At 63.8% G+C, this 55,849-nt stretch carries 54 protein-coding genes, 3 tRNA genes and 1 pseudogene (1 of these 58 running past the window's edge); 19 read left to right on the top strand and 39 right to left on the bottom strand.

Going from position 1 to position 55,849, the window contains the following annotated elements:
• Window positions 1-71, bottom strand: the start of a protein-coding gene (locus WOC76_RS05740) for a PAS domain S-box protein (protein ID WP_341431319.1). 3,031 nt of this gene lie to the left of the window's left edge; 71 of the gene's 3,102 nt are visible here — the first part of the coding sequence; the start codon lies at window positions 69-71; the stop codon falls past the left edge of the window.
• A 343-nt stretch (window positions 72-414) separates the two neighbouring features.
• Here WOC76_RS05740 and WOC76_RS05735 point away from each other — a divergent pair, with 343 nt between their 5' ends.
• From WOC76_RS05735 to WOC76_RS24250, 4 genes and pseudogenes are all read left to right on the top strand, one after another.
• Complete coding sequence (locus WOC76_RS05735) at window positions 415-1,182, top strand: histidine kinase dimerization/phospho-acceptor domain-containing protein (protein WP_341108359.1); 768 nt, start codon at window positions 415-417, stop codon at window positions 1,180-1,182.
• Window positions 1,179-1,808 carry a response regulator FixJ gene (gene fixJ / locus WOC76_RS05730; protein ID WP_341108360.1) on the top strand — a complete coding sequence of 210 codons (630 nt, stop codon included), beginning with the start codon at window positions 1,179-1,181 and terminating at the stop codon, window positions 1,806-1,808. The genes WOC76_RS05735 and fixJ overlap by 4 nt, the downstream gene beginning before the upstream one ends.
• A 115-nt stretch (window positions 1,809-1,923) precedes the next feature.
• Window positions 1,924-2,709 carry an SDR family NAD(P)-dependent oxidoreductase gene (locus WOC76_RS05725; protein WP_341108361.1) on the top strand — a complete coding sequence of 262 codons (786 nt, stop codon included), beginning with the start codon at window positions 1,924-1,926 and terminating at the stop codon, window positions 2,707-2,709.
• Window positions 2,642-2,911: pseudogene (locus WOC76_RS24250) on the top strand (FAD-dependent oxidoreductase); the annotation flags it as partial. The gene WOC76_RS05725 and the pseudogene WOC76_RS24250, both read left to right, overlap by 68 nt.
• 287 nt (window positions 2,912-3,198) lie before the next feature.
• Here WOC76_RS24250 and WOC76_RS05720 read toward each other — a convergent pair.
• Window positions 3,199-3,271, bottom strand: a tRNA-OTHER gene (locus WOC76_RS05720).
• On the opposite strand from WOC76_RS05720, the gene WOC76_RS05715 reads away from it, so the two are divergent.
• Window positions 3,257-4,237, top strand: a complete 981-nt coding sequence (locus WOC76_RS05715; RefSeq protein ID WP_341108362.1) for an FAD-dependent oxidoreductase — start codon at window positions 3,257-3,259, stop codon at window positions 4,235-4,237. The genes WOC76_RS05720 and WOC76_RS05715 overlap by 15 nt on opposite strands.
• Before the next feature lie 61 nt (window positions 4,238-4,298).
• On the opposite strand, the gene WOC76_RS05710 is transcribed toward WOC76_RS05715, so the two are convergent.
• The 6 genes from WOC76_RS05710 to pdhA all read right to left on the bottom strand — a co-directional run bounded on the left by WOC76_RS05710 (window position 4,299) and on the right by pdhA (window position 10,862).
• Entirely contained in the window at window positions 4,299-5,174 is an 876-nt protein-coding gene (locus WOC76_RS05710; RefSeq protein ID WP_341108363.1) for a manganese catalase family protein, read from the bottom strand.
• Window positions 5,175-5,279: 105 nt separating this feature from the next.
• Window positions 5,280-6,416 carry a UDP-galactopyranose mutase gene (gene glf / locus WOC76_RS05705; protein WP_341108364.1) on the bottom strand — a complete coding sequence of 379 codons (1,137 nt, stop codon included), beginning with the start codon at window positions 6,414-6,416 and terminating at the stop codon, window positions 5,280-5,282.
• On the bottom strand, window positions 6,409-7,479 hold the full coding sequence (locus WOC76_RS05700) for a glycosyltransferase (protein ID WP_341108365.1): 1,071 nt from the start codon (window positions 7,477-7,479) through the stop codon (window positions 6,409-6,411). The genes glf and WOC76_RS05700 overlap by 8 nt, the downstream gene beginning before the upstream one ends.
• Window positions 7,480-7,697: 218 nt before the next feature.
• On the bottom strand, window positions 7,698-8,798 hold the full coding sequence (locus tag WOC76_RS05695; protein ID WP_341108366.1) for a dihydrolipoamide acetyltransferase family protein: 1,101 nt from the start codon (window positions 8,796-8,798) through the stop codon (window positions 7,698-7,700).
• A complete protein-coding gene (locus WOC76_RS05690; RefSeq protein ID WP_341108367.1) occupies window positions 8,795-9,775 on the bottom strand; it encodes an alpha-ketoacid dehydrogenase subunit beta in 981 nt (326 codons plus the stop codon). Before WOC76_RS05690 ends, WOC76_RS05695 begins: the two co-directional genes overlap by 4 nt.
• 10 nt (window positions 9,776-9,785) lie before the next feature.
• Entirely contained in the window at window positions 9,786-10,862 is a 1,077-nt protein-coding gene (gene pdhA / locus WOC76_RS05685; protein WP_341108368.1) for a pyruvate dehydrogenase (acetyl-transferring) E1 component subunit alpha, read from the bottom strand.
• A gap of 190 nt (window positions 10,863-11,052) precedes the next feature.
• Here pdhA and WOC76_RS05680 point away from each other — a divergent pair, with 190 nt between their 5' ends.
• Window positions 11,053-12,174 (top strand): Glu/Leu/Phe/Val family dehydrogenase, encoded by a 1,122-nt coding sequence (locus WOC76_RS05680; protein ID WP_341387600.1) that lies wholly within the window; start codon window positions 11,053-11,055, stop codon window positions 12,172-12,174.
• On the opposite strand, the gene WOC76_RS05675 is transcribed toward WOC76_RS05680, so the two are convergent.
• The 9 genes from WOC76_RS05675 to maiA form a co-directional block, all read right to left on the bottom strand.
• The gene (locus WOC76_RS05675) at window positions 12,175-13,359 is read right to left on the bottom strand and encodes an acetyl-CoA C-acyltransferase (protein WP_341108370.1); all 1,185 of its coding nucleotides are present in this window, start codon (window positions 13,357-13,359) and stop codon (window positions 12,175-12,177) included. It abuts the gene before it with no gap.
• Window positions 13,360-13,426: 67 nt separating this feature from the next.
• A complete protein-coding gene (locus tag WOC76_RS05670; RefSeq protein ID WP_341108371.1) occupies window positions 13,427-14,485 on the bottom strand; it encodes an enoyl-CoA hydratase/isomerase family protein in 1,059 nt (352 codons plus the stop codon).
• Window positions 14,482-15,651: an acyl-CoA dehydrogenase family protein gene (locus WOC76_RS05665; RefSeq protein WP_341108372.1), complete on the bottom strand. Its 1,170-nt coding sequence runs from the start codon at window positions 15,649-15,651 to the stop codon at window positions 14,482-14,484. Before WOC76_RS05665 ends, WOC76_RS05670 begins: the two co-directional genes overlap by 4 nt.
• A gap of 10 nt (window positions 15,652-15,661) precedes the next feature.
• Window positions 15,662-16,594 (bottom strand): hydroxymethylglutaryl-CoA lyase, encoded by a 933-nt coding sequence (locus WOC76_RS05660; protein WP_341108373.1) that lies wholly within the window; start codon window positions 16,592-16,594, stop codon window positions 15,662-15,664.
• Window positions 16,591-18,588: an acetyl/propionyl/methylcrotonyl-CoA carboxylase subunit alpha gene (locus WOC76_RS05655; protein WP_341108374.1), complete on the bottom strand. Its 1,998-nt coding sequence runs from the start codon at window positions 18,586-18,588 to the stop codon at window positions 16,591-16,593. The genes WOC76_RS05660 and WOC76_RS05655 overlap by 4 nt, the downstream gene beginning before the upstream one ends.
• Window position 18,589: 1 nt before the next feature.
• Window positions 18,590-19,345, bottom strand: a complete 756-nt coding sequence (locus WOC76_RS05650) for an enoyl-CoA hydratase-related protein (RefSeq protein ID WP_341431318.1) — start codon at window positions 19,343-19,345, stop codon at window positions 18,590-18,592.
• Between the two features lie 43 nt (window positions 19,346-19,388).
• Entirely contained in the window at window positions 19,389-20,996 is a 1,608-nt protein-coding gene (locus WOC76_RS05645) for a carboxyl transferase domain-containing protein (RefSeq protein ID WP_445928463.1), read from the bottom strand.
• 17 nt (window positions 20,997-21,013) lie between these two features.
• Window positions 21,014-22,183, bottom strand: coding sequence for an isovaleryl-CoA dehydrogenase (locus WOC76_RS05640; RefSeq protein ID WP_341108376.1), 1,170 nt, complete (start codon window positions 22,181-22,183; stop codon window positions 21,014-21,016).
• Window positions 22,184-22,246: 63 nt separating this feature from the next.
• Window positions 22,247-22,882, bottom strand: a complete 636-nt coding sequence (gene maiA, locus WOC76_RS05635) for a maleylacetoacetate isomerase (protein WP_341387596.1) — start codon at window positions 22,880-22,882, stop codon at window positions 22,247-22,249.
• Window positions 22,883-22,983: 101 nt separating this feature from the next.
• On the opposite strand from maiA, the gene hppD reads away from it, so the two are divergent.
• From hppD to WOC76_RS05620, 3 genes are read left to right on the top strand one after another with little or no spacing between them, the layout of a single operon-like run.
• A complete protein-coding gene (gene hppD / locus WOC76_RS05630) occupies window positions 22,984-24,090 on the top strand; it encodes a 4-hydroxyphenylpyruvate dioxygenase (RefSeq protein WP_341108378.1) in 1,107 nt (368 codons plus the stop codon).
• A gap of 1 nt (window position 24,091) precedes the next feature.
• Entirely contained in the window at window positions 24,092-25,399 is a 1,308-nt protein-coding gene (hmgA, locus tag WOC76_RS05625) for a homogentisate 1,2-dioxygenase (protein ID WP_341387593.1), read from the top strand.
• Window positions 25,396-26,403, top strand: a complete 1,008-nt coding sequence (locus WOC76_RS05620; protein ID WP_341108380.1) for a fumarylacetoacetate hydrolase family protein — start codon at window positions 25,396-25,398, stop codon at window positions 26,401-26,403. The genes hmgA and WOC76_RS05620 overlap by 4 nt, the downstream gene beginning before the upstream one ends.
• A gap of 3 nt (window positions 26,404-26,406) precedes the next feature.
• Here WOC76_RS05620 and phhA read toward each other — a convergent pair whose 3' ends face one another.
• Window positions 26,407-27,282, bottom strand: coding sequence for a phenylalanine 4-monooxygenase (phhA, locus tag WOC76_RS05615; RefSeq protein ID WP_341108381.1), 876 nt, complete (start codon window positions 27,280-27,282; stop codon window positions 26,407-26,409).
• A 74-nt stretch (window positions 27,283-27,356) separates the two neighbouring features.
• Between phhA and WOC76_RS05610 the strand changes: the two genes are divergently transcribed.
• Window positions 27,357-28,850 (top strand): CoA-acylating methylmalonate-semialdehyde dehydrogenase, encoded by a 1,494-nt coding sequence (locus WOC76_RS05610; protein ID WP_341108382.1) that lies wholly within the window; start codon window positions 27,357-27,359, stop codon window positions 28,848-28,850.
• Window positions 28,851-28,866: 16 nt separating this feature from the next.
• On the top strand, window positions 28,867-29,796 hold the full coding sequence (gene mmsB / locus WOC76_RS05605; protein ID WP_341108383.1) for a 3-hydroxyisobutyrate dehydrogenase: 930 nt from the start codon (window positions 28,867-28,869) through the stop codon (window positions 29,794-29,796).
• On the opposite strand, the gene WOC76_RS05600 is transcribed toward mmsB, so the two are convergent.
• The 5 genes from WOC76_RS05600 to WOC76_RS05580 form a co-directional block, all read right to left on the bottom strand.
• Window positions 29,793-30,062, bottom strand: a complete 270-nt coding sequence (locus tag WOC76_RS05600; RefSeq protein WP_341108384.1) for a hypothetical protein — start codon at window positions 30,060-30,062, stop codon at window positions 29,793-29,795. The two genes, mmsB and WOC76_RS05600, sit on opposite strands and share 4 nt — an antisense overlap.
• A 346-nt stretch (window positions 30,063-30,408) precedes the next feature.
• Complete coding sequence (locus WOC76_RS05595) at window positions 30,409-30,639, bottom strand: hypothetical protein (protein ID WP_341108385.1); 231 nt, start codon at window positions 30,637-30,639, stop codon at window positions 30,409-30,411.
• An 83-nt stretch (window positions 30,640-30,722) separates the two neighbouring features.
• Window positions 30,723-30,950, bottom strand: a complete 228-nt coding sequence (locus WOC76_RS05590) for a hypothetical protein (RefSeq protein ID WP_341108386.1) — start codon at window positions 30,948-30,950, stop codon at window positions 30,723-30,725.
• A gap of 95 nt (window positions 30,951-31,045) precedes the next feature.
• Window positions 31,046-31,867 (bottom strand): ParA family protein, encoded by an 822-nt coding sequence (locus WOC76_RS05585; protein ID WP_341387589.1) that lies wholly within the window; start codon window positions 31,865-31,867, stop codon window positions 31,046-31,048.
• A gap of 289 nt (window positions 31,868-32,156) precedes the next feature.
• A complete protein-coding gene (locus WOC76_RS05580; protein WP_341108387.1) occupies window positions 32,157-32,735 on the bottom strand; it encodes an HdeD family acid-resistance protein in 579 nt (192 codons plus the stop codon).
• Between the two features lie 278 nt (window positions 32,736-33,013).
• Between WOC76_RS05580 and WOC76_RS05575 the strand changes: the two genes are divergently transcribed.
• Window positions 33,014-33,406 (top strand): hypothetical protein, encoded by a 393-nt coding sequence (locus WOC76_RS05575; protein ID WP_341108388.1) that lies wholly within the window; start codon window positions 33,014-33,016, stop codon window positions 33,404-33,406.
• A gap of 69 nt (window positions 33,407-33,475) precedes the next feature.
• Here WOC76_RS05575 and WOC76_RS05570 read toward each other — a convergent pair whose 3' ends face one another.
• From WOC76_RS05570 to WOC76_RS05540, 7 genes are all read right to left on the bottom strand, one after another.
• Entirely contained in the window at window positions 33,476-35,122 is a 1,647-nt protein-coding gene (locus WOC76_RS05570; RefSeq protein WP_341431317.1) for an efflux transporter outer membrane subunit, read from the bottom strand.
• 144 nt (window positions 35,123-35,266) lie between these two features.
• On the bottom strand, window positions 35,267-36,391 hold the full coding sequence (locus tag WOC76_RS05565) for an ABC transporter permease (protein WP_341108390.1): 1,125 nt from the start codon (window positions 36,389-36,391) through the stop codon (window positions 35,267-35,269).
• A gap of 6 nt (window positions 36,392-36,397) precedes the next feature.
• The gene (rbbA, locus tag WOC76_RS05560) at window positions 36,398-39,184 is read right to left on the bottom strand and encodes a ribosome-associated ATPase/putative transporter RbbA (RefSeq protein ID WP_341108391.1); all 2,787 of its coding nucleotides are present in this window, start codon (window positions 39,182-39,184) and stop codon (window positions 36,398-36,400) included.
• A gap of 46 nt (window positions 39,185-39,230) precedes the next feature.
• On the bottom strand, window positions 39,231-40,247 hold the full coding sequence (locus tag WOC76_RS05555; protein ID WP_341108392.1) for an HlyD family secretion protein: 1,017 nt from the start codon (window positions 40,245-40,247) through the stop codon (window positions 39,231-39,233).
• 96 nt (window positions 40,248-40,343) lie between these two features.
• Complete coding sequence (locus tag WOC76_RS05550) at window positions 40,344-41,516, bottom strand: acetate/propionate family kinase (RefSeq protein ID WP_341108844.1); 1,173 nt, start codon at window positions 41,514-41,516, stop codon at window positions 40,344-40,346.
• A 491-nt stretch (window positions 41,517-42,007) separates the two neighbouring features.
• Window positions 42,008-42,175 (bottom strand): hypothetical protein, encoded by a 168-nt coding sequence (locus WOC76_RS05545; protein ID WP_341108393.1) that lies wholly within the window; start codon window positions 42,173-42,175, stop codon window positions 42,008-42,010.
• Between the two features lie 574 nt (window positions 42,176-42,749).
• Window positions 42,750-43,172 carry a hypothetical protein gene (locus tag WOC76_RS05540; RefSeq protein ID WP_341108394.1) on the bottom strand — a complete coding sequence of 141 codons (423 nt, stop codon included), beginning with the start codon at window positions 43,170-43,172 and terminating at the stop codon, window positions 42,750-42,752.
• Between the two features lie 240 nt (window positions 43,173-43,412).
• Here WOC76_RS05540 and WOC76_RS05535 point away from each other — a divergent pair, with 240 nt between their 5' ends.
• Window positions 43,413-44,336 carry a DUF4118 domain-containing protein gene (locus WOC76_RS05535; protein WP_341108395.1) on the top strand — a complete coding sequence of 308 codons (924 nt, stop codon included), beginning with the start codon at window positions 43,413-43,415 and terminating at the stop codon, window positions 44,334-44,336.
• 184 nt (window positions 44,337-44,520) lie between these two features.
• Here the strand turns inward: WOC76_RS05535 and WOC76_RS05530 are convergent, their stop codons facing one another.
• Window positions 44,521-44,811, bottom strand: coding sequence for a YARHG domain-containing protein (locus WOC76_RS05530; RefSeq protein WP_341108396.1), 291 nt, complete (start codon window positions 44,809-44,811; stop codon window positions 44,521-44,523).
• Between the two features lie 250 nt (window positions 44,812-45,061).
• Entirely contained in the window at window positions 45,062-45,484 is a 423-nt protein-coding gene (locus WOC76_RS05525; RefSeq protein WP_341108397.1) for a nuclear transport factor 2 family protein, read from the bottom strand.
• Between the two features lie 463 nt (window positions 45,485-45,947).
• Here WOC76_RS05525 and WOC76_RS05520 point away from each other — a divergent pair, with 463 nt between their 5' ends.
• On the top strand, window positions 45,948-46,244 hold the full coding sequence (locus tag WOC76_RS05520) for a hypothetical protein (RefSeq protein ID WP_341108398.1): 297 nt from the start codon (window positions 45,948-45,950) through the stop codon (window positions 46,242-46,244).
• Between the two features lie 1,004 nt (window positions 46,245-47,248).
• On the opposite strand, the gene WOC76_RS05515 is transcribed toward WOC76_RS05520, so the two are convergent.
• A tRNA-Val gene (locus WOC76_RS05515) sits at window positions 47,249-47,323 on the bottom strand.
• Between the two features lie 51 nt (window positions 47,324-47,374).
• Window positions 47,375-48,070 (bottom strand): HAD family hydrolase, encoded by a 696-nt coding sequence (locus tag WOC76_RS05510; RefSeq protein ID WP_341108399.1) that lies wholly within the window; start codon window positions 48,068-48,070, stop codon window positions 47,375-47,377.
• 115 nt (window positions 48,071-48,185) lie between these two features.
• On the opposite strand from WOC76_RS05510, the gene WOC76_RS05505 reads away from it, so the two are divergent.
• The 5 genes from WOC76_RS05505 to WOC76_RS05485 all read left to right on the top strand — a co-directional run bounded on the left by WOC76_RS05505 (window position 48,186) and on the right by WOC76_RS05485 (window position 52,786).
• Window positions 48,186-48,584 (top strand): hypothetical protein, encoded by a 399-nt coding sequence (locus WOC76_RS05505; RefSeq protein ID WP_341108400.1) that lies wholly within the window; start codon window positions 48,186-48,188, stop codon window positions 48,582-48,584.
• 34 nt (window positions 48,585-48,618) lie between these two features.
• The gene (rpiA, locus tag WOC76_RS05500; protein ID WP_341108845.1) at window positions 48,619-49,317 is read left to right on the top strand and encodes a ribose-5-phosphate isomerase RpiA; all 699 of its coding nucleotides are present in this window, start codon (window positions 48,619-48,621) and stop codon (window positions 49,315-49,317) included.
• Complete coding sequence (gene gor, locus WOC76_RS05495) at window positions 49,314-50,696, top strand: glutathione-disulfide reductase (protein WP_341108401.1); 1,383 nt, start codon at window positions 49,314-49,316, stop codon at window positions 50,694-50,696. The genes rpiA and gor overlap by 4 nt, the downstream gene beginning before the upstream one ends.
• Before the next feature lie 186 nt (window positions 50,697-50,882).
• Window positions 50,883-52,262, top strand: coding sequence for a class II 3-deoxy-7-phosphoheptulonate synthase (locus WOC76_RS05490; protein ID WP_341108402.1), 1,380 nt, complete (start codon window positions 50,883-50,885; stop codon window positions 52,260-52,262).
• Between the two features lie 89 nt (window positions 52,263-52,351).
• The gene (locus WOC76_RS05485) at window positions 52,352-52,786 is read left to right on the top strand and encodes a DUF1810 domain-containing protein (protein ID WP_341108403.1); all 435 of its coding nucleotides are present in this window, start codon (window positions 52,352-52,354) and stop codon (window positions 52,784-52,786) included.
• 49 nt (window positions 52,787-52,835) lie between these two features.
• Here the strand turns inward: WOC76_RS05485 and WOC76_RS05480 are convergent.
• The 5 genes from WOC76_RS05480 to WOC76_RS05460 all read right to left on the bottom strand — a co-directional run bounded on the left by WOC76_RS05480 (window position 52,836) and on the right by WOC76_RS05460 (window position 55,788).
• Window positions 52,836-52,911: transfer RNA gene (locus tag WOC76_RS05480), tRNA-Lys, on the bottom strand.
• A 147-nt stretch (window positions 52,912-53,058) separates the two neighbouring features.
• The gene (locus WOC76_RS05475) at window positions 53,059-53,298 is read right to left on the bottom strand and encodes a DUF1467 family protein (protein WP_341108404.1); all 240 of its coding nucleotides are present in this window, start codon (window positions 53,296-53,298) and stop codon (window positions 53,059-53,061) included.
• Between the two features lie 4 nt (window positions 53,299-53,302).
• Entirely contained in the window at window positions 53,303-53,707 is a 405-nt protein-coding gene (mce, locus tag WOC76_RS05470) for a methylmalonyl-CoA epimerase (RefSeq protein WP_341108405.1), read from the bottom strand.
• Between the two features lie 72 nt (window positions 53,708-53,779).
• A complete protein-coding gene (locus WOC76_RS05465; protein ID WP_341431316.1) occupies window positions 53,780-55,084 on the bottom strand; it encodes a tetratricopeptide repeat protein in 1,305 nt (434 codons plus the stop codon).
• 137 nt (window positions 55,085-55,221) lie between these two features.
• Entirely contained in the window at window positions 55,222-55,788 is a 567-nt protein-coding gene (locus tag WOC76_RS05460) for a hypothetical protein (RefSeq protein ID WP_341108409.1), read from the bottom strand.
• Between the last annotated feature and the right edge of the window lie 61 nt (window positions 55,789-55,849).

Below are 55,849 nucleotides of genomic sequence, written 5' to 3'. Positions count from 1 at the left end.
GCGACCTCCTCCGGGAGAGCGTCGACGAGGGCGCGCCAGAAAGCCTCGGCGTTGTCGGATCGAGTAGGCAATCCCCGAGCATCCCTTTCGCTGGAATCGAGCGATTCAGTTCTTGTGTTAGAGACGCCAGGAAATCCATAGGCCGCGGGTTGCAGTCTAGGGGATTTCACTTAGTTTCTCAAAAAGGGGAACATCAGACCGGCAAGGGCCTCTCACGCGCGAGAGTATGTGCGCTGCCGCCGTCGGCCCGGTCGCCTCCGCGACGACCGCTAAAGCCTTGCAGCGGGCATGCGCGTCCCGCTTGGTACGGCGGATTTTCGGTCCTACTGAAGATCGAGATTGCGGCGGAACGAAAAAACAGCGAGACTCTGTCGGCGGAGCTGACGCTTCCGGCGAAGGATCAGAAGGGATCGCGTGATCGTGGACTGCGTGAGGGGCCCCGCAAAAAGCCCGGGCGTCGAACCGGACGCCGAGGATCGACTGCGTAGCCGGCTCGACGCCACGAGTGCGGCGCTTTCGGCGCTCGCCCATGACATCAACCAGCCGCTCGCCGCGACGGCGGCCTATCTCGACGTCGCGCGCCGTATTTTGGGCCGGTCTCCGGGAACCGGCGAGGAGATCGCCCAGATCCTCGAAAAGGCGGCGGCGCAAACGCAACGCGCCAGCCGGCTCGTTTCGACCCTGCGCGGCTTCGCCCTATGCGAAGACGCCGCCAAAACGTCGATAGGCCTGCATGAAGCGATCGGCGACACTCTCGACTCGCTTCGCGCCGAAGACGCGCTCGCTGGCATGGAGATCACGCTGGAGCCTGCCGCCCTGCGGGACGGGATCCTCGCCAGCAGGTTGCAGATCGGGCTCGCCCTGTGCCACCTTGTGCGAGACGCCGCGGCGACGATGCGGTCGACCGGCCGGCGGCGTCTCGCCATCCGGACCTGCAACCCCGACGCGGCGACCATCAGGGTGGACATGATTGACGCGGGTTTTAGCCCTGAAGCTCAATCCGAGGCGCCTGGCGGCGATCAGCTGACGATAGGGAACGCAAAGGGGATGAGACCGGGTTTATTGTCGAGCGTTATAATTATAGAGGATCATGATGGATTGATTTGGGCCGGCGCCCCCTGCCGGGGGGAAGCCCATTTTAGTTTCGCGCTTCCGCTTCTGAACGTGGACGTTGTTGCATGAACGACCAGCGTGTTGTCCACCTCATCGATGATGACGCAGCCGTGCGCGACGCGGTGGGGCTGTTGCTGCGCACAATGGGGTTCAAGGTTGACGCCTACGACTCCGCCTTGTCCTTTCTGAAGGCCGTGTCTCCAAGCGCCGAGGGCTGCGTCATCACCGACGTGCGCATGCCCCAAATGAACGGCATCGAGCTGATCGGCAAGATGAAGGAAGCGCGCATTTCCATTCCTGTCGTGGTCCTGACCGCGCACGCCGACGTTCCGCTCGCGGTCGAGGCGATGAAGCTCGGCGCCGTCGACCTTCTCGAAAAACCCTTCGAGAATGACGCTCTCATCACCGCCGTCGGCGCGGCGCTCGATCGCCGCGACGCCGACGTCAATCGCAGCCGCGAGAGTCAGGCGATCAAAGCCCGTCTGGCGACGCTGACGCGCCGGGAGAACGAGATTCTCTCCGGCCTGTTGAAAGGCCTCTCAAACAAGGTCATTGCGCATGATCTCGGCATCAGCATTCGCACGGCCGAGGTGCATCGCGCCAACATCATGTCGAAAATGCGCGCCGGCAACCTGGCGGAACTCGTGAAAATGGCGCTCGCCGCAGAGCCGTCGAGCGGCGTCGAGAACAAGTAATACGCGTCCGGCGGCCGGTTTTGTCGCGTCGCGACGGCGGAACTTCTTCTTCGTCCCCCGGTTCATTCCTCGCTCGTTTTGACGACGTTTCTGTCTTGAAGGGAGAAACGCAGGGATGGAACCGCGTCCTCTCGCCGTCGTCACCGGCGCCTCGACCGGCATCGGCATCGAATTCGCCAAGCTCTGCGCGACGCGCGGGTACGATCTGGTTATCGCGGCGGACGAGCCCGAAATCGCACAGGCGGCGGAAGCCATTCGAAGCGAAGACGCACGCGTCTGGGAAATTGAAACGGATCTGTCAACCATGGCCGGCGTGGCGGCGCTCTACGACCTCCTCCGCCGTCTCGCGCGCCCCGTCGACATTCTCATCGCCAACGCTGGCCGCGGGCTGGGCGGCGATTTCCTCGACCAGGACTTCTCGCAGATTCGACGCGTCATCGACACCAACATCACGGGGACCGTCTATCTGACGCAACTCATTGGCCGCGACATGCGCTCGCGCGGCAGTGGCGGAATTCTCCTCGTCGGATCCATCGCCGGCTTTATCACCGGCTCTTTTCAGGCCGTCTATCACGGCACGAAGGCCTTCATTTACAATTATTCGACGGCGCTCGCCGATGAGCTGCAAGGAACCGGCGTCACCGTCACCTGCCTGATGCCCGGCGCCACGGAGACCGAGTTTTTCCGCCGGGCCGGCATGCTCGACACGGAGGCCGGCCGGGCAAGGAAGGCCGATCCCGCCGAAGTGGCCCGCGATGGCTTCGAGGCCCTCATGGAAGGGCGCCGCGAAATCGTCAGCGGCTGGCAAAACAAGCTGCTGGCGCTGGTTTCGCATGTCACCCCCGCGTCCATTCTGGCATGGCGCAACAGACAGTTCTCGGCCCCCGACAAAAGAATGTAGGAGCGCTCGGATGAACGTGACGGCCGAGCGAAGCAAATCGATCTGGGGCGCCTCCGCCCTTACTGCGGACAAGTTGCAAGGCGACATCGAAACAGAAATCGCCATTATCGGCTCCGGCGTCGCCGGCATGTCCGTGGCGTACGAACTTGCGAGCGCCGGCCGGCAGGTGTGCGTGCTCGACCGTGGCGCGATCGGCGGCGGGATGACGGCGCGCACCACGGCGCATCTCTCCTCCTACAGCGACGACGGCTTCCGTGAGTTGATCAAGATGCGTGGACTCGACGCCGCGAAGGGTTGGCGACAGAGCCAGGACGCCGCCATCTCGCGCATCGAGACGATCCAGCGGGAGCTCGAGGCGGAATGCGACTTTCGCCGGGTTGACGGGTATCTTTTCCTCGCGTCCGGGACAGACCCTTCGGTGATCGACGCCGAGCTTGTCGCAAGCGCGCAGGTCGGCGCGCTTGCCGTGCGCCATGAAGGCGTCCCCTTTGCCGGGGAGGAGAAAACTCCCGCCCTTCGCTTCCCCGATCAGGCAACCTTTCACCCATTGAAATACCTCGCCGCGCTCGCGGCGGCGATCGATCGCGCTGGCGGTCGCCTGTTCGCATCCACGCCCGTCATATCGGTCGACGAGAACGCCGGCGGCGTCGACATCGTCACGCGCGGGGGCGCGCATGTTCGGGCGCAAGCCGCCGTCGTGGCGACGAACGCGCCGATCAACGACCGCTTTGCGATTCACAGCAAGCAGGCGCCCTACCGCACTTACGCGGCCGCTTTCGAAATCCCGCGCGGCGCCGTTCCGGACGCCCTCTATTGGGACACGCTCGATCCCTATCATTACGTCAGGCTGCAACCCGGCGATGGCGCGTTCGATCTCCTCATCGTCGGCGGCGAGGACCACAAGGCCGGCGAACGCAATGATGGAGACGAACGCATTCTTTCTCTCACACGATGGATGCGCGAACGCGTCCCCGCGCTTGGTGGGGAAGCCGCGCGCTGGTCCGGCCAGGTTCTGGAGCCTATCGACTACATGGCTTTCATCGGCCGCAATCCGGGGGAGAAGCATGTCTTCATCGCGACCGGCGACTCGGGACAGGGCATGACTCATGGCGCGCTTGCTGGCCTGTTGATCGCTGATCTCATCCTGCGCGGCGACAGTGTCTGGGCGTCGATCTACGAACCCGCACGGAAACCGTTCAAGGCCATGGGGGAGTTCATCCGCGAGAACGCCACGGCCGCAAAGAACTACGCCCAGTTTCTCACCCGCGGCGAGAAGTCTTCCGTAGACGAGCTTCGGCCCGGCGAGGGCGCCATTATCGGAAACGGCCTCGCCAAGATCGCCGCCTATCGCGACGAGGATGGGGCGCTGCATCAGCACGCCGCGTCATGCACGCACCTTGGTTGTCAGCTGCGCTGGAACAGTTTCGAGCGGTGCTGGGATTGCCCCTGCCACGGCTCCCAGTTTGCGCCGGACGGCGAACCGCTCAACGGACCGGCCATTTCCCCGTTGCATGCGATTGAAGGTTAGTGGAGCGCAGGAGCGGATCCACGAGCCGCGCCACGACGCGGACGCGGCTCTTTGAGATCGGCTAGGCTGAGCCGGATTGTCCGAGTTCAGCGCCCGTCGTCGGATCGGACATGGGATTCGACATGGTCCTCGCCGCAAAGCTCGACAGATCGCTCTGCTCGGAACTGGTAAGGCCGACGCTTGCGTCGCCCTGCCCGCCGTCTACCGGAATGCCGCCAATGACGTCGTCCAGGCGCCGCCAATGATCGCCGGAATTCCACGGTCCCTCCACGTCGCCCTCGCCCTGGGACGTGTTGACGTAAAGATCAGCATATTCCGGCATGCCGCGCAGCTTCCCTGGCGGGAAATTGCCTTCTATCGCATAGAGCGCCTTTTCGAACGACTTCTGATGCGCGATCTCACGGGTCATCAGAAAGCCGAGCGCCTCCTTGACTCCCGCATCGTCGGTAACATTGATCAAACGTTCGTAAATGATCTTCGCGCGCGCTTCCGCCGCAATATTCGAACGCAGATCGCAAGCCGGATCGCCGATCGTATCGATATAGGCCGCGGTCCACGGAACGCCCGACGAGTTGGTAAGCGCGGGCCCGCCGCCGTAAAGGATCGCCTGAGTGTGGCTATCGCCCCCCTGCGTCAATGAACGATACAGCTCCGCCTCTGTCTGCGAGGCCTCGGCAAGCTCGCCCTTCATACCCTTGTTGAGCATGGCGACGATGCTGCCGATGACTTCGAGATGGCTGAGTTCTTCCGTGGCGATGTCGAGCAACATGTCCTTTCGTCCCGGATCGTCTTCGGCCAGCGCTTGTGTGAAGTAACGCATCGCCGCGGCGAGCTCCCCCTGCGGTCCGCCGAACTGCTCCAGGATCAGACTCGCCAAGACGGGGTTGGGTTCGGACACCCGAACCGTATATTGCAGTTTCTTGTTATGGGTAAACATACTCGACTCCTGTCGGGAAGCGCTGACCGCTAACGCCTGCCAACAGCCGAAGTTCCTGAAAGACAGCCGCCGCCTGTCTTCCAGCGAAGCCCGTTCTCGGTTCGCCTACTCTGCGGCAACCTGCGGCAGACTCGCGCCTTCCGCAAGAGGTACCTCCTGGTGGATGCGCCGGAAGGTGGCGAGCGCCTGCCCCACAACCTGATCCATGTTGTAGTATCGATAGGTAGCAAGCCTCCCGACGAACCAGACGTCTTCCTGCGCAAGCGCCAATCGCTCGTATTTCTTGTATAGTTCCATATTTTCAGCCCGCGGCACCGGATAGTACGGGTCGCCAGAGTCGCTTGGAAATTCGAACGTCACGCTCGTCTTCTCGTGCCGCTGCCCGGTGAGATGCTTGTATTCGGTGATCCGGGTATAAGCCTGGGTCTGGGGGTAATTGACGACCGCGACCGGCTGCAGCCAGGGCTGATCAAGCGTGGCGTGTTTGAACTGAAGCGACCGATAGGGCAGCCTGCCGAAGCGAAACTTGAAGAATTCGTCGATCGGCCCGGTGTAGATCAATCGCCGGAAGGCGACCTCCTTGCGAATCTCCTTGAAGTCCGTCTGCAACATGACCTTGATATTCTGATGGGACAGCATCCGCTCGAAGAGGCGCGTATAGCCGCCCTCTGGCATGTATTGGAAAGCGTCAGTGAAATAACAGTCATCCCGGTCGATGCGCGTCGGCACCCTGGCCGTCACGGATTTGTCGAGTTGGGAGGGCTCCACGCCCCACTGCTTCTTTGTGTATCCCCTGAAAAATTTTTCGTAGAGCTCGCGGCCGACCGCGCTGACGACGACATCCTCTGAGGTGCGGATTTCCTCCCTCGGCTCGGCCCGCTCGGCGAACCAGGCCGCGAGGCCCTTTGAATCCAGGTTCAGTCCGAACAGCCGGTTGACCGTATCGAGATTGATAGGGATCGGCAGCAGCATGCCGTCGACTTCCGCCAGCACGCGGTGCTCGTAAGGACGCCATCGGGTGAACCTCGACAGATAATCGAATATCGCCTGTGAATTGGTGTGAAAGATATGCGGGCCATATTGGTGAATGAGAACGCCTGCGTCGTCATATCGGTCGTAGGCGTTCCCCCCTATGTGAGGTCTCTTGTCGATGACAAGGACACGCTCTCCCCGCTGTGACGCCAGGCGTTCCGCAAGCACGCTGCCGGCGAAGCCGGCGCCGACGATCAGCCAATCAAACACGGCGCGCCTCCGCGTTCATCTGCCGATCGGATGCATGGCGATCGGGTATGAAAGCGTCCAGCTCGCGCCTCATGCCCGCCCAGGTGTCGTCCCATGACATTCCGTCGAGAAATGCGTCCACGGCTTTCAGCCACGGCGCTCTCTTGCGACGCAGGATCATTTCGACCCGCGCAATGACGGAGTCAGCGTCGTCTGCGATTTCGACCAGACCCGCCGATCCATAAGGATCGGCCACATCGGCGATCGGCGTCGAGACGACGGGGATCCCCGCGGCCAGAAATTCCGGCGTTTTCGTCGGGCTGATGAAGCGCGTGGCCTCATTGATCGCGAAGGGCATGAACCCCACGTCCCAGCCCGAAAGATAGTGTGGCAATTCCCGATAGTCCTTGCAGCCGAGCCAATGGATATTGTCGGCGCGGGGCAGGCTTCCTGGGTCGATCTTGACGATCGGTCCGATCATTACGAGCCGCCACTGCGGCCTGCGAGCGGCGACCTCGCGTACGAGATCGAGGTCCATGCGCTCGTCGATCACGCCAAAAAAGCCGAGCCTCGGGTGCGGAATCGACCGCTGATCGACAGGATCTTCGCATATCGTTCTCGCCTGCCGAAAATGGGCGGCGTCGACGCTGCTCGGGAAAACGTGGATGTTTTCGTGTCTGGCGCGTTTTGCCTGATAAAGCGAATGCCCTCCCACGAAAACGACGTGGCATTTCGATAGCAGGGTCTGCTCCATTTCGAGGATGCCCGGCGGCGCTCCGGCAAAATTCGAAAGCTCATCCATATTGTCATAAACACAGCGATGAGGCTCGAGACCCTTCGTGAAACGAAGGGCCATGGGGGTGTAATACCAGGAGATCAGGCGTTTCGGCCGCACTTTCGCGAGCAGTCGCGTCAGCATCGAGCTGAGCTGCTCATCCGCGTCGAGGCGCTGGCCCGCAGGCAAAAGCGGCGTCACGACCGATACGCCGGAATCGTCGCGTTTTATTCTGAGAACGGGCGGCCCCTCGAAATATTCCGGCTCCTCGACATACCAGGTGCTATATTCGCGCGCTGCGCGGCTCATCAGATGTTGGGGGCGCTGGTAGACGAAACTCCATCGCAAATGAGAAAAACAAAAAAGATGGGTAGAAAAAGTGGAACTATTGGAACCATACGCCATCTTCCTACTCCCAGGGCGCTCGCCGCGCTTTCGCCCATTCTCCCCTTCGCGTAACGGGAATGAACGCGCTTTGTTCCAGCTATGCCTTTCTGGACCGCGGGCGGACGGCAGCCTGTCCTGCATCAGGCGGCAAGGCCAAGGTCCGATATGACTGCCGCGAGGAATCGGCCGGCCTCACCGCCCGACACGACGCGATGGTCGAACGTCAGACTCAATGGAATGACGCGGCCAACGCGCACTTCGCCGTTTCTTGCGACCGGCTCTTCCCTCATCCGGCCCGCGCCGAGAATGGCTACCGTTGGCGGCAAGACGACCGGCGACGCATAGCGGCCAGCGATCGTGCCGAAATTCGATAGCGTAATCGTCGCGCCGCGCATTTCCTCCTGCGGAATGCGTCGGCCGGCCACATCCGCGCGCATGCGGTCGAGACCCTCGCGAATGTCGGCAGGCTTGCGGTTCGCGACGTCGCGCAGCACGGGCACGAAAAGCCCGTCGGGCGTATCCACCGCGATGCCGAGATCGATCTTGCGAAGCACGCGCCGGGAAAGCGTGGCGCTTTCGAACCAGCAATTGAGCACAGGCTCGGCCTGGCAACCTTTGACGAGCGCCCGGACAAGGCGGACCGTGACGTCCTCACCAGGCGCCCATGCCTCGACAACAGCATCTTCCATGATCGTCGCTGCGGCGACCTCAGCCTGTGCAAAGGCCATGTTCTGCGCCATGGCGCGCCGGAAACCACGCAAAGGCTCGGCCGGCTCGGCTTCGCTGAGGACGCGCGCGACACGCTGGACGTCCTCCGCCGTGATCAGCCCGTCGACGCCCGATGGCGTCACCATCGACAGATCGACATTGAGCTTGCGGGCGAGCGCACGGACCGCAGGAACGACGCGTATGGCGGCCCCTACGCGTCCGGTCGTTACCGGCGCATCGCTCATAACGGCGGCGCCGGTCTCGACGGCGCCGACAACCGTGCCGGCGTCGTCCTCCCTCTCGCCCTCGAAAGCGATGAGAGGGGCGCCGACGCGAATGATATCTCCCGTATTTCCGAACAGGCGCTCGATTCGCCCTGCCTGTGGCGACGGTATCTCGACCACAGCCTTGGCGGTCTCGACAGCGAGCAGAGGCTGATCGACCGCGACCTGATCACCGGGCCTCACGCGCCACTCGACGAGTTCGGCCTCCTGGAGCCCTTCTCCGAGATCCGGCAAACGAAAGGTTTTCATGACCCCTCCATCAGCCCCCGCACAGCGTCGTTGATGCGCTCGACGCTCGGGACATATTGTTTTTCGAGCCGCGACAGGGGAACGACCACGTCATAGGCCGTGACGCGCTTGATCGGCGCGAGCAGCGAATAAAGTGCGCGTTCGGCGATCTCCGCGGCGATTTCGGCGCCGAAGCCCGCCGTGCGCGGCGCTTCATGAACGATCACGCAGCGGCCCGTCTTCTCGACGGATTGCAGGATTGTTTCGATATCGAATGGCTTCAATGTCGCGACGTCCAGAACCTCGACGTCTAGGCCGTCGAGCGCCAGCGCCTCGGCGGAGCGCATCGCTTCGGGAACCATGGCTCCCCATGCGACAATTGTCGCATCGCGTCCTTCCCGGCAGAGAAAGCAGGTATCGAGTGGCAGGCTCTCTCCATTGTCGGCGACTTCCTGCTTGAAGAGCCGGTAGAGTCGCGTCGGTTCGAAAAAGACGACGGGATCGGGATCGCGTATCGCAGCAAGGAGCAAGCCATAGGCCCGCGCGGGCGAAGACGGGATCACCACGCGCAACCCCGGCATATGCGCGAAGAGCGCCTCGGGACTCTCCGAATGATGTTCCGGCGCATGAATGCCGGCGCCGTACGGCGAGCGCAACACCATGGGGCAGGTCAAGCGCCCACGCGTTCGGTTGCGAAGCCTCGAAGCGTGGTTGATCATCTGATCAATCGTCGGATAGATGAATCCGGTGAACTGAATTTCGGCGACAGGCTTCAACCCCATGGCGGCCATGCCGACCGCGACGCCCGCAATTCCGCCCTCGGCAAGCGGCGTATCGATCACACGCCCACGGCCGAAACGAGCCTGCAGGCCATTGGTGGCCCGAAACACGCCGCCATTCGCGCCAATATCTTCGCCGAGAAGCAGCACGCTGTCGTCACGCGCCATTTCGCAGCCAAGAGCGGCGTTGATCGATTCGACGAGATTGAGCTCGGCCATTGCTCTGGACTCACTTCCGCGATGCGAACCGACGCGCGGTTTCGCGCTGGGCTTCAAGGGCCCGCGGAACCTCTGCATAAAGATAATTGAACATTGCGTCGCTCGAGGCGGGCGGCGTCGCCATGTAGGTTGCCACCGCGGCGGCGACCTCCGCCGCGCATTCCTGCAAGAGCTCTCCCTCCTGCTGCTTCGACCAAAGCCCCTTGCAGAGAAGATAGGCGCGCAGGCGGGAGATAGGCTCCCGCGTCCATTCTCGCTGGACGACCTCCGGATCGCGATAGCGCGTCGCATCATCGGCCGTGGTGTGATCGCCGAGGCGGTAGGTGAGCGCCTCTATCAGCATGGGCCCCTCTCCAGCCCGCGCTCTCGCAATGGCGCGCCGCGCCGTATCATGAACAGCGACGACGTCGTTCCCGTCGACTTGCTGGCAGGCGACGCCCGCGGCGACGCCTTTCTGCGCCAGCGTCGCCGCTGCGCTCTCGAGCGACCGCGGCGTGGATATGGCCCAACCGTTGTTGTTGATGACGATCACGACAGGGGCGTTCCATACGCCCGCCATGTTCAGCGGCTCGTAAAACGCGCCATTCGACGTGCCGCCGTCCCCGACGAAGGTTACGGCCACGCGCTCCTCTTTACGCAATGCAAAAGCATAGGCGGCCCCGACGGCATGGGCCACCTGCGTGGCGACAGGCACGCAATTGGGAAAATCCCCTCTTGGCCCCGCGAAGTCGCTGCCGCGCTCGTCTCCGCCCCAATACAGCAGGCATTCGGCCATGCTCATGCCCCGCAGGAACTGCGCCGCGTGGTCACGGTAGGAAGGCACAAGCACGTCGCGCGCCTCCATCGCCGAAGCAACGCCGACTCCGACCGCCTCCTGACCGAGCGCCGATGCAAAGGTGCCGAGTTGCCCTGTCCGTTGCAATGCGATTGCCTTCCCGTCGAAGGCGCGGGTTTTCGTCATCGCACGGTAAAGATCCAGCAGCGCCTCGTCGCTTATGGGCAAAGGCGCATCCTCGCAGAGATCGCCCTCTGGCGTAAGAAAGCGGACCAGATCGATCCGGGGGTCGATGAGGGAATGCAATCCCATGAGAAAACTCCGCTGTCCGGCGGCATGCGGGACGCGTCATCAGCGCAGCGATGCAGTTGGCAGTTAGCGCGCGCTCGAGGGAAGTCACGCGGACGACTGCAAATTAAGACTCGCCCTCTTGTAACGCGAAGGCGCGGCGATCTGCCTGCAGAGGGTTGAAAGAACGCCCGCCCATCCAAACTAGGTCAACATGGTCGCTCCGATTTCCACTGATCCCCTCGCCTTTGGCGACGACATCGGCCCCGAAAAAATAGTCTATCTCCGAACCCCCTCGGTCGGGCTTCGGGCGGTCGTCGTGATCGACAACACCGCCGCCGGCCCTGCCATCGGCGGAACGCGCATGGCGCCTGACGTAACGGCGATAGAATGTTTTCGCCTGGCGCGCGCGATGACCCTCAAGAACGCCACCTGCGGGTTGCGCCACGGTGGGGCAAAATCGGTGATCATCGGCGATCCCGGCATGGATGCGGCGCGCAAGGAGCAACTGATTCGCGCCTTCGCTACGGCGATTGCGCCGCTCCACAATTACATTCCGGGTCCGGATATGGGCACGGACGAAACCGCGATGGGATATGTCCATGACGAGATCGGCCGCGCGGTGGGATTGCCGGCCGAGATTGGCGGCATCCCGCTCGACCAGATCGGCGCGACAGGTTTCGGCGTCGCGATCGCCGCCGAAGTCGCGGCTCCTTTCGCCGGTCTATCGCTCGATGGGGCGCGGATTGTGCTGCAGGGTTTTGGCGCGGTCGGCGAACATACGGCGCGCTTCCTCGAACGCAAGGGCGCACGCCTCGTCGGCGTCGCGGATATTTCCGGCGCAGTGACAAATGCCGAAGGGATCGACATAGAGGCGCTAGCGCGGCTGAAAAGAGAAGGGAAAAGCGTCGTCGAATATCCTTTCGGGCGCGTCATTCCCAATGAGGCGCTCGTCGCGGTCCCCTGTGACGTGTGGATACCGGCGGCGAGGCCGGACGCCCTGCGCGCCGACAATGTCGAGCGGCTGAACTGTCGGCTCGTGGTGCAGGGCGCAAATGTTCCTGTCACGCGCGAAGCCGAGCGCTTCATGTTCGAGCGCGGCGTCATCAGCGTCCCGGACTTCATCGCCAACGCCGGCGGCGTCATCACGGCCGCGGTGGAATATGATGGCGGCGTGAAGGCGACGGCCTTCGCGGCGATCGAGGAGAAAGTAGGCGGCAACACGCGGTTGACGCTCGAGCGCGCCCGCGACATGAAGATTTCGCCGCTCGACGCGGCCATGACGCTCGCCACGGACCGGCTCCAGAAGATCATGCAGCTCAGGCGCTGGCGTTGATCAGCGCAGGCGTTCGATAGCGATTGCGGTCGCTTCGCCTCCGCCTATGCAAAGCGACGCCACGCCGCGTTTGAGCCCGTATCGCGCCAGGGCGAAGAGCAGCGTCACAAGGATGCGAGCGCCAGAAGCTCCAATCGGATGACCGAGAGCGCAAGCGCCGCCGTGAATGTTCACCTTATCGTGTGGAAGCGAAAGATCGCGCTCCGCCGCCATGGCCACGACAGCGAAGGCTTCGTTGATCTCAAAGAGATCGACATCCCCGAGAGCCCAGCCGATCCTGTCCATGAGCTTGCGGATGGCGGCGATCGGCGCCGTCGGAAATTTCGCGGGAGCGCCGGCGTGCGTGACGTGGCCGACGATCCGGGCAAGCGGTTGCGATCCAAACGCCTCCGCTTTTGACAGCGTGGCGAGCACAAGGCCCGCCGCTCCGTCAGATATGGCGGAAGAATTGGCGGCGGTGAGCGTTCCATCCTCACGGAAGGCGGGACGCAGCTTCGGGATGGCGCCGGCGTTCGCCTTAAGGGGCAGTTCGTCGGCGGATGCAAGACGCTCGTCCTTCCCGCTCTTTACCTTTACCGGCACAATTTCGGCCGCGAAGTCGCCGTTCCTTGTCGCGCGCTGCGCGCGTTGCAGCGAGGTCAGGGCGAACTCGTCCTGCATCTCGCGGGTGAATTGATAGGCCTGCGCACACTCCTCGGCGAAGTCGCCCATGAGGCGGCCGCGCTCATAGGCGTCTTCCAGGCCGTCTTGAAACATGTGATCGATGACGCGGCCGTGCCCGAGACGATAGCCTCCCCGCGCGCGATCGAGGAGATAGGGTGCATTACTCATGCTCTCCATGCCGCCGGCGACAATCACGCCGGACGCGTCGGCCCGCAGGCGGTCATGGGCATCCATCACGGCCTTCATGCCGGAACCGCACATCTTGTTGACGGTGACGCAAGCCGTCGTCTCGCTCAGCCCGCCGCCGAGCGCAGCCTGCCGAGCCGGCGCCTGGCCCAGGCCCGCCGTCAGGACGCACCCCATGACGCATTCGTCGATCTGCGCGACAGGGACGCCGCTCTGGGCGACCGCCGCCTCGATCGCCCATGCTCCCAGCGACGGCGCGGGTATTTCCTTCATCGCGCCCTGAAAGACGCCAATAGGCGTTCGCGCCGCGCCGACGATAACAACAGGGTCATGCATGAGAGCCGCCTTCTCGGAAGAACGCCTACCAAACCTAACTGGCGCAGGCCGCAGCGAGGTAAAGCAGCTATGAGCCGCCTCGAAAGACTGGCTCCGGAGCGCCATCGCCGGCCAGTATGCTCCTCACCATCGAGTCGGTGACTTCGTCCAGCGTCGCCGGAGCCCATTTGGGCGCGCGATCCTTGTCAATGACCGCGGCCCGTATGCCTTCGTATAAATCATGGCTTTCGAGGAGGCGGCAGGCGGCGCGATATTCGTTCAGAAGACACTCCTCTAGCCCGCGCGCGCGTGACGCGCGCTGTAAGAGCGCATGAGTTACTTTCACGCTGGTCGGAGATTTATGCCTTATTTCGGCTGCGGCCGCGCGCAGGAAAGCGGAGGCGCTGGCCTCCATCTCGTTCAGAATCTCCTCGACCCCGTGGCGAGCCGCCGCGTTGTCGAGCGCGCTTCTTTCTTTCATCAGCACGCTTTTTTCCGGCGGGCGTGAGAGATCGGCAAGAGCGGTCGAAACCTCGCTTTCGTCGGAGACGCACAGCAGCCGCCCGACAAGTTCGGTGAGACCGTCCGACTCGATCAGGATATCTGCCAGACCAAGGCTCACAGCGTCGCTCCCCGACACGGCTGCGCCGGACAGCGCCATATAAAGACCAGCGCCGCCTGCCCTCGATAAAAGCCACGTGCCGCCGACATCCGGGATGAAACCGATCCCGGTCTCGGGCATCGCAAGTCTGGTCCGCTCGGTGACGATGCGATGATTGCCATGCGCCGATATGCCGACGCCGCCGCCCATCACGAGGCCGTCCATCAGCACGACGTAAGGCTTGCGGAAAGCCGCGATGAGCGCGTTGAGTTCATATTCTTCGCGCCAGAATGTTTTGTAATAGCTCTTGTCCCCGTTACGAAGCTCATAGAGCGCGCGAATGTCTCCGCCTGCGCACAGGCCGCGCTCGCCCTCCCCCGTGACCAGAACACCGACGATCTGCGGGTCTTTGCCGAAATCCATCAGCGCCTGAGTGAAAAGCCGCACCATTCTCAGAGTCAGGCTGTTCAGCGCCTTCGGCCGATTAAGCCGAATGCGCCCGAGGCGCCCGTGACGCGAGACGAGAAGCTCAGCCTGTTCCATCATGCGCCCCGCTCCCCGAGAAGTTCGCGGGCCACGATGAGGCGCATGATTTCATTCGTGCCCTCCAATATCCGATGCACGCGGAGATCCCTCGATAATTTCTCTATCCCGTAGTCGGAAAGATAGCCGTATCCGCCAAATAGCTGGAGCGCATGATCGACGACGGCGAAGCCCGTATCGGTCGCGATCCGCTTCGCCATGGCGCAAAGCCGGGTCGCGTCTCTATCGCCCCGATCCAGCGCGGCCGCGGCGCGCCAGAGCAGGGCGCGCGCGGCTTCGAGTTCTGTCGCCATGTCGGCGAGACGGAACTGCAAGGCCTGAAACTCCGCAAGGCGCCGTCCGAAGGCGCGGCGCTCTCCCACATAATCGAGCGCCGCCTCCAGTGCGCGCGCGGCGCCGCCAAGCGAGCAGGCGCCGATATTGATTCGGCCGCCATCGAGCGCCGCCATTGCGATCTTGAAGCCTTCGCCCTCTCTTCCGAGAAGACTTTCGGCAGGCACGCGGCAATCGTCGAAAATGACGGCGCGCGTCGGTTGCGCATTCCAGCCCATCTTTCTTTCGTTGGCGCCGAAGGACACGCCAACCGCGTCGCCCTCAACGAGAAACGCTGAAATTCCGCCTGGCCCCGCTTCACCGGTGCGCGCCATCACAATATAAAGATGCGCCGCGCCGCCGGCGCCTGCGCCAGAAATAAATTGCTTTTCTCCCGAAACAAAAAAACTGTCGCCGCGCCTCGTCGCTCGCGTGCGCAGCGCCGCAGCGTCCGATCCGCAGCCGGACTCTGTCAGGCAGTAACTTGTCAAAACATCCAGGGCGCCGAGCCGCGGCAGCCAGCGCGCCTTTTGCGGCTGCGATCCATAGGCGCCAATCATCCAGCCGCACATATTGTGAATCGAGAGATAGGCGGCGACCGCCGGGCAGCCCGTCGATAGAGCCTCGAAGATCAGCGCCGCGTCGACGCGCGAGAGTCCGGCGCCGCCCAGTTCTTCGCGCAAATAGATCGCCGCCATACCGAGCCCGGCGGCGGCTCGAAGCGTTTCAACAGGGAAAATCTTCTCCCTGTCCCACTCCAGCGCATGAGGTGCGAGATGCTCCTCCGCGAAGCGCCTCGCCATTTCCTGAATGGCGACCTGCTCGTCGCTCAATCCCGATTGCGAGCTGATCCGCATGGCGTTTTCCCTATCCTTCGCCTGCGCCCGCGCAGGGCGGCGGCCGGCTACTCCCCGCACGGGCGACCGCCACCCTCCCGCGCGGCGGATGACCCAAAACGTCGCAGATGAAAGCCGCCGCGTCGAGCAGACGGTCGAGGTCGACGCCGGTCTCGACGTCGCAGCCCCGCAACATGTAAACGACATCCTCCGTGGCGACGTTTCCTGTCGCGCCGGGCGCGAAGGGACATCCGCCGAGCCCGGCGACCGAACTGTCGAAGGCGGCAAGTCCGGTCTCCAGACAGGCGAAGATATTCGCAAGCGCCTGACCGTAAGTGTCGTGAAAATGTCCGGCAAGCCGCTGCAAGGGCACCTCCTTCGCAACGTGTTCGACGAGTCGCCGCGCAGCGAGCGGCGTGGCCACGCCGATTGTATCGCCGAGCGAAATCTCGGCGCAGCCGACCCTGTCGAATTCGCGCACGATTTCCGCCACTCGCCTTGGCTCGACGTTCCCTTCGAATGGACAGCCGAGCGCGCAGGAGACATAGCCGCGCAAGCGGACGCCCTGCGCCCGTGCTGAGGCGGCGATATCTCCTGCACGCGCGAGACTTTCGTCGATCCCGCAGTTCATGTTGCGTCTCGCAAAGCTTTCCGACGCAGCAGTTATGACAGCGACTTCCCGCGCCCCCGCCTCCACCGCTTTCTGAAAGCCGCGAAGATTTGGCGCCAGCACGGCCATGCGTGCGCGCAGGGACGGCGTCAGCATCGCCAGAACATCGGCGGCGCCGGCCATTTGCGGAACGAGCTTTTCCGGAACGAAGCTAGCGGCCTCGATTTTCGCGAGCCCGGCGCCGGCCAGCATGCCGATCAGGCGGGCGCGCAGCGGCGGGGGGACGATCACGGCTTCGTTCTGCAAGCCGTCTCGCGGACCGACCTCGACCAGTCGAACGCTGTCAGGAATCATGCGCCCTCCGCCATGGCGACGAGCGTCTCGCCTTCCTGCACGGACTGACCTTCGTTGCAGAGCACCGCCTCGATGACCCCGCTCTTTGGCGCGTTCATCGGAATCTCCATCTTCATCGCCTCCAGCAGCAGGATGGGGGCGCCCTTCATGACGCGCTCTCCGTCCTTGACGAAAATGCGCGTCACTCGCGCCGGCAAGGGGGCGACGAAGCCTTTCTCCCTGTCCGCGCCTCGCGCCGGAGGCGCCAGCGGATCAATCCATTCGAGCGCAAAATTGCGGCCCTCGTGGACGACGACGTAACCATCCGGTCCATAAATAAGTGAACACTCTCTTCGTACGCCGTCGAGACAAAGACCCATTCTGTAGCCGTCGAAGGTCGCGGAGACGATTGAGCGACCGCGTGGCGTTTCGATCCAGAAGCGCTTCGCGTCGATGAGGCCAAAGCGGCAGGTCAGGATCGCGGCGCCGAGACGAAAGTCGAGTTCGGACGCATGGCGGCCCGCCAGCCTCCACGCGTCCGGCTCGGCCCATGGAGACCAGCGCTCTCCCGACGCAGCAGCCGTCGACCGCGCGCTTTCTTCAGCCTTTTGGCGCCAGGCGGCGGCGGCGGCGGCGAGAAGCCATTGCTTCGTTCCTTCATCCGGTGGCGGCGACGTTTTCGAAACCGCATCGACAAGACGCGTATCCGCGTCAGCGACGACGAAGCGGCGCTGGTCAACGAGACGGCGAAGAAAATCGAGGTTGGAGGCGACGCCAACGAGTTCAACCTTCGAGAGCGCCCACTGCATTTTTCGTACGGCGCCCTCTCGCTCGTCGTCCCAGACGATCAGCTTGGCGAGCAGCGAGTCGTAATAAGGCGAGACCCGATCGCCCGTCCGGACGCCTGTCTCGATCCTGACCGCGGCGCTTTCCGGCGGAAAGACAAGATGCGAGATGGAACCGGAAGAAGGGCGAAAGTTCTCCGCCGGATCTTCCGCACAGATACGCGCTTCGATCGCGCAGCCGCGCGCCCCGATCTCCTCGTCTCTCATGGGGAGCCGGTCCCCGGCGGCGACCCTGAATTGCCATTCGACGAGATCGACGCCAGAGATCATTTCGGTCACAGGGTGTTCCACCTGCAATCGCGCATTCACTTCAAGAAAATAGAACTCATCGTCCTTGACCAGAAATTCAACCGTGCCCGCGCCCGTGTAGCCTGCCGCGCGCGCAATCTCCGACGCCGTCGCGCGCAGCGCCTGCCTCAGCGCAGGCGCGAGATTTGGCGCCGGCGTTTCCTCCACAAGTTTCTGATGATGCCGCTGAAGCGAACAGTCGCGCTCGGGGAAAGTCACGACATTGCCGAAGCTGTCGGCGACGAGTTGGACCTCCACATGGCGAGGCCGCTCGAGATATTTTTCGATCAACAGCCGTCCGTCCCCAAAGGCGGCCAAAGCTTCTCGTCCTGCGCTCTCCATCGCCATCGGCAGTTCTTCGGCGTTCCAGACGATCCGCATCCCCCGCCCGCCGCCGCCGGCGGACGCCTTGACGACGATCGGAAAGCCGATCCGCTTTGCAGCTTGCAGAAATGTCTGCACGTCCTGGGCTTCGCCATGGAAACCCGGAACCGTCGGCGCGCCGATGCGCGCGACGAGCTTCTTGGCCCCCGCCTTGCCGCCAATCGCGCGCATAGCTTCCGGCGACGGGCCGATGAAAACGAATCCGCTCAACCGGCACCGCGCCGCAAAGTCCGCGGATTCCGAGAGAAAGCCATAGCCTGGATGAATCGCCTGCGCGCCGCTTCGTTGCGCGGCCTCCAGCAGCATGTCGATCGAAAGATAACTTCCGGACGCCGGCGCCGGACCAATCAACCAGGCCTCATCCGCCATCTGCACATGTAGGGCGTCACGGTCTGCTTCTGAATAAACCGCGACAGTTCCGACGCCCATCCGTCTTGCCGTCCGGATGACGCGGCAGGCGATCTCTCCCCGGTTCGCAATGAGGACTTTGTGGAACATGCTACGGCGTCCGAAGCGCCCGCCAGTCGGGCCGGCGCTTCTCAAGAAATCCTTTCAACCCCGCGACGCCCTCGGCAGAGGCACGGCGTTCGGCCAGAAGCCGCGCCGTTTCGGCGATCAGAGCGGGATCGCACCTGCCGTCTTGGCACAGGGCGACGAGGCGCTTCGCCTGCGCCTGTGCGCCAGGCGCGCCGAGCAGAAGCGCTTCGACGAGGCGATCGCGTACGGTCGTCAGCCCGCCGTTCGCCGCCACCTCGTGAACGAGACCGATATGGAAGGCGCAATCGGCGCCGACGATTTCCGCGGAAAGAAACAGCGCGCGGGCGCGCCGGGCGCCCACCGCGTTGACGACATAGGGTCCAACGACTGCGGGAATGAGGCCGAGCCTGACCTCGCTCAGGCAGAATTTCGCGCTTTTCGCTGCGATGGCGATGTCGCAGCAGGCGACGAGACCGACGCCGCCGCCAAATGCGGCGCCCTGAACGAGCGCCAAGGTTGGCTTCGATAATTTGTCGAGCGTCTCGAACATCGCGCCGAGCGCCAATGCGTCCCGCTCATTGATCTCCGGCGCGGCGCTCGCCGCCTGGCGCATCCATTCGATATCGCCGCCCGCACAGAAATTCTCGCCTGCCCCTGTCAATATGATAACGCGCGCGTCGGCGTCGGCGTCGAGACGGCGCAGCGTCTGCGTCAATGCCTCCACCAGCGCCGCATCGAAAGCATTACGCTTGTGCGGGCGATTGAGGGTCAAAGTCACGACGCCGCGCCTATCCCTGGATTCCATCAGATCCATCACGCCCTCACATGCGAAAGAGACCGAAACGCGTCTGTTCGACAGGCGCATTGAGACTTGCTGAAATCGCGAGCGCCAACACGCGACGCGTATCGAGCGGGTCGATGACGCCGTCGTCCCAGAGACGCGCGCTCGAGTAGAGCGCGTTACCCTGTCGCTCATACTGTGCGCGAATGCCGGCGGCGAAAGCCTCCTCTTCTTCGGGGGGCCAGGGCTGCCCCCGGCCGGCGAGCGCGCTCTTGCGCACCCGCGTCAGCACGTTCGCCGCCTGCTCGCCGCCCATGACGCTGATCCGTGCGTTTGGCCACATCCACAGGAAGCGCGGCGAATAGGCCCGCCCGCACATGGCGTAATTGCCAGCGCCGAAACTCCCCCCGATCACCACTGTAAATTTCGGAACCGCGGCCGTGGCGACCGCCGTCACCATCTTGGCGCCTTCCTTGGCGACCCCCTGGGACTCGTATTTCTGGCCAACCATGAAGCCGGTCGTGTTCTGCAGGAAGACGAGCGGCGTCTCACGTTGCACACAAAGCTCGATGAAATGCGCCGCCTTGAGCGCGCTTTCAGGAAAAAGGACGCCATTGTTGGCGATGACGCCGACCTCGTGGCCCCAGATGCGCGCGAAGCCCGTGACAAGCGTCTGGCCATAGAGCGCCTTGAATTCGTGAAATTCGCTTCGGTCGACGAGGCGGGCGATGACCTCATGGACGTCGTATTGTCTGCGAAGATCCGCCGGGATGAGCCCGTAGAGTTCACTCTCGTCATGGCAGGGCGCCGCCGGCTCTCTCGTCGCGCCGCCGTGCGCGCGGGGCGCAACCAGACGGCTGACGGCCTCCCGTGCAAGCGACAGCGCATGCGCGTCATTTTCCGCCAGGTGATCGGCGACGCCGGAAGTCGTGGAATGAACCTGCGCGCCGCCGAGTTGCTCGGCTGAAACCCGCTCGCCCGTCGCGGCCTCGACGAGCGGCGGCCCGGCAAGAAAGATCGTTCCCTGATTGCGAACGATGATCGTCTGGTCACACATCGCCGGCACATAGGCGCCGCCCGCCGTGCAGGACCCCATGACAATCGCGATCTGAGCGATCCCCTGCGCCGACATCCTCGCCTGATTGTAGAAGATGCGCCCGAAATGGTCGCGATCTGGGAAAACTTCGTCCTGGGTCGGAAGATTGGCGCCGCCGGAATCGACGAGATAGAGGCAGGGCAAGCGGTTTTGCGCCGCTATTTCCTGCGCACGCAGGTGCTTCTTGACGGTCATGGGAAAGTAGGCGCCGCCCTTCACCGTCGCGTCATTGGCGACGATCATGCACTCTCGACCCTCTATGCGCCCGATTCCGGCGACGACCCCGGCCGATGCGAGATTGCCGTCATACATGTCATAGGCGGCGAAATGCCCAATCTCCAGAAAAGGAGAAAGTGGATCAACCAGCGCCTCGATCCGGTCGCGGACAAGCATCTTGCCTCGCGACAGATGGCGCGCCCGCGCCTCCTCGCCGCCGCCCTCGCGGAGCCTGGCCGACGTCTCGCGCAATTTGTCGACGAGCGCAGTCATGGTTTCTCGGTTCTGCGCGAAGGCCATAGAGCGCGGATCGACCGATGTTTCCAAAAAGGCCATTCATCCTCGCGTGGAAGCTAGCGTGTCTCCATGAAAAGCTCGCGGCCGATGAGCATCCGCCTGATCTCGCTCGTGCCTGCGCCAATTTCATAAAGCTTTGCGTCGCGCAGCAGGCGTCCGGCCGGATAGTCGTTCGTATAACCATTGCCACCGAGGCATTGGATCGCTTCCAACGCCATCCATGTCGCGCGCTCTGCGGCAAAGAGAATCGCCGCGGCCGCGTCTTTGCGCGTGCTTCGCCCCTGGTCACAGGCTCTTGCGACGGCGTAGACATAAGCCCGCGTCGCGCTCAGCGCCGTGTACATGTCCGCGAGCTTGCCCTGCATGAGTTCGAATTCGCCGATCGGACGCCCGAATTGTCTGCGGTCGTGAACATAGGGCAGAACCACATCCATGCAGGCGCGCATGATGCCGATCGGCCCTCCCGCGAGAACGGCGCGCTCATAGTCGAGGCCACTCATCAGCACATTGACGCCGCGCTCGGGCAGCCCCAGGACGTTCTCGGTCGGAACGACGCAGTCTTCGAAGATCAGCTCGCTCGTATTCGAGCCGCGCATGCCGAGCTTGTCGAGCTTTGACCCCGAACGGAACCCTGGAAACTCCCGCTCTACGATGAAAGCGGTGATCCCGTGCGCTCCTGCCTGCAGGTCGGTCTTTGCATAAACGATTGCAATGTCCGCGTCGGGGCCGTTGGTGATCCACATCTTGGCGCCGTTTAGGATGTAATCCGTTCCCCGCCTTTCAGCGGTCAGCTGCATGCTGGTTACATCCGAGCCCGCGCCGGGCTCCGACATCGCCAGCGCGCCGACATGCTCTCCCGAAACGAGCTTGGGAAGATACCGTCGTTTCTGTTCCGGCGTTCCATTGCGATGGATCTGATTGACGCAGAGGTTGGAATGGGCGCCGTACGAGAGGCCGACGGAGGCCGAGGCGCGGCTCAGCTCCTCCATGACGATGACATGTTCGAGATATCCGAGCCCCGCCCCGCCGTATTCCTCCGCGACCGTGACGCCCAGCAATCCAAGTGCGCCCATCTTGGGCCAGAGGTCGCCCGGGAAAGAATTATCAGCGTCGATCTGCACGGCGCGCGGCGCAATTTCCTTCGCCGCGAAGTTTTCGACCTGCTGGCGCAGCAGAGTCGCGGTCTCGCCGAGATCGAAATCCATGACAGGGGTAAAATGGCGCATCGCGCCCGACTCCAACTGCCGTGAGGCGGCATAACCGGCTATATTTGCCGGCGCTCGGTCGTTTCAAGGTCCCGGCGCCGCCTCCGCTGCGTCGGGATGCGCCGCCCGAAAGGCCGGGTGTTCGGCGCAGGCGGCGGCGACCGCGCCGATCTTCGGATAGGTTTCGAGCGTAACCCCAAAGCGTTCCGCATAGAAAAGCTGCGGCGCGAGACAGATGTCGGCGATCGTGGGCGCTGCGGTGAAGCAAAAGGGCGACGGCCGGATCAGAGCCTCGACTGCATCGAGACCAAGTCGCACCCAGTGGCGGCGCCACTCCAGCACGTCCGCCTCGCTCTGCGCGAGCCTTTCCTGCAGATATGTGACCACCCGCAGATTCCCGAGCGGATGCGTATCGCAGGCGATGGCGAGCGCCGCCGCCCGTACGCGCGCGGCAAGAACAGGATCGGCCGGAACGAGCCTCGGGTTCGGCTGGAGCGTCTCCAGATATTCGATGATCGCGAGCGACTGGGTCAGCACCGTTCCATCGTCGAGCTCGAGCGCGGGCACGAGGCCTTGAGGATTTTTCTCCAGATAGGCCGGAAGCCTCTGCTCTGCGCGAAGAAGATGGACGAAGCGCCGCTCGACGGAAATCCCCTTGATCGCTAACGCGATCCTCACGCGGTAGGCCGCGGACGACCTGTCGTAATCATAAAAGAGCATTTTCCGTCTCCCTGGGACGAGATTCTGTGCTGAAGACTGAGATAGGGCTACCCGCAGGCCGGCGCCGCAATATCTCTTGCGTAACGACAGGTAGACCGGCGATGACGACGCTCGTTTCCGACCCCGCCGCCCACGGCGCCCTCGACAATCCGATGGGAACGGACGGCTTCGAATTTGTGGAATTTGCCCATCCGGAGCCCGCGCGGCTGGCGGCTTTGTTCGTGACCATGGGCTTCGCCGCGGTCGCGCGTCACCGCTCCAAGGATGTGACGCTCTATCGGCAGGGCGACATCAATTACGTTCTCAACGCGGAGCCGGAGAGTTTTGCGGCGGAATTTGCGCGGGCGCATGGCCCGTCGGTGTGCGCGCTCGGCTTCCGGGTCAAGGACGCAGGCGTCGCCTTCCGACGCGCCGCGGACTTCGGCGCGACGCTGGTTCCCTCGCGAACGGGTCCGATGGAGCTCAACATCCCCGCGATCGAAGGCGTCGGCGGCGCCTTGATCTATCTCGTCGACCTCTATGGCGAGGAAGGCTCGATCTGGGACATCGACTTCAGATGGATCGGCGCGCGCGACCCGAAACCCGAGGGCGTGGGTCTGACGACGATCGACCACCTCACCCACAATGTCCGGCGCGGGCGAATGGACGCCCTGGCGGACTGGTATGCGCGCCTCTTCAATTTCCGCCAGATCCGTTACTTCGACATCGAGGGACGCTTCACGGGCCTCTATTCGCGCGCGATGACGAGCCCTTGCGGAAAGATACGCATTCCAATCAACGAGAGCGCCGACGAGACGAGCCAGATCGAAGAGTTTCTCGACGCGTACAATGGGGAGGGCGTTCAGCACATCGCCTGCGCCTGCGACGATATTTACGACACTGTGCAAAGGCTGCGCGACAGAGGGCTCGACTTCATGCCCTCCCCGCCCGATAGCTATTATGAAGCCATCGAGAAGCGCCTTCCCAATAATGGCGAGCCGGTCGATCGACTGAAGGAATTCGGCATCCTCGTCGACGGCGTGAGCGAGGGCGCCGGAAAGCCGCAGCTACTGCTGCAAATCTTTTCAAAGACCGTGATCGGCCCGATCTTCTTCGAATTCATCCAGCGCAAGGGCGACGAGGGCTTCGGGGAGGGCAACTTCCGCGCTCTTTTCGAGTCGATCGAAGAGGATCAGCTGAGGCGCGGCGTCCTGAAGCCGGCAGGTTGACATGACGGGCTATATGAGCGGCTTCGGCAATGAATTCGAGACCGAAGCCTTGCCGGGCGCCCTTCCAAGAGGGCGCAACTCGCCGCAGCGCTGTCCTTATGGCCTCTACGCCGAGCAGATCTCAGGCTCCGCCTTCACGGCGCCTCCGGGAGCAAACCGGAGGTCCTGGCTCTATCGTATCCGCCCCTCCGTGCTTCATGCGCGCAATTTTTATTCGGTGGACGCGCCTTTCTGGAGAACGGCGCCCTCTCGCGAGCAAACTGAAAGGCCCATCGCGCAACTGAGATGGGGCGCGATTCCCCTTCCCGACGAAAAGCTCTGCTTCATCGAAGGCGTTCGCACGATGACGACTTGTGGCGACGCCGATTCGCGTCTCGGCATGTCGGCCGGAGTCTTTCTCGTAACGGAGTCGATGAAGGAACAGTATTTTTACGACGCCGACGGCGAGCTGCTCATCCTGCCGCAGCAGGGCGGGCTCATCTTCGAGACCGAGTTCGGCTCGATCGAGGTGGAGCCGGGAGAACTATGCGTCATCCCGCGGGGCGTCAAATTCAGGGCCAGGCTTCGCGACAGCCCCGTGCGCGGTTATCTATGCGAAAACTACGGCGCGCCGTTTACATTGCCCTACCGTGGGGTCATCGGCGCCAACGGGCTCGCCAATGCGAGGGATTTTCTCACGCCAGCAGCCGCCTATGAGGACGATGCGCATCCGGGCCGGCTCACGGTGAAATGGGGCGGTGGCTTCTACGCCTGCGACCTCGACCATTCGCCGCTCGACGTCGTCGCCTGGCACGGCAATTACGCGCCGTACAAATACGACCTTCGCCGTTTCTCGCCAATGGGCCCCTTGCTCTTCGATCATCCCGATCCGTCGATCTTCTGCGTACTGACGTCGCCCTCCAGTCAGCCGGGCGTCGGCGACGTCGACTTCGTCATCTTCCCGGAACGCTGGCAGGTCGCCGAGGATACATTCCGTCCGCCGTGGTTTCACCTGAACGTCATGAGCGAATTCATGGGGCTGATCTTCGGCGCTTATGACGCCAAGCCCGAAGGCTTTGCGCCGGGCGGCGCGTCGCTGCACAACGCCATGCTGCCGCATGGACCCGACGCCGACGCCGTGGCGGCGGCGACGACGGCGCCATTGTCGCCGGCGAAGCTGGAAAAGACGCTCGCCTTCATGTTCGAAACGCGTCTGCCGCAACATCCGACGGCTTACTCGCTTGCTCTCGACACGCTCGAGACGGATTACGCGGCGTGCTGGTCGGCGCTGCCGAAACGGTTCGACGGAACGCCCGGAGGCGCCTCATGAAGCTTGCATCGCTCAAGGGCGGCCGCGACGGTCGGCTCGCTGTCGTCTCGCGCGATCTCACGCGCGCGGCCTATGCCGACGACATCGCGCCAACGCTGCAGGCTGCGCTGGACAATTGGGCGAAGGCCGCGCCGGAACTCGAACGGCTCGCGGAGCGGGTCGAGGCGGAAACGACGACGACGTTTCGCTTCCGTGAAAGGGATTGCGCCTCGCCCTTGCCGCGCGCCTATCAATGGGCGGACGGCTCGGCCTATGTCAATCACGTGGCGCTGGTGCGGCGGGCGCGCGGCGCGGACATGCCTGCGTCCTTCTGGACGGATCCGCTGATGTATCAGGGCGGCTCCGACAATTTTCTTGGCCCGCGCGATCCCATTCCCTTGCACGACTACGAGCATGGGCTCGATCTCGAAGCGGAGGTCGCGGTGATAACCGACGACGTGCCGATGAATGTCACGCCGCAGGCCGCGCGCGAGCATATCAAGCTCATCATGCTCGTAAACGACGTTACGCTGCGCGGGCTCGTTGCCGAGGAGCTCGCCAAGGGCTTCGGCTTCTTTCAATCCAAGCCGTCTTCCGCCTTCTCGCCTGTCGTAGCGACGCCCGATGAGCTGGGACCCGCCTGGGACGGCGCCAAACTTTCGCTGCCGCTGCTGTCGTCGATCAATGGCGCGCCGCTCGGCAAGCCCGACGCCGGGGTCGACATGACCTTCGACTTCAGCCAGCTCATCGCGCATGCCTCGCGCACGCGACCGCTCGCGGCAGGAACCATCATCGGCTCCGGAACTGTTTCCAATCGCGCGGGCGGCGGCGGGCCGGGCCTACCCATCGCACAGGGCGGCGTCGGCTATTCCTGCATCGCGGAGCAGCGCACGGTGGAGACGCTCATGCATGGCGAAGCGCGCACGCCTTTTTTGAAAGCGGGCGACGTTGTGCGCATCGAAATGGTGGACAAGGACAGACACGCGATCTTCGGCGCCATCGAGCAGACGGTGAAGGCCTGTTAACGCCTAAGCCGCCAGTCCCTTGGCGCGGAAATAATGCAGATCGCCTCTCGTGATCACGTGATCGCCCGGACGAAGCTCATGAGGCTCGATGTCCGGCTGGCGCCTGAGATCGTCATAGAGGGCGCCGAAATCCTGATAGCATTCCTTCAGAAGCTGCTCGAAACTCTCGACGACGAAATAGGTCTGCTGATAATCGCTGATGATGTATTTCGTCTGCATGATGCGCTCGAGATCGAAAGCGACGCGGTTAGGTGACGAATCTTCCAGCGCAAAGACGCTTTCGCCGGGAGATGAGAGAATTCCCGCGCCAAAGATGCGCAGGCCCTGGGGCGTCGCGATCAGACCGAATTCGACCGTATACCAGTAGAGCCGCGCCAGATTGTGAAGCTGGCCCCTGTCCAGCGCGCGCTGGCCGCCCTTGCCATAGGCTTCGAGAAATTGCGCATAGACCGGATCGGCGAGCAGCGGCACATGGCCGAAGACATCGTGGAAAACATCGGGCTCGGACAAATAATCGAGCTCATGCTCGGGGCGGATGAAGGCGCCGGCCGGGAAGCGGCGATTGGCCAGATGATCGAAGAAGGCGTCGTCGGGAATGAGGCCGGCGACGGGCACGATCCGCCAGCCCGTCAGACGCGAGAGGCGCTCGCTCAATTCAGCAAAGTCAGGAATTCCGCCGCGGGACAATTCGAGCTGTTTCTTCGCAGAGAGAAACGCGTCGCACGCGCGCCCCGGCAGGATTTTCGCCTGGCGGGCGAACAGCCTGTTCCAGCGATCATGCTCTTCCGGCGTATAGGACGCCCAGTCCTGGTCGATGGTCCAATCCACATTGCGCGGCGCAAGTGCGTAACGGTTCTTTTCCTGTGCAGCTTCGGTCATGGCGGGACCTCGAAGGCGCGGAGGGCGGGCGCGCCAGCCTGTGCCGCGCGGCGCCCTGCCCTAGATTTGAAGATATGTCCGATATTGCCCATTTCATCGGCGGAAGGCGCATTCGGGGAGACGGGCGCAGCGCCGAGGTTTTCGAACCCATGACCGGCGCGGTCATCGGGCGCGCGCCTCTTGCATCTCGCGCCGAGGTCGGCGCGGCGGTCGAGAATGCGCGAGCCGCGCAGCCCGCCTGGGCGGCGACCAATCCGCAGCGGCGCGCACGCGTGCTCATGAAATTTCTGGAGCTCACCTGGCGCGAGATGGACTCGCTTGCGATGTTGCTGGCGCGCGAGCACGGGAAAACCATCGCCGACGCGCGCGGCGATGTTCAACGCGGGCTCGAAGTCGTCGAGTTTTGCGTGGGCGCCCCCTATTTGCTGAAAGGCGGCTTCACGGATTCCGCCGGGCCCGGCATCGACGTTTATTCCATGCGCCAGCCGCTCGGCGTGGCCGCGGGCATAACGCCGTTCAACTTTCCGGCGATGATTCCGCTGTGGATGGCCGCGCCCGCGATTGCCTGCGGCAACGCCTTCGTGCTCAAGCCCTCGGAGCGCGACCCTTCGACGCCGCTGCGTCTCGCGGAGCTCATGATCGAGGCGGGATTGCCGCCCGGCGTGTTCAATGTCGTCAATGGCGACAGGGAAGCCGTGGACGCGCTACTCGACGACGCGCATGTCAAGGCCGTGGCTTTCGTCGGATCGAGCCAGATCGCCGAATATGTCTACGCGCGCGCCTGTGCGAATGGTAAGCGCGCGCAATGTTTCGGCGCCGCCAAAAATCACATGGTCGTCATGCCCGACGCGGACATGACCCAGGCCGTGGATGCTCTCATCGGCGCGGGCTACGGATCGGCCGGCGAACGCTGCATGGCGATTTCCGTCGCGGTTCCGGTGGGCGAGGATGCCGCGCAGCGGCTCGTGAGCCAACTTGCGCCACGCGTCGAGAGTTTGAAGATCGGCCTCTCGACCGATCCTTCGGCCGATTTCGGCCCCCTGATTTCGAGGACGCATCTCGAGCGCGTGAAGAACTATGTGGCGCAGGGCGTGGCGGAGGGCGCAAGGCTTCTCGTCGACGGCCGCGGCTTCAAAATGCAGGGCTATGAAGACGGCTTCTTCATGGGCGGCTGCCTCTTCGACGAGGTGACGCCCGATATGCGCATCTACCGGGAGGAGATTTTCGGACCTGTGCTCAGCGTCCTGCGGGCGAACTCCTACGAAGAGGCGTTGAGCCTCGTCGATGCGCACGAATATGGCAATGGCGTCGCGATCTTCACCCGCGACGGCGACGCCGCGCGCGATTTCGCCTCTCGGGTTCAGACCGGCATGGTCGGCGTCAACGTGCCGATTCCGACGCCGCTCGCCTATTACACATTCGGCGGCTGGAAGCGCTCGGCCTTCGGCGATCTCAACCAGCATGGCGACGACGCCTTCCGCTTCTATACCCGGACCAAGACCGTCACCTCCCGCTGGCCGAGCGGCGTGAAGGAGGGCGCGAGCTTCATCATGCCGACCATGTCCTGACGCGAAAGGAATCTTCATGGCCCGCATCGCCTTCATCGGACTGGGCGCGATGGGCGCGCCCATGGCCGCCCATCTCGCCGCGGCGGGCGACGAGGTCACAGGTTTCGACCAGGCCAGTTCGGCGCGCGACACGGCGGCGGCCATGGGCGTTCTCATCGCCGCTTCGGCGCAGGAAGCGGCGATGGGGGCCGAGACCGTCGTCACCATGCTGCAAAGCGGGGATCAGGTGCTGGAGGTCTGGCGCGCCGCGCTGCCGCACGCGGCCAAAGGCGCCCTTTTCATCGATTGCTCGACCATCGATCTCGAAAGCGCCCGCCATGCGCATCGGATCGCCGAAATGGCGCAGGCCAGAGCGATCGACGCGCCTGTGTCGGGCGGCGTCGCCGGCGCCCGCGCGCGCAGCCTGACCTTCATGTGCGGCGCCGAGGCCGAGGTTTTCTGGAGGGCGAAGCCGCTGCTCGAAAAGATGGGCGCGCGGGTCTTCCATTGCGGCGGGCCGGGCCTGGGGCAGGCCGCCAAGCTGTGCAACAATCTGATGCTGGGCGTGACCATGATCGGGACCGCCGAAGCCTTTGGGCTCGCGTCGCGCATCGGCCTCTCGCCCGAGGCGCTCTTCGAGGTCGCGGCCGTCTCCTCGGGACAGTCCTGGTCGCTGACGAGCTACTGCCCCGTTCCCGGCCCCGTCCCGAGCTCGCCCGCCAATCGGAATTATGAGGCGGGTTTCGCGGCGCGGCTCATGCTGAAGGATTTACGCCTCGCGGAGGCGGCGGCGGCGAAGGCCGGGGCGGTGACGCCGCTCTGCGCGGCGGCGGCGCAGCTCTACGCCATCTATGAGGCGCAGGGCGGAGGCGCCAAGGATTTTTCGGGAATTTTCGAAATGATTGGCGGCGTACCGCAGAAAGAAGCGCGGGCCAGCGCCCGCGCCGCTCTCATTCAGCTCGATTAGTGCTTGCGCTTCTTGCCGCCCGTCGCGGGAGCGGGATCGGCTGAAGCCGAGCTCGCCAATCCCAGTTCGGCGCGGCAATCGCCGGAGATCGACGCGGCGTTGGCCTTCAGGCATTTCTCGATCGCGATCGCATCCGGCACCTGCGCCTGACAAAAGCGGTAGGCGTCGTCCTCACAGGCGGCGCGCTGAGCGGCCGTGCCTTGAGCGAAGGCCGGCGCCGCCACGAACAAAGTCAGCAGAGCCGAGAGGCGGATAAAGATGCGCATTCACACGTCCCTTCATAAATTGCGTCGATTCCCGCGCTGGTCGCACGCAGGCTGACAGGATCATACGCGATCGCCGCGCGCCGAGAAACCGCCCGGATTACGGTTCACGCCCCATCAGCCGCGAAAGAACAGCGTTTTAGGCCGGTTCTCCACAGGCCACAGCCCGTGTGCGGACAAAAAAGGAGCCGCTGGTTGGCCAGCGGCCCAAGTTCAGGGAGGAAATGCCCAAGGAGAGCACGCGTTGATTGGAGGCGCGACCTGTGGCAAAACTGTGTTCAATCTCAGCAAGAAAAAAGAAACCACATCAACTGTGGCTCGACTGCCACAACCTGAGGGATGCGCTCGGTCATCGGCTCTTGGAGCCCTCTATGCTCCGCAGCTCGGCCGTCGACGGCGCCTTTATGCTGGCGTTGAGCTTGCGCAACATGGTCAGGCAGAGCTCCTTCACCGCCTCGTCCTGAACGGTGTCCGTCAACCGCGCGACATGGTAAAAAGCCATCGCCCGCTGCGAAACGAGATCCTCGTAGCTAAAGGGGTCGGACAGGCCGTCCATATCGTCGTTGGTATTGTCGGTCATGAAGCGAACCCCTTCCTGAGTGGCTTCGATATTGTATCGGGGCGGCCGGAATTAAAGCCCCTCCGGGCCAGCCGCCGCGCCCGTCAGGGCCCGGCGTCGGAGACCGTCTGCGGGAGCGTCTCGCCCGAGCTGATGGCGTAGAGAAAAAATGCGCCCACCGCCGCCACGCTCGCCGCGACGACGATCCCCACGAGTGCGCCGCGCAACTGCGCCGATCCGCTGGCCTGTGGGCTGGCGAGCGCGACGAAGGCCACGAAACCGATGAAGGCGCTGAGCAGCGCGGCCAGAAAAAGCGACTCGAGCGCGACCATCTCGCGACCTCTGCATGGGCGCGGGGAGCGCCCGCCGACGCCTGAATAAACGTCGGCGGGTCGAAGAAGGTCCGCGGACCGAGCCCCCATCCCCTTCACGAAGGCCGGCGGCGCCGGCGCTCTTCATCCTCGTCCTCGGCCGCGGCCCTGCCCCGGTCCGGACCGCCGGCCGGCAGGAAGGCCTTGAAGAAATCGGCGTAAACGCCGCCCATTCTGGCGGCCTGGTCGACGAGGTCGCGATAGGAGGCGAGGGCGGGATTCGACTGGGCGCGAGCAGCCAGCCTTTGCCTGTCGATTTCGCCCAGTCTTGCGCTCACCGCGGCCCACAGCGCCGTCATTTCCTGCGCCGCGGCTCCTGCGGGTTTCAGCTCGCAGACGCCGAGACCCAGCAGGACCGCTTCCTGATAATCGACGCGGGTCGACACCATCGGCGAGAGCAGGGCCCCGATGTCCTCGAGCGCGCGCGCGCCTCGGGCGATACGCCCGCCCTGCCGGGCCGGAGGGCATTGATTGAGCAGAAAGGCGTAATCCTTCCGCGCCGCCTTGATTCGCGCGACTGTCTCCTCGCTGGCCCAGAGATCGAGCGCGTTCGGGCGCGCCGGGACGATGCACAGATCGGCGGCGCGAATGGCCTGCGTCGAAGCTTCGGAATGGGCGCCTGGCGTGTCGATGACCACGGCGGTGACGCCGTTCCCGCGAAGCGCATCGAGCGCGGGGGCGAGCTTCTCCAGCGGAATATGCTCGACAGGGATGTCGATCTGCTGACGTAGCCTCGACCATTTGACGAGAGACTGCAAGGGGTCGAGGTCGCAGATGAAGACGCGCTCGCCGGCGAGATGGGCGGCGACGGCCAGATTGCTCGCAAGCGTGCTTTTGCCGGCCCCGCCCTTTTGCGTCACGAATGCGACGATATGCATGCCCTCGCCTGCCCTCGCCCCGACGGGATGCGCGCGCCAGCTCGCGTGGCGGCCGGCCGGATCCCGGCGCAGCCGCCTGCCGCGACCATACAGGCGCAACTGTTCGCCCGAAAAGCCAAAAATGCTTGCCGGGCTTCCCTGGCGGAGAGGAGGGCCGAGGCGACGGCCCTCTGCTTTTTGTCGGACAAGGGGCCTGGAGTCCGATCCGTTGGACTCGGATCGAAGCTCCAGCTTCTTGTTTGTTCGTGCTTCTACCGCCGAACCGGTTCCCGCTTCGGCGGAAAGCGCGCTAAAACAGAGGCCCTTCGGAGATCGCGCGCAGGCCGAGGGCGAGGGCGATGATCGATCCGCTCTTGAACAGCAGATCGATGCCGATGAACGTCCCGATCGCCCAGTCGCCCGTGAAAGGCCATCCCACCAGCAGGAGCACGCCGAGGAACAGGCTGACGCCGCCCTGCAGAAGATAGACCCACATGCCCTCGAGATGAGAGGTGAAGGCGAAGCCGATCGTCGAGAGCCCGCTGATGAGGAAATAGAAGCAGATCACCAGCGTGATCGCCTCGGCGCTGAGCATGGGCCGCGTCAGCAGGATGACGCCGACGACGCCCACCAGGACGCCCCACAGGACCTGAACGAAGAACTCGGTCCACAGGCCGGCGACGGAAAGACTGAACAGCAGAATCGAGGCGGCGGAGACGATGAGCAAGATACCGAGAAAGCCGACGGCGATCTTGGTGGCGGTCGTGGCCCGAAGGATGGCGAGAACGCCGAGGACGCCAATGACGACGCCCAGGGCGAGCGCCCACCCCCAATGCACGGCGAGCGCGTCCGGCGCTTCGTAGACAAAAACATCAAAAGGCTTCGGCATATCATGAACTCCTGCTTGCCCGGCGCGGGCGGCGCGAGGCTATAGCGAAAGAGCGACGCATTCGAGGGGTTTGATTGCGGCGATCGCGGGCTTTTTGGCCTGCCGGCCCTGCTCACGGCGCCACGCGCTTTCTGCTGCGCCCTTTTCCGCCGCCCCGCTTGACAAGGCGCCAGCGAGCCCAACTTGCCGGCGATATCGACCGCCTGTCAGTCGCGGCGCCAACCAAAAGGCAGGCCGATTGGGGCGCTGGGCGCGGTCTTTGCAAGCAGGAGGGCATTATGAGTCTCAAATGCGTCAAGACGATCGCCCTGGCGACGGCCATCGCCGCAAGCGCGGGGCTCGTTTTCACCACCGCCGCCGATGCGCATGTCTATCGGCGCTGTGGCTCGCACTATGGTTGGAGCAAGGGCTGGCACCGCCATCATCACCACCATTGGGGCTATATGAGGCGGGCCGTCTATGGTTACGCCGCTCCTGTCGCCTATGGTTACGGGGCTCCGGCGGCTTACGGCTATGGCGGATCGTGCTGCGGCGGATGCGGAACCTATGGTTATGCCGGCGCGACATACGCGGCGTCGCCTTATGGCGCATATGGTTATGCCGGGGATGGCGGCCTGTTCGGTCTCGGCGTCGGCGGCGGCATGTTCGGATTGGGGCTTGGCCCGTTCTAGTCGCAAGCGCCGTCAAACTCGGGAAAACGCCCCACGCATTTCTGTGTGTGGGGCGTCCTGCCGGGCAAATTATGGATTCGCGGGCCTGCCCGGCTGGAGCGGGAAGCCTGCCGGGATGGCGGGCTCGTCATCCGGCCGCATGAGCGGCACGGTCTCGCCGGCCGCCGGCGGCGCCCGCAGCTGATCAACCGCGGGCGCGGGCGGCGCCGGCAGAAGCCTCCCCCAATCGGTGCGCGCGGCCATCTGCGCTTGCATCGCGTCCGGTACGATCGGCTTGCCGCTGCGGATTTCCCACCCGCCGCCCAGCGCCCGGTAAAGGGCGATAAGATTGGCGGCGATTGATCCGCGTGTATCCGCCAGCCTGTTGCGCTCCTCGAGGAGCCGGGTCTGCGCATCGAGAACGCGCTGAAAGTTCTCTGCCCCTTCCTTGTACTGGATGAACGACAATTCCACCGCCCGCTGCGCCGCCGCAACGGAGCGCTCGAGCGCGCCGGCGCGTTGCTGCGCTTTCAGGAAGCCAATGAGCGCGTCCTCGACTTCGCGCGCCGCCTTGAGCACTGTGTCCTCGTAAGCGACGAGCGACGCCTGGAAACGCGCGTCCTGCGCGCGCACTGCATCCGCGATGCGCCCGTAATTGAGAATCGACCATCGGAAGCTCGGCCCGGCGGTCAGGAACACGCTCCCCGGCGCGAAGAGCTTGGCGACATCCGACGCCTGTACGCCGATTTCGCCGAAGAGATAGAAATGCGGATAAAGCTCCGCCTCCGCGACGCCGATGCGCGCGCTCTCGGCCGCAGCCCGCATTTCGGCAGCTCGAACATCCGGCCGGCGGCGCAACAGTTCGGCGGGCAGGCCGACGGCCACGCGCGACGATGCGGCGGGGATCTTTTTCGGTCCGCCGAGCAGCGGCTCGACGCCCCCAGGCGGTTCGCCGAGCAGCACGCTCAGCGCATTTTTCGCGCGTTGCGCGCCGGTCTCGAGCTCCGGAATGGAGGCGATCGTATTCTCGAGCAGGGCGCGTTGCTGGACGACGTCGAGCTCCGAGGTCGCGCCGGCGCGGAAACGCGCCTCCGCGATCTGCAGCCCGTCCCTCTGAAGACGCACATTTTCCCGCGCGATTTCGAGCAGAGTCTCGTAGGTGCGCAGCTCAGTGTAGACGCGCGCAATATCGCCCGTGAGCGAGACGAGCGCGTTGTCGTAATCCGCCATCGTCGCAGTCATCGCCGCATCCGCGGCCTCGATATTGCGGCGGAACCGGCCCCAGAAATCGAGCTCCCAGCTCGCATTGAAGCCGAGCGAGTAGTCGGCGAAGGCATGTTTGGGCAGATTGGCCCGGTTTGCGACCCGCTCGCTCAACTTGTTCCACGTCCCCGCGCCCGCCGCCTCCTGCTGCTGGGGAAACAACTCGCCAATGGCAATGCCGAGCTGCGCGCGCGCTTCGAGAATACGCAGTCCCGCGATCTGCACGGGAAGATTCTGGCCGGCGCCGGCGCGAACGAGCCGATCGAGCGTCGGATCGTGGAAAACGCGCCACCAGTCGGCCTTCGCCTCCTTGTTGGAAACGCGCCGGTCGCTTTTCTCGATCCAGTTCTCCTGGACCGGGGCTTCGGGCGGCAGAAAATCGGGCCCGACCGCGCAGCCGCCGACAACAAGAGCGAGGCCCAGCAGGGGCAAAGGAAAAGCGCTGGAACGGCGCTTGGCCTGACAACTGCGCATGAGGGCTCCCCAACATCCTTCCGGGCGCGCTTGCTTCAAGCGAATCACGAAAGAGTCGCCCTAATTCTTAAAGTTGATTTTTCGTTAAAGCGAGACCTCGGGCGCAGTCGACGACCGACCGGACCCCTTGAGCGAAAAGTGTCCTTACTTCGTGACCGCGATCGATTTCCGGAACAGCGAAAGGCTGTAGACGAAAAAGGCGAGGCCGACCGCGCCGACCATGGCGAATTGCGGCCAGACGGCCGCAAGGCCCCCACCGCGATAGATGATCTTCTGCGAGAAACTCACGAAGTGGCGCGAGGGAAGGAAGAAGGTCAGATATTGAAGCCACTGCGGCTGGCTCTCCACGGGCGTGCTCCCGCCGGACAAAAGCTGCAGGACGACAACGACGAGAATAATCAAAAGCGCGAACTGCGCCATGGATTGCGAAACAGTGCCGAGAAATATGCCAAGCGCGGTCGCGAAAAATAGATAGAGAACGACGCCTGAAAACCACAGTGCGACAGAGCCCGCGAAGGGCACGTCGAGCGTTTTCATCACGACGAGATAGAGCGAAGCCGACGTCGCCAACAGGATCACGAGACTGTTCGCCCAGACCTTGGCCATGGCGATCTCAAAGGCGGTCAGCGGCATGACGAGAAGATGCTCCAGCGTCCCATGTTCGCGCTCGCGGATGACGGCGGCGCCCGTCAGGATGATGGTGAGCATCGAGATCTGATTGATGATGCCGACGACGCTCGTGAACCAGGCGGTGACGCCATTGGGATTGAACATCCGGCGGATGACGAGATCGATCGGCTGCGGCTTGACCCCGCTCCCGCGCGTGAAGAAGGAGGTGATGCGGTCGTTGACGATGTTCCTGATATAGCCGGCCCCGATCGACGCCTGCTGCATGGCGGTGGCGTCGATGCTGAGCTGGATGTCGGGGTGACGCCCTGCCCTCAGATTCGACTCGAAGCGGGGAGGAATGGTCACCACGAACATGAAGCGGCCTTCGTCCATCGCGGTTTCGACCTCATTGACTCCGATGATCTCGGGCTCCTGAAAGCGCGGTGGATAGAAAGCGTTCATCAGCTCCTTCGAGAGGGCGGAATGGTCCTCGTCAACAAAAGCGATCGAGGCATTGTTCACCTCACTCGACGTGCCGGTCGCCTGTATGTAAATCGCCCCCGTAAAGGCGTAGGCGACGAAGATCATCATAACGAGATCGCTGCCCAGGCTGCGCAGCTCCTTGATCCCCAGCCACAGGATGTTGAGCAGCATCTTCATGGTCGGCTACTTCTCCTGCTTCCTCAGCGCGAGCGCGCTCACAGCCCAGAGGACCGGAATGCAGCAGGCAAGGAAGATAATGTCCTGCATGAGCAGATCGGCGCTGAGGCCCTTGGTGAAGACGCCCTTGCTCGCGTGCATGTAATAGGTCGTCGGCCAGATCGTGCCCACGAGCTTCGCGCGGCCAGCGAGAGTCGAAACGGGCTGCATCAGGCCGGAAAACTGGATCGTCGGCACGAGCGTGACGATTGCCGTGATGAAAACAGCCGCCACCTGGCTGCTCACAAAGGTCGAGATGACGAGACCCAGGCCCGTCGTGGTCGTCACATAAAGAAGGGTGCAGAGGGTCAGCATGAGAAAACTGCCCTTGACTGGAATGCCGAAAACCCAGACCGCCATGGCCGCCAAAATGAAATAATTGAGCATGCCGATGGCGATATAGGGAAGCTGCTTTCCGAGCAGATATTCGAAGCGTCCGGTTGGCGTCACATAGAAATTGATGATGGAGCCGAGCTCCTTCTCGCGCACGACGCTGATCGCCATCAGAATGGCGGGAATGAGAATGAGAAGAATCGGCGGAACGCTCGGGACCATGGCGTACACGCTCTCGAACGTCGGATTGTACATGTAGCGTTCCTGGAACCGCGCCGTATATTTGGGCGGCGTGACGTTCAGGCCATTGGCGGGGTCTCGAAGCGCTTTGTCCTGAACGCCCTGGACATATTGCGAAACAGTTTCGCCGCGAAACGTGTTGGCGCCATCGACCTGCGCGAGAATCTCGGCCCTCGATCCCTTGCGCAAATCGCGGCCGAACCCCGGCGGGATTTCGATGACGAGCGAAATATCGTCGGAACGCAGCCGCTCGAGCGCATCCTCAGAGGACGCGACAGGGAGCGTCTCGAGGAAATAGCGCGGCGTTCCCGAAAATTGCTGGAGATAGGCCCGGCTCTCGGGAGAATGGTCCATATCAAGGGCGGCGTAGCGGATATGCTCGACATCGGTGGTGATGCCAAATCCGAACACCAGCATGAGCAACGCCGAGCCGATGAACGCGAAGGCCAGTCGGACCGGATCACGCAGGATCTGCATCGTCTCGTTGACGCTGTAGGCGAACATGCGCGCAAGCCGCAAAGCCATCCCCGCAAGATGCGCGGTCTCGGGCGTCTCGAGCGCCTTCGCGGCCGTCGCCGCCTCGGCCTCCTGTCGCTTTTCCTCGGCGGAGGCGCCGATCGCCTCTTCCATATAGCCGATGAAGGCTTCCTCCAGATTTTCGGCGCCGCGCGCGTCGATGAGCTTTTGTGGCGCGTCGCAGGCGAGCACCTTCCCCGCATGCATGAGCGAGATGCGGTCGCAGCGCATCGCCTCGTTCATGAAATGGGTGGTGACGAAGATGGTCACGCCCTGATTGCGTGACAGGTCGATCAAAAGCTCCCAGAAACTGTCGCGCGCGACCGGATCCACGCCCGATGTCGGCTCGTCGAGGATGAGGAGCGGCGGGTCGTGCAGAACGGCGACGGCGAGCGACAGGCGTTGACGGAGGCCCATGGGCAGATCGCCGGCGAGCGCGTCCATATAGGGGCCGAGTCCGAATTTCTCGACGAGGCTGGCGATGCGCTCTTGGGCCTTCTCGGCCGGTATATGATAAAGCCGTGCATCGAGAACCAGATTCTGGCGCACGGTGAGCTCGCCATAGAGCGAGAAGGCCTGGGTCATATAGCCGATGTTCTTGCGCACCTCGATGCTGCCGGCGTCGACGGCCTGGCCGAAAAGCGTCGCCGCGCCTTCGGTCGGCGGCAGCAGTCCGGTCAGCATTTTCATCGTTGTGGACTTGCCGCAGCCGTTCGAGCCGAGAAAACCGAATATCTCGCCGCGTTCGATCGATAGCGTCACATGATCGACTGCGACGAAATCGCCGAAACGGCGGGTCAGCCCCCTCGCGTCGATGGCGATCTCCTTCACGCCTTCCGGACGGGGCGGGATCGTGAGCGCCACATGGCCGGTGCGCTTCTCCTCGGGGAGAAGCCGGACGAAACATTCTTCCAGATCGCTGGCGCCCGTCTTCGCCATCAGTTCGGCAGGCGCGCCGGTCGCCAGCACCTTGCCGGCGTCCATGGCCACGATCCAGTCCCACCTCTGGGCTTCGTCCATATAGGCGGTCGAGATGAGCACGCTCATGCTCGGCCGGCTGGCGCGAATGTCGTCGATGAGCGCCCAGAACTGACGGCGCGACAGAGGGTCGACGCCGGTCGTCGGCTCGTCCAGAATGAGAAGGTCGGGCTCGTGCACGAGCGCGCCGCACAGGCCCACCTTCTGTTTCATGCCGCCCGAAAGCTTGCCGGCCGGGCGGTCCGGAAAGGGGCCGAGGCCCGTGGCGTCGAGCAACTCCTTCACTTTCACCGGGCGCGCGGTCCCCGACAGTCCGAAGAGCCGAGCCATGAAGTCGACATTCTCGCGCACGCTCAGCTCGAAATAGAGGTTCTTGCCGAGACCCTGGGGCATATAGGCGATGCGCAGACAGGCGCCGCGCCGATGGCGCGCGTCGGCCATATCGCCGCCGAGCGCGATCACCTGCCCCTGCTGAATGGTCTTCGAGCCGGCGATGAGCGCCATCAAAGTGGATTTGCCGACTCCGTCGGGGCCGATGATCCCGACCATGCGGCCGCTCGGAATGTCGAGCGAAAAATCGTCGATCGCCAGCGTATCTCCATAGCGATGGATCACGCCCTTTATGGAAACAACCGGAGGCGCGTGGGCTGTTCCCGGCTTTGCGACGTCGAGAGACTCTGTGCTCATCGTCCCGGACTCTTGCAGGCGTGATCAACTATGGGGTTGCGCTTCGTCAGCCTTTGTCGGCGGACTTGCCGTTCGTCTCCGGCGGCGTGATCGGGTTTTGCAGCCATGCCGGCCACTCGGCGGACTCGTCGAGCTTCACGTAACCCACGCCGCGCACGCCCGTCTTGATCGATTCGATGAAGCCGCTGACCGTCTTTTCCGGCACCTTGATCTTCACGCGGAACATGAGCTTCTCACGCTCGCTGCGGGTCTCCACCTGCTTTGGCGTAAATTGCGCCTCCGGAGAAACGAAGCTGACATAGCCCGCGATCGATCGGCCCGCAGTCTGATCGAAAGCGATGCGGGCCTCGGCCCCGATCTTCACCCGCGCCGCATCCGCGGCCGGAAGATAGATTTCCATATAAACGTCTTCGAGATTGACGAGCGTCATCGCCTTGCCGCCGGCGGCGAGGACCTCGCCGACCTCCGCCAGCTTGTAGAGGACGCGCCCCAGCACCGGCGAGCGCAACGTGGCGTCGTCGATGCGCGTCTGAATAGTCGCAACCTGCGCCTTGGCCACTTCGACCTGCTGCTGGATGGTGCGCACCTTCGCCTCTTCCTCCTGCAAGGCGGCGGAGGTCGTTTTCAGAGAGGTCATCCGCACATCGAGCTCCCGCTGCGAGCCGGCGCGCTGGGCGACGAGCGCCTGGCTGCGTTTGACCTCAATTTTCGCAAGATCGATCTGCGCCTTGGTCCGCTGGATCGTCGCCTGGGCGACCGCCTCCTTTTCCTGGGTCGCGACCACATTCATTTTTGCTTCGGCGAGTTGGGCTTCGAGCGTGTTGGTGTCCATCTGCGCCACGACGTCGCCGGGCTTCACGAGGTCGCCCTCGTCGAAGAAGATCTGCTTGACTCGCAGCGGCTCCTTGGCGGCGATGTCGACGAGCTTGCCCTCGAGCCGGCCATTGCCCGAAACGATTCCGGGTGGCAGCCGCGATTGGACGTCGAGCCAGTACTGATAACCGAAGAACGACCCGACGACGGCGACGGCCGCAAGCAGAATCAGCAGGGTTTTTCTAGACATCAGCCGGTTTCCTGTCCTTGGCCCGGCCGACCGAGGCGTCCCGAATCAGCAGCCAAAAAGCTCGGGCTCGAGTTTACATGAATAGCAGGAGACTCATCACCCGCCGCGCAGCGCCATTGCGCTGCGCGCGATTTCGAGTTCCTCATTGGTCGGGACAACGAAGGCGGCGATCGTCGAATTCTTCGCTGAAATTCTCAGCATGTCCCGCCGGTTGGCCTCGTCGTCCAAAACGAGGCCGAGGTATGCGCAGCCGGCGGCGACCTCCGCACGGGTCTCGTGATCGTTTTCTCCGATCCCGCCGGTGAAGACCAGAGCGTCGAGCCCCCCGAGCGCCGCGGCCAGCGAACCGGCCTCGCGCAGGATGCGGTAGACAAAAAGAGCGATCGCCTCCCTGGCTTCCGGCGCACTGGAGGCTCGCAAGGTCCGCATGTCGGAGGAGACGCCAGAGACGCCCAGAAGCCCGGATCTGCGATAGATCAAATCCTCGAGCTCGCGGGCGCCCATGCCGTAATTATCCATCATGTGGATGAGCACGCCGGGATCGAGCGCGCCGCAGCGAGTGCCCATCATCAGCCCGTCCACGGCGGTGAAACCCATCGTGCTTGCAACGCTGCAGCCCCCGCTCATCGCGCAGAGGCTCGCCCCATTGCCGAGATGGGCCACAATGACCCGACCCATTGCTATTTCGGGGGCGATCTCCGTCAGCCGCCCGCTCACATATTGGTAGGAGATTCCGTGAAACCCGTAGCGTCTCACGCCGGCCTCGGCATATTCGCGCGGTATGGCGAAGGCCTGCGCGATGGGCGGCTGACTGCGATGGAACGCCGTATCGAAACAAGCGATCTGCGGCAGTTCGGGATGTGCCGAGAACATGGCCCGGATCACGGCGAGATTGTGCGGTTGATGAAGCGGCGCCAGCGGGATGAAAGCGGCCAGGCGGTCCACGATTTCCGCGTTCAGACGCAACGGCCTCGAGAATTCCGCTCCGCCATGAACCACGCGATGACCGACGACGGCGATGTCATGTCCCTCCAGCCAGGGCGCGGCCAGGCGCATCATCGTCCGCGTCGCCGCCGCGTGATCGAAGCCGGCGGGCGGGAAATTTTCTTTCAACAGCGTCGCGCCCCGAGCGTCCGAGAGCCTCGCACGCGGCGCCGCGCCAATCCCCTCGACGATCCCCCTGAGCCTCAGCTCGGGCTTCGACAGGGCGGAAAAGATCGCAAATTTGATGCTCGAGGAGCCGGCGTTGATGACGGCGATGCTGGTCATGTCGATTTCCGCCAGAGCGGACAATCCATACTCCTGAAGACGGGCGCGCTCAAGGCTGCCTGTTCACGACCGGGAGAATGAAGAGACCTGTCGCACTTTCGTGACGGCCCTCCTCCGCCATGCAAGCGCCCGATTGCGGGTCGATCCTCGCGTTCGTGATGGTTCATGCGTCAGATGAGGGAGACTTGGAGTGCATCTTAGCCAGGCCCCTCTCAGACTGCATGATCGACGAGCGGCGACCGCGACGCGTCGGCTTGATCCAGGGCCCGGACTTCTGCGTGATTTACGCGCCAGGGCGTCTGTCCATGGTTTGTTCGCGCTGTGCGAAATAAGCAAAGGGGTCGTTATCATCTGGATCGGCGATTTCGCAACCGCGGACGCGGTCGGCGAGCTCGTCTGCGCCTTGGTCTGTCCTCCGGTCGCGCTGCACCGTACGATTTCCCTCGCAGGCAGAACGCAACGCCCCGCACCCGGGAAACCGGGAACGATGGCTAGCGATGCGCATAACGCACGTGAACGGCTTTTATGGCGTCATCCAGTTTCGAAAGAGCGCCGAGCTTTCTTCTGGAAAGGTCTGCGTCGGCGAGCGTGACGAAATCTCTTGGCGCGTGGGGGCAGGTTGCATGGCCCTCGAAGACCCGGATGCCCGTTTCCGTCACGACAATGTCTCCGAAGCGGAGCGTCTTGTCCTGCAACAACTGACGGAATTTCGACGCATCCTTGATAGCGGCGCCGCTGCGTGCGCAAAAGGCCGGCTTGATCGGCCGGCTTCCCGTTGCGGCGCGGTTGTCGGGCGCCTCACTGCGGCTGTCCGGTTCAGGGAGAAGAAATGCAATTGGCCTTTCGCGCCGATGGCGCGGAAAATAGGCTATATGCGGTCTTGAATGACCTATTGGCCTGCGAACGCCAATTTTCGTTGACGCGACGCGGGGGATGGCAGGGGAGCGGACATAATCCTCGACTCCGAACAGCTCGTCGAAGAAACTGGCCCTGCAATCCGCCGAGAGTACTACGGCTCCCAACAATGCGCCTCCAAAAGAGGTCAGCAGAGCGAGCCGATTGCCCAAGACAACGCCAGGCATGATGGGTACTCGTGAAAGACCGGGCCAACCACCTCACATGTTAAGCCCCGCCCGTTCGTCAAGACCTCCTGCGCACCCCGCTTCGACACAGACGCGGGCGCGGCTTTTCTGGAGAACCGGCCGCAGTCCCGCGCCGTCGCCGGATAAGTGATTAAGCCGCCCTCAAAGTATGCTGCAACTTCAGGAAGTTGTAAGCTAGTCGAACGTCGCCGGCGTCGATGGCGTCCGCTAGCTCCGGAGCGAGACGACGCAAACCAGTTCTGGCGCGATCACTGTCGAAGAGCCGCGCTTTCTCGCCGCCGAGCGCCTTTGCCAGCCCCATCGATCGCACGAAGGCCGCGAGCACCGCATAGCTCTCGTCCGCCTTGCTGTGCGGCGCCATCAGCGCGATGACCCGCTCCTGAAGCTCCGTCAACTTGCCTTCGACGTAGCCGACGACCTGCCCTCTTGGGACGCCCTGCAAGGCCTGGCAAGTTACCAATGAAGCGAGAGCGAAGCGGTTGTCCTGCGTCTGCCCGTACCGCAGGACGCATATGACCAGTAAGTCGAATAGCTTTCTTTTTCGCTCGCTCATGTTCCGCGCCCTTCATCATGCCTAAGCGACTTGGATGAGTGCGGCAAAAGGTCGAGTACAATGGTTAACGAGTGCTGAATATTTCTCGGTCTTGCCGTTTCTTGGGTCGCAAGCCCCGGCGGGAACAAGCGGCGCCCGGCTCAGTTTAAAGGCATGCGTCTTTGCACGGCTCAGCCATGAAGGCCCCTTATGCCCTGGGTGCACAAGATCCACACTGTATCGATAAAGCGCCAGGGGCTTATGTCCTGGACTGTCGCACTGGCCATATTCACCGCGAGCGTTGCAGTCAGGGTGCTGTTCAACCCCATTCTCGCGGGAATGAAATTTCTGACCTTCTGGCCGGCGATCGCGATCGCAACGCTCATATGCGGCTGGCGGCAAGGCGTATTCGTGCTGATTTTGTCCGCCCTCACCGGCTGGTACTTTTTCATGGAGCCGCTTCACTCTTTCGCCATCAAGGACCAGACCACCCTCGGGTCGCTCGGCGGCTTCCTGCTCGTTGGCGGCTTCATTATCCTTCTGGTCGCCGCTCTCCGTGAAACGATCCGGCGCGTGGAGCTGGCGAAAGCTGTTCAGGAGACATTGTTCTCCGAGCTTCAGCATCGCGTGGCGAACAATCTGCAACTGGTTGTGGCCTTGTTGCGAAACGCACAGAGAAATTTACGCAATCCCGTCATCGCGGCGCAGACGCTCAGTGACGCCGAGGACCGGATCATGGCCATGGCGCAGCTGCATCGCAGGCTGAACGACGGCACGGCTTATGACAAGGGACTCGAGCCGCTCCTTCGCGAAATGATCGGAAACGCCTTGCGGGATTTGCCGGTCGCGATCCGTATCGATGTCAGCGGGGCCTCGGACCTGACCATCGACCAGATGACCGCCATGACGCTGCTCGTGAACGAGGCGGCGATCAATGCGGCGAAACATGTGTTCTCCAGGGGGCTGGGCACGCGCTTCGAGGTTTCTCTCGCCAGAGACGAGAATGGTCGCCTGCACCTGAGCATCAGTGACGACGGGCCAGGCATGGCGGCTCAAGGCGCGGATACGGACGCGGGCTCACTGGGGATGGGCATCATGGAAGCCTTCGCGACCCAACTCGGGGGCTCGCTAGAGGTCGGAAGAAGCGGCGGCACCTCACTGACCGTGGATTTCAAGACAAGCTGAATCAAAAAAGCGGCCAACGACCCATGGGGCCCAACAAACCCATCATGAGAGGCAAGGGGGCCGTCCTTGCTCGTCGCCGATTCTCGCGTCTCATCGCTCGCAATGGCGTATTGCCGCCTGTCTCGAGCGCGCCCGAGCCAGAAGCGGAAGAAACTGCTACGGCCCCCCGCATGACGACCGGGTCTCAGCACCCTCTGCGCCGTTCCCACATCTGCAATTCATTCACATAGTTCTTTTCCCACCCCCTCACGCGGCCGTAGGGCGGGAAGCAGCCGTCTCCAAATACGGATTTGGCCCTGTCCGTGTTGAAACAGTAACCGTTTCTTGCGTAAATCGCATTGCGTGCATACCAGAGTTCGTAACAGGACATGCGCGACGGATCGTCAGCGCGCGCCACGCCAACGAAACCTGTCGCCGCCGATACGACCACTAAGAGAAAGACAAGAGCGGACGCTGTTTTCTTCCTGCTCGGCATTTATACCTCCTCATTCGCAACGGCAGTCTCCGGCGCTACGCCGCGCCACTGCGTCACTCAATCTTTTTTCCGTGCGCCTCTTGCTTCGCTAACGCTCGAACTTGAGCACGGGTTCCCGGCATGTCTTCAGACGAAATGTCGTACAGCCGTGCGCGACGATGAAAAGCGCGCCGACCTGTCCGAGGGCGCGCAAGAAGAGCGACGGATATTCATTCGGAGGCCCAAAGTCTTTTCCAACGGCGACCAGAGGTCAGATGGCCGCCGCGAGCACCATGGCCGTGTCATAATATTCGGAAAACTCCAGGGCCTTGCCATCGGCGTTGAAGCGCCAGACATCGATCTTGGGGGTATCCACCGCCTTGCCCGTCGATTTGTTCCGCCACGCCGTTCGGCCGATCGCCACAACGCGATCGCCCTGCGCCACATAATGATCAACGACGTAGTCGATCATCTCCCAGTTCGATGTGAGTTCCCGCAGATAATTTTCGACTTCCGCCAGCCCGCTACAGGGTCTGGTGAAAGACAACGCGTCTGGCTGACCTTGCGCCAATGAGCGGAATTCGAGTTCGCTCGCCATAATGCTCAGCCAATGATCGATGCTTCCGCCCTTGCTGTCGCGCCAGAGGCGATAGGCGTTTTCCGCAATAGCTACGTTGCGATCTTCAATAGACATATCGATGCCCCGCTCTTTGCCCGGCGCAAGCGTACGTCTCCTCGAAAAATTCAGCAAGCTCGATCCGAACGAAGCGATCCTGGCATGCCCGAACCGGTATCTTCGTTACGGAGCTTATCGAGACGCCAAGGGGAAGCCACCTCTGGAAGCGCGCTCAGCAACTGCGTCGTCCTGATCCAACAGCTCGCGGGGATGGCTCCCCTGCGCTCCAACAGAGCTCCGTCCGACACGTTCTCAGTCGACCGATTTCGCTCGCAATGAGAGAGCGTCGACCGACGGGGCGCCGCTTGCTCCCGCCGGGCCTGATGCGACGGCCGGCTTGAGCAAGCAAGATCGCAAGGGCTGGAACGCACCTCGGCCAACCGCCGGGGCTGCGCGTCCCATGCCCTCGCTCCAGCCTCACCAAAGAGCAATCACGATGCAGTTTTCCCCTGCATCAAATCAAAGTCCCAAAAAAACACGCGTGCGCGTCGCGTGCGAGGGCGCGCCCGGTTCGATTGCCGAACTCGCCGCCACGGTTGAGCGCATGGTCATCGAGAAACGCTCGGCGCGCCAGATCGCGGCGGCGGCGCGGGCCTTCGCGGATCACGCCGTCGCCGCCCGTACGGATGAAAGCGTTTGGCTCTCCAGCGGCTCTCGCGAGTGGCTCGCGTGGGAGTGCTTCTACCGATCGAGCAAGGGCCGGGCGCCGACACAAGATAAACGCGGCGGCTGGCGTTTCCCAACCCGATGGCCGCCGGGATACACCGATTCCGACTAAGTAGACAGAACGGAGAAATTCACGATGGACGAAGCAACAGATCGCATCGGCGGACCCATGAGGCGGATATGGAGCGCCGGAATCCTTCTTCAGTGCAAGGCTGTGAGGGCGCTTGCCGCGCTCTCCATGGCGACAGATCGCCCGACGGAGCTCTTGATGCAGATCGCCGAGTGGCTTCTGGTCCCCGGGCGGAACAAACCTACGATCGGGGACGGCTATGACGGCCGACTACGACCGCGGGGCCACCATGCGGGCGGCTTGGAGTCACTGGAGATATGCCCGCTCCAAGGGCTGGCACATTGGCGACGATGATCCTTGGACATGGCCGAGATGCATCCACTTTGCGGCGGCGCAGGCCCGAGCCCGGCGCCCCTCTGGCTTCGCGGGCGTCGAAGCGGCGATGGCGGAGCTAATCCAGAAAGCCGGAGAGGGCGCCGCGATTTCAGCAACGATCCGGGCGCGCGCCCATTTGTCTCAGTTCAGTCGAGCTTGCCATCATCCCCGCAGGCCGGCGATATCGAGCAGTTGATGAGGGTCGCCTCTATTTCAGCCGAAACGGCCTGAGTGCACCAAGCCCGCGCTCAGGCCGGATTGGCTCTACGGCTCGCCCACGTTCAAATCACGCCACACGCCGATAGCTTACCACGGGCCGAGTACGATTGGCCGCAGCGAGACGCCCTGACCGCGGATGGACCGGCAGGGCGTTTTTGTTTTGGAGTTTGATTAGCTATCGGGAACTGAAAATCATTTCCCGCATTTCCTTCCATGGGAGGCCGCGCTTGCCTGTGAGCTTACCATGTCTGACCAAGCCATCGCTCTTGCCGTAACGCTGGAGGGCTTTCTGCTATTGATTTTCGCAGTCTTTCAGATCGTCGCGATTTGAGCGCACCATCAGACGCCCCGACCACAGAAAAACTGGCGGGGCGTTTTTTGGTTTGGCAGATATTTGGTAGCTAGCGCGCTTACTATGGCTAGGCTTTCACTACGCAAGTCTTTGATTTTAATGGTGGGCGGCACAGGGATTGAACCTGTGACCCCTCCCGTGTGAAGGGAGTGCTCTCCCGCTGAGCTAGCCGCCCGTCGCGTCTCGACGCGGACCGCTTCCCTGTAAGAGACGCGCGGCCCTCCCGTCAAGTGCGCTCGAAGGCGGATAAGCCCAGGATGGCCTTCGTCGCCGCCCAGAGGTCGTCGAAGTGCGAGATCACTTGGTCGGGGGCGAGCGCCGCCACGGGCGTATCCGTATAGCCGAAATCGACCGCGACGACCGGCGCGCCGGCCGCCCTGGCGGTGTCGATGTCGGTTTTGGAGTCCCCCACCATCACCGCCCGGCGCGGGTCGCCGGCCGCCGCCTCGATGGTCAGCGCCAGCGTGCGGGGGTCGGGCTTGTGCATGGGGAAGGTTCCTCGTCCGCAGATCGCCGCGAAACGGTCGGCGACGTCGAGTTTCCCAAGCAGGAGACGGGCAAGCCGCTCCGGCTTGTTGGTGCAGACGGCGAGGCGGAAGCCCGCCCCGGAGAAGCGCTCGAGCGCCGCGCGCGCGCCGGGGAAAAGCGCGCTTTCCTCCGCGATGCGGGACTCGTAATGCTCCAGGAAATCGGCCACCAGCGGGTCGATCCGCTCGGGAGCCAAAGGCGCGCCGTTCAAGGCGAAACCGCGTTCGATCAGGACTCGGGCCCCCGCCCCCACAAGGCTGCGGGCCTCGGAGCGCGCGACGGCCGGCAGACCTTCGCGGGCGAGCAGCACATTGAGAGTCGAGATCAGATCCCCGGCGGTGTCCGCCAGAGTGCCGTCGAGGTCAAAAACGAGGATGGGCGGGCGCTGGGTCATGACCGAACGGCCTAAAGGCCCTTCCGGCAGAGATCAAGCGAGCCTCAAATTTTCAGGCGAGAGGCAGGGCGGCGCGTATAAACTGCGGAGCGATTCGCGAAGCAGGAGCGACGGAATGCGTCTTTCGCAGTTTTACCTTGGCCGACGATGGCTTGCGCTTCTCGCGGCGCCCCTTCTGGCATCGGGTTTGGCCGCCCCGGCCAGGGCGGCGGGGAATTACGAATTTCTGGCCGCGCCGCAAACCGATCTCAACCGCGTCTTTCGTCTGGACAAGGCGACGGGCGAAGTCGGCGCCTGCCAATATGGCCTGAAGGAAGGGACACAAACTGGCGTCACTTTGTGCTATCCTCCCGGCGAAGGGGCCAAGGCCGGCGTCTTCAGCGATTATGCGCTCGTCGCATCGCGACACACGGGCGAGGGCGGCGTCTTCCGGGTCGATCTGCGCTCCGGCATGATGTCCATCTGCTTCGTGCTCAACGAAAGCTCCGTCGTCTGCACGCCACCCGCCAAGTAGGAACGCCGTGACCAGAACCCTTTCCGCCGACGCGATGAAGCGCGCCGCTGCGCAGGCGGCGCTCGAATCCGTTACCCACGGCATGCGGCTCGGGCTCGGCACCGGCTCCACCGCGGCGCATTTCGTCGATCTTCTCGGCCAACGGGTGCGCGACGGGATCGAGGTCGTCGGCGTCCCGACATCGGAACGCACGCGGATACAGGCGGAAGGTCTCGGCATTCGTCTCTCGACGCTCGACGAAACGCCGGAACTCGACCTCACGATCGACGGCGCCGACGAATTCGATGCGTCCCTCCGGCTCATAAAGGGCGGCGGCGGGGCGCTGCTGCGCGAAAAAATCGTCGCGGCCGCATCGAAACGCATGTTCGTGATCGCCGACGCGACCAAGGAAGTCAGGACGCTCGGCGCCTTTCCCTTACCCGTCGAGATCGACCGTTTCGGCGCGCGCTCGACTCGGCTCCATATCGAACGCGTCGCGCGGGGCCTTGGCCTGATCGGCGCGATCACGCAGAGGATGAGCGCGCCCGATGCGCCCTATGTAACCGACGGCGGCCACTATATTTTCGACTGCGCTTTCGGAGCCATCGACGCGCCGGAGACGCTCGCCGAGCGGCTTTCGGCCGTTCCGGGCGTTGTGGATCACGGTCTCTTTATCGGCCTCGCGACGGCGATCTTCGTCGCAGGCGCGTCCGGCGTTCGCATCGTCGGCGACCCCATGGGCGGCGCGGCATGAGCAGACATGATTACGATCTCGTCGTCATCGGCGCGGGCTCGGGCGGCGTGCGGGCCGCCCGCATCGCGGCGAGCCATGGCGCTCGGGTCGCCATCGCCGAGGAATATCGCGTTGGCGGGACCTGCGTGATCCGCGGCTGCGTGCCAAAGAAGCTCTATGTCCTGGCGAGCCGCTTCCGGGACGAATTCGAGGATGCGAAAGGCTTCGGCTGGCGGGTCGGCGAGGCCGCCTTCGACTGGCCCACGCTTGTCGCCGCCAAGGAGAAGGAAATCACCCGCCTCTCGGGGCTCTATGAGCAGACGCTCGGCAATGCGAATGTCGAGCTCCTCCGCGCCCGCGCGACCATCGCCGGTCCCAATGAGGTCCATTTCTCGGACGGCCGGACGGCAAGCGCGCGCTACATCCTTGTCGCCACGGGCGGCGCGCCGGTGCTCGCGCCCCATATTCCGGGCCTCGAATGGGGCCTGTCGTCCAATGAAATCTTCGACCTGCCGACGTTCCCGCGGCGGCTCCTCATCGTCGGCGCCGGCTACATCGCGGTGGAGTTTGCGAGCATTTTCACGCGCCTCGGGGCGGAGGTCGCGCTCGCCTACCGCGCCGACATGCCGTTGCGCGGCTTCGACGCCGATCTTCGCAAACGGGTCGCCGAGGCCTTGACCGCCGCCGGCGTCGTCCACCACGCGGGCGCCTTGCCCACGCGCATCGACAAGAGCGCCGGCGGCTACAGGGTCGCCATGAGCGACGGCGAAACGCGCGAGGTCGACGCTGTGCTGGTTGCGACCGGACGCCGGCCGCTGACCCAGAATCTCGGACTGGAGCGGGCCGGGGTGGTCACGCGCGAGAATGGCGCGATCGTCGTCGACGAACAGTCGCGCACCAATGTGCCGTCGATCTATGCCGTCGGCGACGTGACCGACCGGATCAATCTCACCCCCGTCGCGATCCGGGAAGGCCACGCCTTCGCCGACAGCGTCTTCGGCGGAGAACCCACGACGGTCGATCATGATTGCGTGGCGAGCGCCGTCTTCACCACGCCGGAGCTCGGGACGGTCGGGCTGACCGAGGAAGCGGCGCAACTGAAGTTCGCATCCGTGGACGTTTACGAAACATCCTTCCGGCCGATGCGCGCGACCCTCTCGGGCCGCGCCGAGCGAGTCTTCATGAAGCTCGTGGTCGACGGCGACAGCCAGCGCGTGCTGGGCGCGCATATCTTCGGGCCGGAGGCCGGGGAGATGGCGCAGCTCGTCGCCATCCCGATGCGCATGGGCGCGACCAAGCGCGACTTCGACGCCACCATGGCGGTACATCCAACAGCGGCCGAGGAGCTCGTGACGATGCGCACGCCGACGCGCAGGATCAGGCGCGAGGAACGGCAGTAGCAAAAGCCGCCCTCCCCCGGCCCCGCCCGCGCTTGCCGCCGACCTCCTCGACCGGTCGGCCAAGGAAGACCATTTGCGGCCAGCCGAAGGGGTCGCGCCAGGTCGAATTTTCCTCTATAAGCGGCTCTTGCGCCAAAGCCGGCGTCGGGGCCGCCCTTCCGGGCTTGATTTCGTGGAGTTTGACACGTGGAACGCTGGACGCCGGGCAGTTGGAGAACCTTGCCGATCGAGCAGACGCCGGTCTATCGGGACCAGAAGGCGCTGGCCGATGTGGAGGCCCAGCTCGCTGGCTTTCCGCCGCTCGTTTTCGCCGGCGAGGCGCGCAATCTCAAGCGTCAGCTCGCCGATGTGGCGGCCGGCAAGGCTTTCCTGCTCCAGGGCGGCGACTGCGCCGAGAGCTTCAACGAACATTCGGCCGACAATATCCGGGATTTCTTCCGCGTTTTCCTGCAAATGGCGGTTGTTCTGACCTATGCGGCCGGCTCGCCCGTCGTGAAGGTCGGCCGCATCGCCGGCCAGTTCGCCAAGCCGCGCTCCGCGCCGGTCGAGAAGAAGGGCGATCAGGAGCTGCCGAGCTATCGCGGCGACATCATCAACGACATCGACTTCACCGAAAAGGCCCGTGAGCCGGACCCGCAGCGACAGCTTCTCGCCTATCGCCAGTCGGCCGCAACGCTCAATCTGATCCGCGCCTTCGCCGCCGGCGGCTTCGCGAATCTCGAGAACGCCCATCGCTGGATGCTCGGCTTCGTCAAGAGCAGCCCGCAGTCCGAACGCTATCAGAAGCTCGCCGACCAGATCACGCAGACGCTCTCCTTCATGCGCGCGATCGGACTGGACCCGGAGCATCATCCCGAGTTGCGCCAGACGGATTTCTACACGTCGCACGAGGCGCTGCTGCTATGCTACGAGCAGGCGCTCACCCGCGTCGACTCGACGACCGGCGATTATTACGCGACGTCCGGCCATATGCTGTGGATCGGCGATCGCACGCGGCAGCAGAACGGCGCGCATGTCGAATTCATGCGCGGCATCAAGAATCCGATCGGCCTGAAATGCGGTCCGAGCCTGTCGCCCGATGGTCTCTTGCGCCTCCTCGAGGCGCTCGATCCCGAAAACGAGCCAGGCCGTCTGACCCTGATCTGCCGCTTTGGCGCCGACAAGATCGGAGACTCGCTGCCGGGGCTGGTGCGCGCCGTCGCGCGCGAGGGTCGCAATGTCGTCTGGTCCTGCGATCCGATGCATGGCAACACGATCAGCGCCGCCGGCTACAAGACGCGGCCTTTCGACCGCATCATGTCGGAAATTCGCAGCTTCTTCGGCGTTCATCAGGCCGAAGGCTCCTATGCGGGCGGCATCCATCTCGAGATGACCGGCAAGGATGTCACCGAATGCACGGGCGGCGCCCGCGCCATTTCGGAGGACAATCTGCGCGATCGCTACCACACCTATTGTGATCCGCGCCTCAACGCCGAGCAGGCGATCGAAGTGGCGTTCCTCGTCGCCGAGCTTCTCAAGGCGGAACGCGTCGCCCGCGGCCTGCCGGAGCAATACGCGGCCGAGTGACCGGCGCCGCGTCAATTGTGAGCGCAGCCAAGCAATCAAGCGGCATAGATTGGCGCTTGATTGCTTCGTCACAGCGACGGCCCCTTTCCATGGCGCTCGATGACCCCTTCAACCTCCAGCGCTTTGTCGATGCGCAGGCCGGCGCCTACCCCCGCGCCCTTGCAGAGCTCCGCGCCGGGCGCAAGACGAGCCACTGGATTTGGTATGTCTTTCCTCAACTCCGGGGCCTCGGCTTCAGCGAGGCCAGCCAGTTCTACGGGCTTTCGGGCATAGAGGAAGCGCAAGCCTATCTCGCCCATGCGACGCTTGGGCCACGCCTGCGGGCCTGTGTCGGCGCCATGCTGGCGGGCGTCGGGAACGCCGCGGAGGCGGTTCTCGGCCCGACGGACGCCCTGAAGTTCCGCTCGTCGATGACGCTTTTCGGGCGCGCGGCGCCGCAGGACACGCTCTTCTGCCAAGCTCTCACGCGTTTTTTCAACGGCGAAGCTGATCCGAAAACGCTCCAATTGCTGGGCGAGCGCTAGGCATGCCGCGGTTTCGGAGAGACGGCCTGTCGTGGGGGCTTTATTTTGTTGGTGAGCGCGCTGGGACTCGAACCCAGGACCCCCTGATTAAAAGTCAGATGCTCTACCGACTGAGCTACGCGCTCGATCCTGATCGCGCCTCTTATCGAGGCGCTGAAGCGGGCGGGTCGGTCCGCTCGCTTTGAGCCGCTCACGCGGCTCCCGATCCACTACCGGCCCCGACCCGGCCGGTCAACCCCGGTCCGGCGCAGGGAGCCGTTTTCCCACCACCTTTAACGCGTGGCGTAATGTGCGATCACAGCGACGACGGCGAAGAGGATCGCCGCGACGACGGTCGTGAGGGCTGCTTTCCTGCCGAGCTGCGGCGCAATTGGCGCACCGGGATCGGTTCCTTCCGGCCGCTCCTCGCCCGCCTCCTCCGCCGAGCGAACGCCGAGCGGCAGCACGGCGAACAGCACGATCCACCATATGGTGACATAGATCGCCAGCGCGAGGGGAAGCGGGAAGGGCATCGTCTCAGGCCTGCTCGAGTTCGACAAGCGTACCGCAGAAGTCCTTGGGATGCAGGAAGAGCACCGGCTTGCCATGCGCGCCGATCCTGGGCTCGCCGTCGCCGAGCACGCGCGCGCCTGAAGCCTTCAGCTTGTCGCGCGCCGCGATGATGTCGTCGACCTCGTAGCAGACATGGTGGATGCCGCCGGAAGGGTTCTTGGCGACGAAAGCGGCAATCGGGGAATTCTCGCCATAGGGCTCGAGAAGCTCGATCTTGGTGTTCGGCAGCTCGACGAAGACCACCGTGACGCCATGCTCCGCGACGGTCTCGGGCGCAGACACTTTCGCGCCAAGGGCTCCGCGATAGACCTGCGACGCCTTTTCGACGCTGTCGACGGCGATGGCCACGTGGTTGAGACGACCGATCATATTAAGGCTTCCCCTGCTGAAAGCGGAGTGTCCCGCGCTTCACTGGGGGATTAAGGCCATGACGGGGCAATTTCAACCGGCAACGCCGCTCCCCTCGCCATTCAGCCGCCCGATGTCGCCCTGCAGGGCGGCGAGGCGTGGGTCATAGGGCGCGAAGGCGAACCACGGGCAGCCGTCGTCCCGGCCGCGGCGAAGGGTCTGAGCCGCTCTGTCCGCATGTCCGAGCGCCAGCTGCGCGGCGGCGGTAAAAAGATGGGGGGGCGCGACCTGGTCGCCGTCATGCGCCTCGGCGAGGGCCGCCTCCGCCGCACTCTGCTGCCCCGCTCTCGCGAGGGCATAAGCCAGGACGGCCAGAAGGACGGGATGGCCGGGAAACCGCCGGAGCGCGTCGCGGGCGATCGTCTCGGCCTCCTTGTGGCGGTCGGAGAGGCTCGCCACGATGGCGAGGACGTTATGAAGATGGTTGGCGTCGGGCCGCAAACGCAGCCCCTCGTCCGCAAGCGCCGCGCTGCCGTCGAGATTTCCGGCGCAGAGCTCGAGCCAGGCGCGCATGTTGAGATGGGTGCGATCAAGTGGGACCACGCGGAGACCGGCCTCCGTCTCGCTGATCGCCTCGTCCAGTCGGCCGAGGCGCGCGAGCGCCCAACTGCGAAAGGCGCGCGCCCGGCCGTAGTCGGGTTCCCGCGCGACCGCCTGGTCCAGCATCGCAAGACCGTCGTCAGGTTGCGAAAGGAGGGTGGCCCGCGCCCACCCGAGGACCGACAGGGCCGCCGCGAAGCTTGGCGCGAGCGCGAGCGCCCGGCCCGCATCCCGCTCGATGATCCTCGCCGCCTCGGCGGGCCGGAGATAGCCGGCCGAGGCGCGGCTGGCTGCGATGATGGCGGAAAGCGACCATATCGACGGCGAGGTCTCGTCGCGTTCCCCGGCGACGGCGACAGCCGCCTGCGCGCGCTCGAAGCCGTCGCGGGTGAGGGTCGCCGCGAGTTCATAGGCCGTCTGCCACAAATCCAGCGTACGGCCGTCGAAGCGGTGGTCGGCGCGACGGTCGGGCTGAGCGTCGGGATCAATCGTCTGCACTCTCGCGCGCAGGGAAAGGCCGCGTCCGTAAGCGGTGGCGATGAGGTCGCCGAAGCCAGCCTCCCTGAGCGGTTTTCGCAGGAGATAGGCGCAGCGGTCGATCGAATCGTCCGACGGCGGGCGACCGGGCCAAAGCTTTGCGCCAATCTCGGCCTTGGGAACGACGCCTCCCTTGGCCTCGAGCAGCAACTCCAGCAATTGCCGGGCCTGCGGACCAATCGGAATTTGCGCGCCCTCGCGCCGCAAGCCCCCGTGCAGGCTGTATTCGAATCCCGCAAAGCGCCAGGTCAAACCATTCATTCTCGCCTCCGGGGGCGCACAATGATGATTTCTATACTGAGGCGCAAGCCCTTAGAAATGCAAATCTTTTGGGCTCGTTTCGTTGCGAGAATCTCGCAGCCTGAGCTTGTGCGCCGGTGACGCCGCAACGCTTCCGGCTACTTTCTCGCCTCCTCCTTGCCCCACAAAAGCACGAGCAGCGCGAGCGCGACGGCGACGCCCACGAGATAATAAGGCGCCCGCGCGGAATAGAGCCTCCCGACGGAGAAGGGAAAGTGCGAGACCCAGCGTTCGCCATGCGGGCCGTCGAGCGTGACGATTCCGACGAAACTCCCGGCTTCATGGAAGTGGTGTTCGAAACTGAGCGTGCCGTGGGGATAGACCTTCGGGGGCAGATAGGCGACCGTCGCCGCCGGGAGCTGCGCCGGATCCGCGTCCTCTGCGCCCGCGCGGACGATGCGAAAATCGGCCGACATGTCGCGCATTTCGGGCTGGGCGTAGTCGAGCACGAAGAAGGTGTCGCCCGTCTCGGGGATATCCTCACAAAACTTCCGATGAGAGGCGGCGGGCTGATAGCCCGAGAAATACATGAAGTCCGGACCGACTTTCAGAACGCAGGCGCTTTGCAACCGCCGCATGGCGCCATGAGCCAAGGCGGGCGACGGCGCGCTGGCTGCGAACACGAGGACGGCAAGCGCGGACAGGAGGGGGAGGAACGGGCGCATGTCTCGACTCCGATCGGATCTTTCGCACATGCGGCGCGGGCCGGACTCTCGTCGGGCGGCG

Source organism: Methylocystis sp. IM3 (assembly GCF_038070105.1).
In the GTDB taxonomy this organism is placed as follows: Bacteria; Pseudomonadota; Alphaproteobacteria; order Rhizobiales; family Beijerinckiaceae; genus Methylocystis.
Note: the sequence above shows the minus strand (reverse complement) of the source record. Positions and strands in the feature narration are given on the sequence as shown.

Excerpts from the sequence above, each read along its gene's own strand:
- WOC76_RS05475 (WP_341108404.1), bottom strand. The coding sequence starts at position 53,298 with ATGCCCTTCCCGCTTCCCCTCGCGCTGGCGATCTATGTCACCATATGG.
- mmsB (WP_341108383.1), top strand. The coding sequence starts at position 28,867 with ATGGCCCGCATCGCCTTCATCGGACTGGGCGCGATGGGCGCGCCCATG.
- WOC76_RS05535 (WP_341108395.1), top strand. The coding sequence starts at position 43,413 with ATGTCCTGGACTGTCGCACTGGCCATATTCACCGCGAGCGTTGCAGTC.
- WOC76_RS05710 (WP_341108363.1), bottom strand. The coding sequence starts at position 5,174 with ATGTTTACCCATAACAAGAAACTGCAATATACGGTTCGGGTGTCCGAA.
- WOC76_RS05680 (WP_341387600.1), top strand. The coding sequence starts at position 11,053 with ATGGTCGCTCCGATTTCCACTGATCCCCTCGCCTTTGGCGACGACATC.
- WOC76_RS05590 (WP_341108386.1), bottom strand. The coding sequence starts at position 30,950 with ATGGTCGCGCTCGAGTCGCTTTTTCTGGCCGCGCTGCTCAGCGCCTTC.
- WOC76_RS05670 (WP_341108371.1), bottom strand. The coding sequence starts at position 14,485 with ATGATGGAACAGGCTGAGCTTCTCGTCTCGCGTCACGGGCGCCTCGGG.
- WOC76_RS05655 (WP_341108374.1), bottom strand. The coding sequence starts at position 18,588 with ATGTTCCACAAAGTCCTCATTGCGAACCGGGGAGAGATCGCCTGCCGC.
- WOC76_RS05665 (WP_341108372.1), bottom strand. The coding sequence starts at position 15,651 with ATGCGGATCAGCTCGCAATCGGGATTGAGCGACGAGCAGGTCGCCATT.
- WOC76_RS05695 (WP_341108366.1), bottom strand. The coding sequence starts at position 8,798 with ATGAAAACCTTTCGTTTGCCGGATCTCGGAGAAGGGCTCCAGGAGGCC.
- WOC76_RS05550 (WP_341108844.1), bottom strand. The coding sequence starts at position 41,516 with ATGACCAGCATCGCCGTCATCAACGCCGGCTCCTCGAGCATCAAATTT.
- WOC76_RS05565 (WP_341108390.1), bottom strand. The coding sequence starts at position 36,391 with ATGAAGATGCTGCTCAACATCCTGTGGCTGGGGATCAAGGAGCTGCGC.
- WOC76_RS05485 (WP_341108403.1), top strand. The coding sequence starts at position 52,352 with ATGGCGCTCGATGACCCCTTCAACCTCCAGCGCTTTGTCGATGCGCAG.
- WOC76_RS05660 (WP_341108373.1), bottom strand. The coding sequence starts at position 16,594 with ATGATTCCTGACAGCGTTCGACTGGTCGAGGTCGGTCCGCGAGACGGC.
- WOC76_RS05600 (WP_341108384.1), bottom strand. The coding sequence starts at position 30,062 with ATGCGCATCTTTATCCGCCTCTCGGCTCTGCTGACTTTGTTCGTGGCG.
- WOC76_RS05675 (WP_341108370.1), bottom strand. The coding sequence starts at position 13,359 with ATGCATGACCCTGTTGTTATCGTCGGCGCGGCGCGAACGCCTATTGGC.
- WOC76_RS05585 (WP_341387589.1), bottom strand. The coding sequence starts at position 31,867 with ATGCATATCGTCGCATTCGTGACGCAAAAGGGCGGGGCCGGCAAAAGC.
- WOC76_RS05460 (WP_341108409.1), bottom strand. The coding sequence starts at position 55,788 with ATGCGCCCGTTCCTCCCCCTCCTGTCCGCGCTTGCCGTCCTCGTGTTC.
- WOC76_RS05725 (WP_341108361.1), top strand. The coding sequence starts at position 1,924 with ATGGAACCGCGTCCTCTCGCCGTCGTCACCGGCGCCTCGACCGGCATC.
- hppD (WP_341108378.1), top strand. The coding sequence starts at position 22,984 with ATGACGACGCTCGTTTCCGACCCCGCCGCCCACGGCGCCCTCGACAAT.
- WOC76_RS05465 (WP_341431316.1), bottom strand. The coding sequence starts at position 55,084 with ATGAATGGTTTGACCTGGCGCTTTGCGGGATTCGAATACAGCCTGCAC.
- mce (WP_341108405.1), bottom strand. The coding sequence starts at position 53,707 with ATGATCGGTCGTCTCAACCACGTGGCCATCGCCGTCGACAGCGTCGAA.
- WOC76_RS05620 (WP_341108380.1), top strand. The coding sequence starts at position 25,396 with ATGAAGCTTGCATCGCTCAAGGGCGGCCGCGACGGTCGGCTCGCTGTC.
- WOC76_RS05610 (WP_341108382.1), top strand. The coding sequence starts at position 27,357 with ATGTCCGATATTGCCCATTTCATCGGCGGAAGGCGCATTCGGGGAGAC.
- WOC76_RS05575 (WP_341108388.1), top strand. The coding sequence starts at position 33,014 with ATGAGTCTCAAATGCGTCAAGACGATCGCCCTGGCGACGGCCATCGCC.
- WOC76_RS05555 (WP_341108392.1), bottom strand. The coding sequence starts at position 40,247 with ATGTCTAGAAAAACCCTGCTGATTCTGCTTGCGGCCGTCGCCGTCGTC.
- WOC76_RS05570 (WP_341431317.1), bottom strand. The coding sequence starts at position 35,122 with ATGCGCAGTTGTCAGGCCAAGCGCCGTTCCAGCGCTTTTCCTTTGCCC.
- WOC76_RS05580 (WP_341108387.1), bottom strand. The coding sequence starts at position 32,735 with ATGCCGAAGCCTTTTGATGTTTTTGTCTACGAAGCGCCGGACGCGCTC.
- fixJ (WP_341108360.1), top strand. The coding sequence starts at position 1,179 with ATGAACGACCAGCGTGTTGTCCACCTCATCGATGATGACGCAGCCGTG.
- WOC76_RS05540 (WP_341108394.1), bottom strand. The coding sequence starts at position 43,172 with ATGAGCGAGCGAAAAAGAAAGCTATTCGACTTACTGGTCATATGCGTC.
- WOC76_RS05640 (WP_341108376.1), bottom strand. The coding sequence starts at position 22,183 with ATGCGCCATTTTACCCCTGTCATGGATTTCGATCTCGGCGAGACCGCG.
- phhA (WP_341108381.1), bottom strand. The coding sequence starts at position 27,282 with ATGACCGAAGCTGCACAGGAAAAGAACCGTTACGCACTTGCGCCGCGC.
- maiA (WP_341387596.1), bottom strand. The coding sequence starts at position 22,882 with ATGCTCTTTTATGATTACGACAGGTCGTCCGCGGCCTACCGCGTGAGG.
- rpiA (WP_341108845.1), top strand. The coding sequence starts at position 48,619 with ATGAAGCGCGCCGCTGCGCAGGCGGCGCTCGAATCCGTTACCCACGGC.
- gor (WP_341108401.1), top strand. The coding sequence starts at position 49,314 with ATGAGCAGACATGATTACGATCTCGTCGTCATCGGCGCGGGCTCGGGC.
- WOC76_RS05645 (WP_445928463.1), bottom strand. The coding sequence starts at position 20,996 with ATGGCCTTTTTGGAAACATCGGTCGATCCGCGCTCTATGGCCTTCGCG.
- WOC76_RS05510 (WP_341108399.1), bottom strand. The coding sequence starts at position 48,070 with ATGACCCAGCGCCCGCCCATCCTCGTTTTTGACCTCGACGGCACTCTG.
- WOC76_RS05690 (WP_341108367.1), bottom strand. The coding sequence starts at position 9,775 with ATGGCCGAGCTCAATCTCGTCGAATCGATCAACGCCGCTCTTGGCTGC.
- WOC76_RS05530 (WP_341108396.1), bottom strand. The coding sequence starts at position 44,811 with ATGCCGAGCAGGAAGAAAACAGCGTCCGCTCTTGTCTTTCTCTTAGTG.
- hmgA (WP_341387593.1), top strand. The coding sequence starts at position 24,092 with ATGACGGGCTATATGAGCGGCTTCGGCAATGAATTCGAGACCGAAGCC.
- pdhA (WP_341108368.1), bottom strand. The coding sequence starts at position 10,862 with ATGGGATTGCATTCCCTCATCGACCCCCGGATCGATCTGGTCCGCTTT.
- rbbA (WP_341108391.1), bottom strand. The coding sequence starts at position 39,184 with ATGAGCACAGAGTCTCTCGACGTCGCAAAGCCGGGAACAGCCCACGCG.
- WOC76_RS05595 (WP_341108385.1), bottom strand. The coding sequence starts at position 30,639 with ATGACCGACAATACCAACGACGATATGGACGGCCTGTCCGACCCCTTT.
- WOC76_RS05700 (WP_341108365.1), bottom strand. The coding sequence starts at position 7,479 with ATGAGCCGCGCAGCGCGCGAATATAGCACCTGGTATGTCGAGGAGCCG.
- WOC76_RS05505 (WP_341108400.1), top strand. The coding sequence starts at position 48,186 with ATGCGTCTTTCGCAGTTTTACCTTGGCCGACGATGGCTTGCGCTTCTC.
- WOC76_RS05525 (WP_341108397.1), bottom strand. The coding sequence starts at position 45,484 with ATGTCTATTGAAGATCGCAACGTAGCTATTGCGGAAAACGCCTATCGC.